Source organism: Natrialba swarupiae (assembly GCF_008245225.1).
Classification (GTDB): domain Archaea; phylum Halobacteriota; class Halobacteria; order Halobacteriales; family Natrialbaceae; genus Natrarchaeobius; species Natrarchaeobius swarupiae.
Map to the genome: position 1 here is coordinate 1 of NZ_VTAW01000029.1, position 44,172 is coordinate 44,172.

At 63.2% G+C, this 44,172-nt stretch carries 38 protein-coding genes and 1 pseudogene; 21 read left to right on the forward strand and 18 right to left on the reverse strand.

Annotated elements, in window-relative coordinates:
- Positions 1-295: 295 nt before the first annotated feature.
- From FYC77_RS16760 to FYC77_RS16775, 4 genes and pseudogenes are all read left to right on the forward strand, one after another.
- Positions 296-1,069 (forward strand): hypothetical protein, encoded by a 774-nt coding sequence (locus tag FYC77_RS16760; protein WP_149082647.1) that lies wholly within the window; start codon positions 296-298, stop codon positions 1,067-1,069.
- Between the two features lie 48 nt (positions 1,070-1,117).
- Positions 1,118-1,687: pseudogene (locus FYC77_RS16765) on the forward strand (transposase); the annotation flags it as partial.
- Between the two features lie 153 nt (positions 1,688-1,840).
- A complete protein-coding gene (locus FYC77_RS16770; protein ID WP_149082648.1) occupies positions 1,841-2,272 on the forward strand; it encodes a sodium:calcium antiporter in 432 nt (143 codons plus the stop codon).
- Between the two features lie 88 nt (positions 2,273-2,360).
- Positions 2,361-3,368, forward strand: coding sequence for a glutathione S-transferase family protein (locus tag FYC77_RS16775; protein WP_149082649.1), 1,008 nt, complete (start codon positions 2,361-2,363; stop codon positions 3,366-3,368).
- 242 nt (positions 3,369-3,610) lie between these two features.
- Here the strand turns inward: FYC77_RS16775 and FYC77_RS16780 are convergent, their stop codons facing one another.
- The 4 genes from FYC77_RS16780 to FYC77_RS16795 all read right to left on the reverse strand — a co-directional run bounded on the left by FYC77_RS16780 (position 3,611) and on the right by FYC77_RS16795 (position 6,579).
- Positions 3,611-3,865, reverse strand: a complete 255-nt coding sequence (locus tag FYC77_RS16780; RefSeq protein ID WP_149082650.1) for a DUF7535 family protein — start codon at positions 3,863-3,865, stop codon at positions 3,611-3,613.
- A 74-nt stretch (positions 3,866-3,939) separates the two neighbouring features.
- Complete coding sequence (locus tag FYC77_RS16785; protein ID WP_149082651.1) at positions 3,940-4,746, reverse strand: NAD-dependent epimerase/dehydratase family protein; 807 nt, start codon at positions 4,744-4,746, stop codon at positions 3,940-3,942.
- 76 nt (positions 4,747-4,822) lie between these two features.
- The gene (locus FYC77_RS16790; protein ID WP_149082652.1) at positions 4,823-5,836 is read right to left on the reverse strand and encodes an alcohol dehydrogenase catalytic domain-containing protein; all 1,014 of its coding nucleotides are present in this window, start codon (positions 5,834-5,836) and stop codon (positions 4,823-4,825) included.
- A gap of 86 nt (positions 5,837-5,922) precedes the next feature.
- Positions 5,923-6,579 carry an HAD family hydrolase gene (locus tag FYC77_RS16795; protein ID WP_149082653.1) on the reverse strand — a complete coding sequence of 219 codons (657 nt, stop codon included), beginning with the start codon at positions 6,577-6,579 and terminating at the stop codon, positions 5,923-5,925.
- Positions 6,580-6,794: 215 nt separating this feature from the next.
- On the opposite strand from FYC77_RS16795, the gene FYC77_RS16800 reads away from it, so the two are divergent.
- Entirely contained in the window at positions 6,795-7,418 is a 624-nt protein-coding gene (locus FYC77_RS16800) for a DUF6735 family protein (RefSeq protein WP_238387015.1), read from the forward strand.
- A gap of 24 nt (positions 7,419-7,442) precedes the next feature.
- Here the strand turns inward: FYC77_RS16800 and FYC77_RS16805 are convergent, their stop codons facing one another.
- Positions 7,443-9,245, reverse strand: coding sequence for a MutS-related protein (locus tag FYC77_RS16805; RefSeq protein WP_149082654.1), 1,803 nt, complete (start codon positions 9,243-9,245; stop codon positions 7,443-7,445).
- Positions 9,246-9,461: 216 nt separating this feature from the next.
- Between FYC77_RS16805 and purF the strand changes: the two genes are divergently transcribed.
- The 3 genes from purF (at position 9,462) to FYC77_RS16820 (ending at position 12,038) form a co-directional block, all read left to right on the forward strand.
- The gene (gene purF / locus FYC77_RS16810) at positions 9,462-10,934 is read left to right on the forward strand and encodes an amidophosphoribosyltransferase (protein ID WP_149082680.1); all 1,473 of its coding nucleotides are present in this window, start codon (positions 9,462-9,464) and stop codon (positions 10,932-10,934) included.
- A 134-nt stretch (positions 10,935-11,068) separates the two neighbouring features.
- A complete protein-coding gene (locus tag FYC77_RS16815; protein ID WP_149082655.1) occupies positions 11,069-11,563 on the forward strand; it encodes a ferritin-like domain-containing protein in 495 nt (164 codons plus the stop codon).
- A 46-nt stretch (positions 11,564-11,609) separates the two neighbouring features.
- On the forward strand, positions 11,610-12,038 hold the full coding sequence (locus FYC77_RS16820; RefSeq protein WP_149082656.1) for a metal-dependent transcriptional regulator: 429 nt from the start codon (positions 11,610-11,612) through the stop codon (positions 12,036-12,038).
- A gap of 36 nt (positions 12,039-12,074) precedes the next feature.
- On the opposite strand, the gene FYC77_RS16825 is transcribed toward FYC77_RS16820, so the two are convergent.
- From FYC77_RS16825 to FYC77_RS16835, 3 genes are all read right to left on the reverse strand, one after another.
- Positions 12,075-13,880 (reverse strand): phospholipase D-like domain-containing protein, encoded by a 1,806-nt coding sequence (locus tag FYC77_RS16825; RefSeq protein ID WP_149082657.1) that lies wholly within the window; start codon positions 13,878-13,880, stop codon positions 12,075-12,077.
- Between the two features lie 62 nt (positions 13,881-13,942).
- Positions 13,943-15,334 carry a HEAT repeat domain-containing protein gene (locus FYC77_RS16830; RefSeq protein ID WP_149082658.1) on the reverse strand — a complete coding sequence of 464 codons (1,392 nt, stop codon included), beginning with the start codon at positions 15,332-15,334 and terminating at the stop codon, positions 13,943-13,945.
- A gap of 72 nt (positions 15,335-15,406) precedes the next feature.
- Positions 15,407-16,132 carry a protein sorting system archaetidylserine synthase gene (locus FYC77_RS16835; RefSeq protein ID WP_149082681.1) on the reverse strand — a complete coding sequence of 242 codons (726 nt, stop codon included), beginning with the start codon at positions 16,130-16,132 and terminating at the stop codon, positions 15,407-15,409.
- Between the two features lie 153 nt (positions 16,133-16,285).
- On the opposite strand from FYC77_RS16835, the gene FYC77_RS16840 reads away from it, so the two are divergent.
- Positions 16,286-16,723: a cupredoxin domain-containing protein gene (locus tag FYC77_RS16840; RefSeq protein WP_149082659.1), complete on the forward strand. Its 438-nt coding sequence runs from the start codon at positions 16,286-16,288 to the stop codon at positions 16,721-16,723.
- Positions 16,724-16,869: 146 nt separating this feature from the next.
- Here FYC77_RS16840 and FYC77_RS16845 read toward each other — a convergent pair whose 3' ends face one another.
- Entirely contained in the window at positions 16,870-18,279 is a 1,410-nt protein-coding gene (locus tag FYC77_RS16845; RefSeq protein ID WP_149082660.1) for a sensor histidine kinase, read from the reverse strand.
- A gap of 419 nt (positions 18,280-18,698) precedes the next feature.
- On the opposite strand from FYC77_RS16845, the gene FYC77_RS16850 reads away from it, so the two are divergent.
- Together FYC77_RS16850 and FYC77_RS16855 are read left to right on the forward strand one after the other, a co-directional pair.
- Complete coding sequence (locus tag FYC77_RS16850; RefSeq protein WP_149082661.1) at positions 18,699-19,628, forward strand: sulfide-dependent adenosine diphosphate thiazole synthase; 930 nt, start codon at positions 18,699-18,701, stop codon at positions 19,626-19,628.
- 394 nt (positions 19,629-20,022) lie between these two features.
- Complete coding sequence (locus FYC77_RS16855; RefSeq protein ID WP_149082662.1) at positions 20,023-22,596, forward strand: AAA family ATPase; 2,574 nt, start codon at positions 20,023-20,025, stop codon at positions 22,594-22,596.
- 93 nt (positions 22,597-22,689) lie between these two features.
- On the opposite strand, the gene FYC77_RS16860 is transcribed toward FYC77_RS16855, so the two are convergent.
- The gene (locus FYC77_RS16860) at positions 22,690-23,847 is read right to left on the reverse strand and encodes a thiolase family protein (protein ID WP_238387016.1); all 1,158 of its coding nucleotides are present in this window, start codon (positions 23,845-23,847) and stop codon (positions 22,690-22,692) included.
- Positions 23,834-25,165: an aspartate aminotransferase family protein gene (locus FYC77_RS16865; protein ID WP_149082663.1), complete on the reverse strand. Its 1,332-nt coding sequence runs from the start codon at positions 25,163-25,165 to the stop codon at positions 23,834-23,836. The genes FYC77_RS16860 and FYC77_RS16865 overlap by 14 nt, the downstream gene beginning before the upstream one ends.
- 212 nt (positions 25,166-25,377) lie before the next feature.
- Here FYC77_RS16865 and FYC77_RS16870 point away from each other — a divergent pair, with 212 nt between their 5' ends.
- Complete coding sequence (locus tag FYC77_RS16870) at positions 25,378-26,973, forward strand: class I adenylate-forming enzyme family protein (RefSeq protein WP_162354550.1); 1,596 nt, start codon at positions 25,378-25,380, stop codon at positions 26,971-26,973.
- A 58-nt stretch (positions 26,974-27,031) separates the two neighbouring features.
- Here the strand turns inward: FYC77_RS16870 and FYC77_RS16875 are convergent, their stop codons facing one another.
- The 4 genes from FYC77_RS16875 to FYC77_RS16890 are packed head-to-tail and all read right to left on the reverse strand — an operon-like array spanning position 27,032 to position 31,709.
- On the reverse strand, positions 27,032-28,432 hold the full coding sequence (locus FYC77_RS16875) for an aminotransferase family protein (protein WP_149082665.1): 1,401 nt from the start codon (positions 28,430-28,432) through the stop codon (positions 27,032-27,034).
- Positions 28,429-29,415 (reverse strand): CoA-transferase subunit beta, encoded by a 987-nt coding sequence (locus FYC77_RS16880; RefSeq protein WP_149082666.1) that lies wholly within the window; start codon positions 29,413-29,415, stop codon positions 28,429-28,431. The genes FYC77_RS16875 and FYC77_RS16880 overlap by 4 nt, the downstream gene beginning before the upstream one ends.
- Positions 29,408-30,406, reverse strand: a complete 999-nt coding sequence (locus tag FYC77_RS16885) for a CoA transferase subunit A (protein WP_149082667.1) — start codon at positions 30,404-30,406, stop codon at positions 29,408-29,410. The genes FYC77_RS16880 and FYC77_RS16885 overlap by 8 nt, the downstream gene beginning before the upstream one ends.
- Positions 30,399-31,709, reverse strand: coding sequence for an ArgE/DapE family deacylase (locus FYC77_RS16890; protein ID WP_162354551.1), 1,311 nt, complete (start codon positions 31,707-31,709; stop codon positions 30,399-30,401). The genes FYC77_RS16885 and FYC77_RS16890 overlap by 8 nt, the downstream gene beginning before the upstream one ends.
- Positions 31,710-31,876: 167 nt before the next feature.
- Here FYC77_RS16890 and FYC77_RS16895 point away from each other — a divergent pair, with 167 nt between their 5' ends.
- The 4 genes from FYC77_RS16895 to FYC77_RS16910 are packed head-to-tail and all read left to right on the forward strand — an operon-like array spanning position 31,877 to position 35,960.
- Positions 31,877-33,094, forward strand: coding sequence for an ABC transporter substrate-binding protein (locus FYC77_RS16895; RefSeq protein ID WP_149082669.1), 1,218 nt, complete (start codon positions 31,877-31,879; stop codon positions 33,092-33,094).
- A 54-nt stretch (positions 33,095-33,148) separates the two neighbouring features.
- Entirely contained in the window at positions 33,149-34,264 is a 1,116-nt protein-coding gene (locus FYC77_RS16900; RefSeq protein ID WP_149082670.1) for an ABC transporter ATP-binding protein, read from the forward strand.
- Positions 34,261-35,169 carry an ABC transporter permease gene (locus FYC77_RS16905; RefSeq protein ID WP_149082671.1) on the forward strand — a complete coding sequence of 303 codons (909 nt, stop codon included), beginning with the start codon at positions 34,261-34,263 and terminating at the stop codon, positions 35,167-35,169. The genes FYC77_RS16900 and FYC77_RS16905 overlap by 4 nt, the downstream gene beginning before the upstream one ends.
- Positions 35,166-35,960, forward strand: a complete 795-nt coding sequence (locus FYC77_RS16910; protein ID WP_149082672.1) for an ABC transporter permease — start codon at positions 35,166-35,168, stop codon at positions 35,958-35,960. Before FYC77_RS16905 ends, FYC77_RS16910 begins: the two co-directional genes overlap by 4 nt.
- On the opposite strand, the gene FYC77_RS16915 is transcribed toward FYC77_RS16910, so the two are convergent.
- The gene (locus tag FYC77_RS16915; RefSeq protein WP_149082673.1) at positions 35,961-36,497 is read right to left on the reverse strand and encodes a winged helix-turn-helix transcriptional regulator; all 537 of its coding nucleotides are present in this window, start codon (positions 36,495-36,497) and stop codon (positions 35,961-35,963) included. It abuts the gene before it with no gap.
- 197 nt (positions 36,498-36,694) lie between these two features.
- Between FYC77_RS16915 and FYC77_RS16920 the strand changes: the two genes are divergently transcribed.
- On the forward strand, positions 36,695-37,462 hold the full coding sequence (locus tag FYC77_RS16920) for a DUF7001 family protein (RefSeq protein WP_149082674.1): 768 nt from the start codon (positions 36,695-36,697) through the stop codon (positions 37,460-37,462).
- Between the two features lie 127 nt (positions 37,463-37,589).
- Here the strand turns inward: FYC77_RS16920 and FYC77_RS16925 are convergent, their stop codons facing one another.
- A complete protein-coding gene (locus FYC77_RS16925; RefSeq protein WP_149082675.1) occupies positions 37,590-38,501 on the reverse strand; it encodes an RIO1 family regulatory kinase/ATPase domain-containing protein in 912 nt (303 codons plus the stop codon).
- A 701-nt stretch (positions 38,502-39,202) separates the two neighbouring features.
- Here FYC77_RS16925 and FYC77_RS16930 point away from each other — a divergent pair.
- From FYC77_RS16930 to FYC77_RS16940, 3 genes are all read left to right on the forward strand, one after another.
- Positions 39,203-39,895: a helix-turn-helix domain-containing protein gene (locus FYC77_RS16930; RefSeq protein WP_149082676.1), complete on the forward strand. Its 693-nt coding sequence runs from the start codon at positions 39,203-39,205 to the stop codon at positions 39,893-39,895.
- 424 nt (positions 39,896-40,319) lie between these two features.
- Positions 40,320-40,763, forward strand: coding sequence for a calcium-binding protein (locus tag FYC77_RS16935; protein WP_149082677.1), 444 nt, complete (start codon positions 40,320-40,322; stop codon positions 40,761-40,763).
- A gap of 2 nt (positions 40,764-40,765) precedes the next feature.
- Positions 40,766-41,404, forward strand: a complete 639-nt coding sequence (locus FYC77_RS16940) for a calcium-binding protein (RefSeq protein WP_149082678.1) — start codon at positions 40,766-40,768, stop codon at positions 41,402-41,404.
- 1,024 nt (positions 41,405-42,428) lie between these two features.
- Here FYC77_RS16940 and FYC77_RS16950 read toward each other — a convergent pair.
- Positions 42,429-42,992, reverse strand: coding sequence for a calcium-binding protein (locus tag FYC77_RS16950; RefSeq protein WP_202911862.1), 564 nt, complete (start codon positions 42,990-42,992; stop codon positions 42,429-42,431).
- 820 nt (positions 42,993-43,812) lie between these two features.
- Between FYC77_RS16950 and FYC77_RS16955 the strand changes: the two genes are divergently transcribed.
- Complete coding sequence (locus tag FYC77_RS16955) at positions 43,813-44,085, forward strand: hypothetical protein (protein ID WP_149082679.1); 273 nt, start codon at positions 43,813-43,815, stop codon at positions 44,083-44,085.
- Positions 44,086-44,172: the final 87 nt, after the last annotated feature.

Sequence of the window (44,172 nt, forward strand, 5' to 3'; positions counted from 1 at the left end):
AGACGGGCCGAGCACAGTTCAACCAGATTCAGCGCCTACTGGACAAGACAGTGAGGCTGTCGGTGTGATCGACTGAGACTTGATGCGCAGATATCTACAACCAATAACCGGTTTTCCAAGAACAACTCGATACCGCAGCAAATCGGCTTCTGAGGCTGAATTCAAGTCCACCCTCGTCGCTACCGTTGCTCGTTCTTTGAGACAGGAATCGTTCACCGTAATTGGAAAATTCTGCGTGTACTCCGAAATAAACAAAAAAGAATCATTTATATATAATATTTAACATAGACTCCGCATGCGTTCGAAACTTCGCCGACGGCAGTGGCTCACACTCTGTACCAGCGCGTCTCTGACAAGTATTGCAGGTTGTACGGGAGGTGACGATGGAGACACCGACGACGATGAGAATCGTGGCCGTACAGCGGACGAACAGTTTGACGGAGACACCGACGACGATGAGAACAGTGGCCGTACAGCGGACGAACAGTTTGACGGAGACAATGACAGAGATCCAATCGAGCTGGACATCGATCCGTCCGAAGGGTGGGCAACGGTACACGCGGACGTAGCCGTCCCTGACAATCGAGGGGAGGCCGTCCTCAGCATTGGCGGTGAGACGTACGAACTGTCCGCGTCTGGGTTCGCGGGTGAAATTCAACCACCCGGCGAATCGGGCCGACCGCCCACGTTCTTCGAACTCAGCATCGCAACGGTTGGCGACGAGTTGTCCGTACAACCGCTCCGTCGGCGACTCGGGATACAACAGGAAAGACAGACCTATCGGGTGTTCGAACAGATGGCGCTCGTCGACCCGAACGCGACCCCTCTCGGCGAGGTACGGTACGGCCTACTTGCAGACGGTAGCCACAGTGAGAGTAGTGGAATCGGTCTGACGACGCAGATGGACGAATCGTTCGTCCGCGTCGACCGATCGGGAGTAGTTACAGCACGAGGTGAATTCGTCACAGACGACCGCGGCAAAGACGCAGGGTATTCACTCGATGGCCCTTTTGAGTTCGGAGCCCGATTGCAGGACGGATGGAACGCCGATCTCGACGGCGGCGAGTGATCGTTCGGATCGAATAGTTGAATGTTCTGCTCTGTTGAAGAGCGATCTAATCGGCTGAAAATGTGGGTGTGGCGGGCGTTGCTGCGCGTTTAAGCGCAGCAACACCCGCAGTCTGGACACGTCGCTCTCGACAGTACGTTCTTCGACCGACGCGCTGCTTCATCGTACTATTGTCTGCAATCCGGGAATAGCGTGCAGACGCTGAAAGTGACGACACTAACCGATGTAGAGCCTCTTGCAGTTCTTGACGTCCATATCTCAGCCCGGTGAAAACACGATACGAAGACAGGGCCGCAGGTCGTCCGCCGAAACGCGGACGACCTGCGTTCCGTCGCTGCTGACAACGCCTTCCACAACTGGCACACCACATACGAGTTCTACGCCCTCGGTGTCGAACTCCTGATCTGACAGCGTGGGTCGAGGCCACTCACGACAGGGAACAACGCGCTCATCCGGACAAAAGGCTACACTCAGCGCTGGATGGCGGAAACTTCGTACTCGACGACGAAGCGCTCGCTCGGTGATGCCGTGCGAGCGCTGGGCTGGTATCGACAATTGCGTGAAATTGACCTCATGTTCGCCATCAGCAACATAGAAAAGCTCTGTGAACCGCTCTAACCATCATTCAGCAGCTATTCAACAAAACACTCTGAACGACGCCTGAATCGGGAGGAGATATGAACGGAATCGTACTCGTAGTAACCGTCAACCGCTTTCACTCCACCCCGCAACGGGCCGGCTTTTTCACGACGCCCGTAGACGTACGTCACCGTGGTCGTCGGAGACCTCGCCGCGCTTGCCGTCCGAATCCTCGCTCTCTGGATCGGCGCTCGCCCGCTCGTGACCGGGGCCTCAAGACTCGCGGGTGCGGCCGGCGTCTCGCCGCTGGTGATCGGACTCACCGTGGTCGCCTTCGGCACCTCCGCGCCGGAAATCGTCGTCTCGACGGGAGCCACACTCGACGGTCGTGGAACCTTCTCGAGCGGCAACGTCGTCGGCTCGAACCTGTTCAACCTCCTCGGCGTGCTCGGCACCGCCGCCGTTATTCAGCCGACGGACGTCGGCCTCGGGCTGGCGTGGCTCGTCATCCTGACCGGGTTCGCGGCGGTGGTTCTCGCGACCGGGCGGCGGGTGACGCGACTCGAGGGGGCCGCCCTGCTAGTGGTCGGTGCGAGCTACTGGATCGCGAGCGTCGCGGTCTGAACTCGGAACGAAGACGCCCAGCGGCCGCGAAACGCGGTAACACCGACGTTAGCGGAGTCATTTGTACCCTCGAGGACGTACGAGCGGTATGAATATGCTCGTCGACGGCGAGTGGCGAACCGACGCGTACGAATCGACCGACGACGACGGCTCCTTCCAGCGTCAGGAGACCGCGTTTCGGGACTGGGTTCGCGACGATCCCGACGCCGAGTTCCAGCCGGAGGCCGGTCGGTACCACCTCTACGTCTCCTACGCGTGTCCGTGGGCACACCGAACGCTCGTCAGTCGCGCACTCAACGGGCTCGAGGATGCGATCCCGGTGTCGGTCGTCGATCCCTACCGGGACGATGACGGCTGGCAGTTCACACCGGAGAAGGAGGGCTGTACCCGAGATCACGTTCACGACGCCGACTATCTGCGGGAGCTGTACGTCCGCGCGGACCCGGATGCAACCTGTCGCGTGACGGTGCCGGTGTTGTGGGACACCCACGCGGACACAATCGTCAACAACGAATCGAGGGAGATCATGCGGATGCTCGAGACGGTCTTCGACGAGTACGCGACCCGGGACGTGGACCTCTACCCGGAGGGGTATCGCGACGAGGTCGACCGGATTCTGGACGACATCTACGAGCCGATCAACAACGGCGTCTACCGGGCCGGCTTCGCAACCGACCAGGGACCGTACGACGAGGCCGTCGACGACCTCTTCGCGGCGCTCGATCACTGGAACGACGTCCTCGAAGACCAGCGGTATCTCGCCGGTGACCGACTCACCGAGGCAGACGTTGCCATGTTTACGACGCTCGTCAGGTTCGACAGCGTCTATCACACCCACTTCATGTGTAACGTCCAGTACGTCCGCGAGTACGACAATCTGTGGCCGTACCTCCGCGATCTCTACCAGACGCCGAGGGTCGCCGAGACGGTGAACATGACCCACATCACGGAACACTACTACACCACTCACCCGGTGGTCAACCCACACCGGATCGTCGCTCGAGGCCCGGACCTCGAGTTCGACGCTCCCCATGATCGGGACGAACTCCCGGGTGGGCCGCCGTCGGAGCTCGTCGCAGCCGGCACGGATGGATAAACCGGTCTGGGTCGGCCGTAGACCGGATCGTTCGTCGTCAGCAAAATAGCGTACGGCGATTCGTCTCACACGGACTACTGTACGTCATCGACGGGACAATTGCGAGCAGTTCAGCGGTCACACCGGTACAGCAGGCCGTATCATAGGGATTATCGTAGCCAACCACCGGTTTCGAATCCTCTCTTTCGGCACTGTCTCTCGGTTCTTCACTGGGAAACAATGAACTCCTACGAGAATCCCTATCAGTCCTCGTCCTCGTCGTCCGTCTCCGGTTCTGGTGGCGAGGGCCGCAGCCGATTCGGATCGTTTCGCCACGTCTCGTAACTGGGTTCCACGTCGTCGCCCGCGACGAACACTCGCCAGAGAAGCCACACGAGGACGACGACGGGGAGGACCGGAAGCATGACGATCGCGATAATCGCCGCCATGACGTACCCGAACGCCGACATCTGGACGTTCGAGACGTAGCCGGTCGACTCGGACACCTTGGTAGACATACGTGACGGTTCGAACGACCCGATATTCGGTCTTTCGATACGGGGAGCCACCGCTCCGGAGACGGCGGCCCGTCTCAACCGGTCTCGAGCCCCGTTCGTCCGTTCACCTCGTCCTCGAGCACCGTCTGGGAGTCGTCCTGGGGTCGGTAGCCGAGTTCGAGCATCGTCTCGGAGAGCGAGAGGAACCGTTCGGCGTTGTCGGAGATGCCGTGGGCGATCAACGGCGTCCGACGGAGCGAGTGCGTCGCGGCCGCTTCGACGACGCGTCGACAGTCCTCGGGGCTGAGCCACATCGCGCGGACGTACCGCTCGCCAGCGCCGTCTCGGTCGGCACACTCCTCGCGGAGTTCGTCGCGGGTGAGCAACCAGCCGATCCGGAGGGAAACGACGTCGAGTCCGTGCCGGTTCGCGTAGTACGCACCCATCGCCTCGCCGAAGGCCTTCGTGACCCCGTAGTAGGTGTCCGGATCCGGCGGATCGTCCGGCCGGACGACCTCCGGGTTGGCGACCGTCGATTCCGGACGGATTGGCGAGACGGTGTTTTCCATGTTCACCGCGTGGTTCGAACTCGCAAAGACGATACGCTCGAGGTCGTTCTCGACCGCAGCGGCGTAGACGTTGTACAGCCCCTCGACGTTCGGTCCCGAGACGGTGTCCCACTCGGCGCGTGGATCGGGGTTGGCCGCCAGATGAATCACCACGTCCTGTCCCTCGAGTGCGTCGAAGACGGCCTGGCGCTCGGTGATGTCGACCGGCGTCGTCTCGAGGCCCTCGGTCTCGCTGTGTGAGAAGAGCGTCAGCGTCTCGTCGCGGTCCGAGAAGGCCGCGATCGCTTCCCGTCCCACAGTGCCCGACGCGCCGGTGATCGCCACGTTGGTCATAGACAACCGACACCGCTCGAGGAGAAATACGTCGGGCCGGCACGTTCTGGCCTCGCTCCCGGTTCGCTTCGACGGATTACGGCTGGACGACCAGCTTCCCGACGCTCTCGCGCTCGCTCATCGCCACGAACGCGTCGGCCGTCTCCGCGAGTGCGTACGTCTCGTCGATCGCGGGCTCGAGATCGCTGGCTGCGACGAGGTCGACCAGCCGACACAACTCGTCCTGTGTCCCCATCGTCGAGCCGACGATTCGCTTGTGCTCGAGAAAGAGGTCGGCGACGTCGATCGTCGAGGTCCCTCCGGCCGTGCGTCCGCAGACGACCATCGTCCCGCCGCGGGCCATCACTCGTTGACCGAGTTCGGTGTACTCCCCGCCGAGGTGGTTGACGACCGCGTCGGGCGCACCGATCTCTCTCACCTGCTCGTAGATCTCGTCGGTGTCGGTCGACTGGATTCCGTGATCGAGCCCGAACTCGCGGACCTGCTCGAGTTTCGACTCCGAGGAGGACGTGCCGACCGTTCGCGCGCCGAGGATCGTCGCCAGTTGCACGGTCGCGACGCCGACGCCGCCGGTCGCGCCCGGGACGAAGACGAGGTCGGCGGGCCCGACGTCGGCCCGCCGGAGCATGTGGAAGGCGGTCGTATACGCCGTCGGGATCGACGCAGCGACGGTCGTCGACACCTCGTCCGAGAGCGCAACGAGCCGGTCGGCCTCGACGCGTGCAGCCTCCGCGAGACCGCCGTGGGACAGCGAGAAGTTCGCACACAGGTTCTCGGGCCCCTCCCGGCAGAACCGACACTGCCCACAGGTTTCGTTCGGGCAGAGCACGACACGGTCGCCGGGTTCGACCCTCGAGACGCCCTCCCCTACCTCGCGGACGGTGCCGGCGACGTCGAGACCCGTGACGAACGGCAGGTCGTCAGTCTCGACCATCGCCGACTCCCCCTCGAGGATCCACAGATCGTGGCGGTTGATCGCACAGGCGTCGACGTCGACGACTGCCCCGTCGGATCCGGGATCGGGCGTCTCGCAGTCGATCACGTCCACTCCGTCCGGGCCGATCAGATCGGTGAATGCTGCGACACGCATCGGCTCGGAAAACGAGCGCTCGAGAAAAGTATCTGGTCACCGACTCGATCACGGTCGTAACTGCGTCTCGCCACGACGACCGTCCATCACACCAGTTCCGGCAGCGCCTCGAGCGAGTCGATCTCGTAGCGCGGCTCGTGGTCCGTGAGGTCGTACTCGAGGCGGTGATCGCGCCTGACGAAGGCGGCGTCGATCCCGGCTGCGTCGGCTGCGACGACGTCGACGCGACTGTCGCCGACGTACAGCGGGTTCCTCGCGCCGAGATCCTCGATCGCCAGCTCGAGGTAGTACGGCGTCGGTTTCTTCCGGGCGATCCCCTCGATCGTCGGCTCGCGCCCGTACCAGACCTCGATCGGCTCGAGTGCGCAGTTGTCGAGGATGTTCTCGATCGTCTCGTGTTGGTTGTTGCTGACGATTCCGGTCGGAACGGGAAGCGACTCGAGGGCGGTGACGTCCTCGTAGACGCGTTTTCGTCCGGCTTCGATCTCGGCGCGCTGGGCGTCGATCGCAGCCCGTTCCCGTGCGCGCCACAGCGCGGCGGCGTCGATCCCGTGGTGGTCCGCTACCCGACGAAGCGAGGACCGGTCGGGGCCGAGGAGCGTTCGAATCTCCTCGTCGGACGGGTTCGAGACGCCGACGGATTCGAAGGCGTCGTGGATCGCCTCGAGCAAGACGTCCCGGTCGGTCGGCGTCGTCAGTACCCCGTCGTTGTCGAATACGACCGCGTCGTAGCTGGCTGCCATGATGGCGTGGCCGCCACCTTGGGCGCGAACGAATATCGTCGTTGCGTCCGCGGAACCCGCTGCCGCGTCTCGAGAACGATTTCTGCCGGCCGGACGCGGCGACCCCGGTCCGGAGGTTCAAGTACGGGCGGGCGACCAGAGCCGGTGATGTCCGACCACTCAGGTGTTCGATCGCGTTCGATCGTCGATGGCCGTCAATCACGAGCGTGACCGCGATGGGGCACAGAGCACTCGTCGCCTACCGGCGCCCGGACCGTCTGTACGACGTTCGTTACAGCCACTGGGGCGGCGAGGACCTCTCGCTCGCCGATCGAATCACCGAATCGACGCCGCTCGCGGAGGGGGTCGTCGACGCCACCGTCCTCGCAGGTTCCATCGCGCGCGATCGGATTCTCGTGGATCTCCTCGATCCCTGCGTCCACGAAGCGCTCTACCTCGTCTCGCCCGACGACGACTACGCCGTCGACGTCTACCGCGTCTGCTGGCTTGAGTGGGGGGACGGTCGCGACGACGGCCGCGGTGCGATCGTCCGGGCGGACCCGGCCCGCGACGGGGAGATCAGAGCCTGGTTTCGCGCGGTCAAGACGACGCTGGGCGATGCGATCGAGATGGGCGCGCTCTCCCGCCGAGCGGCACAGGCCTACCTCGAGTCCCGGATCTGTGAGGACGAGGACGGAATCGTCTACACGTTCGGAAACGGCCAGCAACACGGCGAAAGCCTCCCATACACGCCGCGGCCGGACGTCTGGCCCGCGGAAGACGGTCGCCGGGAGGACGTCACCGGCCGAACCGATGACGATCGGGACCGCGATCGAGACGGGGACGAGAATCGAGAGTGACCGACCTGTGGCGGACGAACCGGGTTACTCGTTCCAGCGGGCGTCCGCAAGCGTCCGCTGGACGACCTCGTTTCCGACGGCCTCTGCGAGCGTCTCGAAGCCGACCCGTTCGCCCCGGTCGGTCGCGTTCGCGACCAGTCGCGAGACGATGAACTCGGGCGTCGACCGACCCACGGTGTCGAACCGCGGCTGGTAGTCGACGAGCAACTCGAGGTCGGGGTTCAGCCCCTCCGCGAAGATGCCGTCGACGCGTGCCTCCGGCGGCAACGGCTCGAGATCGTCCGCGAGGTGGGTGACGAAGACGCCGAGGGCGTCGCGATCGACGGTCAGCGTAACGAGTCCGTGAAGCAGGTCCGCCGCACTCCCGGGTTCGGTGATCGCCTCGAACTCGTCGACGAGCATCAACGTCCGGCCGTCGGAGGAAAGCGGCGGCACGACCGAACGCAGCGTCGACTCGAGGACGCCCGCGTTGAAACTCGCGTGGCGACGGTGAAAGACCAGCGAGTCGACCGGCGTCACCTCGGCCCGCTCTGCGGGAACCGGCAGTCCCATCGTCGCCAGCAAGACGACCTGACACAGCGTTTCGAGCAGCGTCGTCTTCCCGCCGCTGTTCGCCCCCGTGAGGACGGCGACGCGCTCGCGGCCGGGGACACCGGGGCCGTCCTCGTCTTCGGAACCGGGTTCGAGGCCACCGGGAACGTCCGTGACGTCGTGATCGCCCAGCGCGTACGTGATCGGCTGGACGTCCTCCGCGTCACGCGTCGAAAGCGAGAGGTTTCGCGCCTCGATCACCGAGACGGCGGCCTCATCGCCGTCGACGAACGTCGGACGCGTACAGTCGTAGGCGAGGGCGAACCGGGCGAGCGAGAGGTGGAGCGCGATCTCGTCGACCGCCTCGACGGCCCGATCGACGGTCTCGCGTGACTCCTCGAGGGCCGCCTCGAGTTCGGCGGCGACGGTCTCTTCGCGCTCGTCGATCGCCGCGGTGAGATCGCTCCGGAGCGTCCGCAAGGTGGCCCCGACGAAATCGGTCGCGTCCGTGGCATCGGTCGCCATCGCATCACGCACCCGGTCGATCGTCACGTTCGTCTCGCCGAGGAGGTGGTCCTCGAACGCCTCGCGGAACTGGTCGACGTCGCGAACGCCGCCGGACCGGAGCTGCTCGATCAACTCGAGCGCGTTGGCGTCCATATCCTCGACGGCACCGAGCGCGTCCCGGAGTCGATCGAGTTCTCCGTCGGCCCCGCCGGCGACGCGCCCGCGATTGCCCTCGAGCGCCGCGAGCGCCTCGGCTGCCGCCTCGAGTCGGTCCCGTTCGAGGTCGGCGATCGCTGCGAACGGACCGGAGTCGACGCCCGCCTCGAGCAGTGCGATCGCCGCCTCGACGGCAGCCAGTTCGCTCCCGTCGCGTTCGTCGTAGCGGTCGTACGCCGACAGGACCGATTCCCGATCGTCCTCGGGGAGGTCGCGCCAGGCGTCCCGCGCCGCGAGGACGTCCTCGAGCCGTCGCTCCATTGCCGCCCGACTGACGAGGGGTGTGAGGACCCGAATCCGATCGGCCGCACGCTGTGTAACCGCGTGTTCGACCGCGAGATCGAGCAGTTCCTTGTACGCCGAGCGCGCGTCGCTCGTCGCCAGCGTCTCCATGCCGTCGCCGCCGGTCGCCCGACGCAGGATGCGGGTCGCCCGCCCGCGAGCCAGTCCAGCGTCTGCGAGCGCTCGAACGTCGCCGCTCTCGATCGCCCGGATCGCCCGCTCGCGGCCGAGTTCCTCGACCAGCGTCTCCCGCGTCTTCGGGCCGACACCCCAGTACTCCTCGAGTCGCATACCCGAGGTGTTCGAGCCGATACTCTTGAACGCTGTGTCACGTCGTGGCGCTGGCGCGTGTCCGAACCGCCGTCCGGAGTGGAAGTATGCACAAACGTGGATATTACTTAGGCTCGAGGACAGGATTGGAGGCACAAACACGGGGATTTTTATCCGCGCGCCACCCTACTGACGCCTATGACTGATGGGCGGGGCGAAACTCCCCGGCGAACAGGAATGACCGAGAAGTGCGGCGTCGTCGGCGTCTCACTGGCCGGTCGCGACGCGGCACGACCGTTGTACTACGCACTCTATGCACTCCAGCACCGCGGGCAGGAATCTGCCGGGATCGTCACCCACGACGGCTTCCAGCAACACAGCCACGTGGAGATGGGACTGGTCGGCGAGGCGTTCGACGAGGGCGATCTCGACGTCCTCAACGGCTCGACGGGGATCGGCCACGTCCGCTACCCGACTGCGGGCTCGGTCGACACCTCCTGTGCACAGCCCTTCTCCGTCTCGTTCAAGAGCGGCTCGCTCGGGCTCTCGCACAACGGCAACCTCGTCAACGCCGACGAGATCCGCGAGGAACTCGCCGCCGTCGGCCACGCCTTTACCAGCGACGGCGACACCGAGGTCATCGCACACGACCTCGCGCGCAACCTGTTAGAGGAAGATCTCGTACGCGCGGTCAAGCGAACGATGAACCGCATCCACGGATCCTACGCGCTGACGATCAGCCACGACGACACCGTCCTCGGCGTCCGCGACCCGAAAGGCAACCGACCGCTCTGTATCGGGAAACTCGAGGACGGCTACATCCTCGCCTCGGAATCTGCGGCGATCGACACCCTGGACGGGGAACTCGTCCGTGACGTGCGTCCGGGTGAGCTGGTCGTTCTCGAGGAAGACGGGCAGGGTTTCGACTCGTACCAGTTAATCGATGCCGAAAACACGGCTCACTGCTTTTTCGAGCACGTCTACTTCGCCCGGCCGGACAGCGTCATCGACGACACGCTGGTCTACGAGGCACGGCGCAACCTCGGGCGCAAGCTCTGGAAGGAAAGTGGCGTCGAGACCGACGTCGTGATGCCCGTTCCCGACTCGGGACGTGCGTTCGCCTCCGGCTACGCCGACGCCGCCGCCGAGACGACCGCCGACGGCGAACCCCGAGCGGACGGCGACAACGGCGTCGAGTTCGCCGAGGGGCTGATGAAAAACCGCTACGTCGGCCGGACGTTCATCATGCCGACCCAGGACGAACGCGAACGCGCGGTCCGCCTGAAACTCAACCCGATCAAATCGACGATCGAAGGGAAGACCGTCACCGTCATCGACGACAGCATCGTCCGCGGGACGACGTCGACGCAACTCGTCACGCTGCTCAAAGACTGTGGTGCTGAGGAGGTTCACGTCCGAATCGGTGCGCCCGAAATCGTCGCCCCGTGTTATATGGGCATCGACATGGCCACTCGTGAGGAACTGATCGCTGCCGACAAGACCGTCGCCGAAATCAGGGACGTGATCGACGCCGACAGTCTCGCGTACCTCTCGACGGACGCCGTCGCCGAGGTCCTCGGAAACGACCGGATCGACCTCTGTCTGGGCTGTGTGACCGGCGAGTACCCCTACGACATCGACGGCGAGGAGACCGATCGAGACGTCAGTCGCCCCGATCTCGGCGGGCAGACGATTCTCGCCGACGACTGATCGAAACTCGTGTGCGGATTGTCGTCCGGCTCGCTCGTCGAACGGACGCCGGTTCGTTGCGCAACCGCGACCGATTCCGACCTGGAACGGTGTGGATGCCGGAAGTTAAGTAACAGGCACACCGACGGGTAGCTATGAGTCTGGGACAGCGTGTCTCGAGCGACCACCAACTCGCGCGACTCCTCCAGATCGGGGTCGTCTTAGAGGAGGTCGTCGAGTCACGCGCCGCCCACCACCTCGAATCCCTCCCAGCCGAAAAGCGGGATGCGGTCGACGAGGAGGTGCGGGAGTTGCTCGTCGAGGCCAACGAGGAGTCGGCCGACCACCGCGAGCGACTCGAGGCGCTGATCGACGACCTCGACGCCGAAACCGTCGCCTACGAGGAGATCAACGCGTTAGTCGACGCACAGTATGGCCCGCCCGAGGACACCGACGGCGTCCTCTACGACCAGCTGTGCAACGAGGAGACGGCTTACAAGTTCTACGACGACCTGATCGACGCAGTCGAGGCCTCTGATACCGAGTTCGCCCTCGACCGCGACCGGTTGCTCGAGACGCTGTACGACATTCGCGAGGAAGAAAAGGACGGAGCCGAAGAAGTGACCGAGATCATGGAGCACCGGGCATGATCGGAGAACAGATCGGGACGAACACCGACACCGACGGAGGGACGCGATGAACACTGCAGATCAGTATCTCAAGGCAATCTACCTCGCACAGCGCATGGAAGAGGGACCCGCGTCGACCGGAACGCTCGCGGACATACTCGACGTCAGCCCGGCGAGCGTCAACGAGATGATCGGCAAACTCGAGGATCGCGGCCTCGTCGAGCACGAAAAGTACAAGGGGGCGAGTCTGACGGACGACGGACTCCAGCGGGCACACGAGGCGTTGCAGACGTACTGCATCATCGAACGGTTCCTCGTAAACGTCCTCGAAGTCGAGGAGTTTCGCGCAGAAGCCCACGCGCTCGAGAGCGTCATCGACGACACCGTCGCCAACCGGCTCGACACCATTATCGACCGCCCTGAGGAGTGTCCGGACTGTTTCGACCCCGAACACGACTGCTGTATCCACCTCGAAGCCTGCGGTCCCGTGAACTGATACGGATAGCGGTCCGTTCGATACCGTCAGACGTCGTCACTCTTCTGTGGCCACTCGCCGATCGCCGAACCGGACGTACCGCCAGCCGACGAGCGCCGCAACGGCGAGAACGGCGGCGGCTGAGAGGCTCAATCCGATCGGGAGCGTCCAGACGTCCCCGTCCCAGTCGCCTTCGAAGACCGCCGCGTAGTACTCTGCCGCCGACTCACCGTGGAGGACGAGTAACACCTCACGGTTGTTCTCGAAGGCGTTCTCGTTCCAGTTTGCACTTCCGACGACGGCCGCCTCGCGGTCGACGATTACGCCCTTCGCGTGGATCTTCTCGAACCGGTCGGTTCGGTCGACGACCGTCGCCTCGAGCGCCAGTTCTTCGTCGGCCGCAATCGCTTCGAGATCGTTCACCAGCGCCGCGTTCTCCTCCTCGTGGTACCAGGCCGAATCGAGGAGGATTCGAACGTCGACACCGCGGCGGGCGGCGTCGAGCGTCGCCTCGAGAACGGAGACGTCGGCGGCGATGCTCGCCTGTTTGATCAGGATCTCGTCGTCGGCGTCGGCGATCAGCGCCTCGAGGCGATCCGCCGCGTTGTCCGGAGCGACGAGCAGTTCGACCGACTCGACGGGAACGGTTTCGGCGCCGTGGTTCGTCTCGAACGTGGATTCCGGATGGTCCCCGCCGATGCCGTCGTCCTCGACGAACGTGGCCGTCGACCGGAACTGCTCGCTCGAGCGGGTATCCCACCCCTCGTAGTCGGCCCGAAACGTCGCCGCGAGCGCGTCGGCGATCTCGTCGTCCTCGAGACGGACGCCCCACCCGCGGCTCGCCTTGCCTCCCGTTCCTGAGGGTTTCCAGTTCTCACTGGTCACCAGCACGTGATCGTCGGCGACCGTGTACTTCGGGTGATGAAACCGGTAGCGAGCCCCCTCGCCGCCGATCGCGCGGACGTCGACGCCACCCTCCGCCAACGACTCGAGGAGCGGTTCGGTTGCGGCAGGCGTCCCGCCGACGGGTCCGGCCTCGAGAAGCACGGCGACGTCGACGCCCCGCGCCGACGCGTCGACGAGCGCGTCGGCGACCTCGACCGACGTGATGGTGTACCCCGCGAGCACGAGCCGATCGTCGGCCGAACGGATCGTCTCGAGGGGAACGTCGGGCGAATCCGGGAGGACGAAGGTCGTCGCCGCCGTCGGTTCGGCGCGAACGACGGGAAAGCAGGTGCCATCGCGGGGATGCCAACGACCCTCCGCCCGGTCAGCTTCGCTGCCGCCGTCAGTACGATACCAGCGTTCGGCGATCGGCGCGTCCTCGTAGGCCACCGCGTCGACCGCCTCCGTCCCGTTTCGCAGTTCGAGTTCGTCGCCGTCGACAGCGAGCCGGACCGTCCCCTCGAGTTCGAGAACCCGGTGGTCGGTCAGTTCAGCGGTGGTTGCGGGATCGGTACTGAACGCAACTCGGCCGTCGATCGTCTCGTTCGGAATCGTTGCCGTCGTGTGACCGTCCGTCACCGTCCAGTTCTCGAGGCGAGTCTCTCTTTGTACCTCGAGGACGAGGTACTCGCCAGCGTTGCCGTGGGTCGTCGGGTTGGGATAGAGTTCGACGATACGCGCCTCACGGTCGTTGCGGTCGCCCTCGGCCGACGTCGGCGGCTCGTCGCCGGCACTGGATAGTGGCGGCGGTGCACACTCGAGTCCGTTCGCGGTTTCGTCCTCGAAATCCGACGGATGAGCGGTCGACGGGTGAACAGTCACCCCGTGTTCGGTTCCGGCGAACGTGCTCGCAGACCCGGCGATCAGGAGCACCGACGTAGCGAGGACGACACAGAGGACGATCCGTCGCGAGGCCATCACCCCGTCTGGCCGCCCGATGGTACCTAAAGGTCAGGTCGAACGGTTCCGCAAGCCACCGGTCAGGTAGCCGGCTCGAGGTCGGCTCGTTCGGCTTCCGCCTGGACGAGATACGCACGGTCGTCGGCGTACTCCGCGACGACCTCGAGGGCCTGTCGAGTCCCGATCCGGTTGAGTGCCCAGGCAGCGCTTGCCCTGACGCGATCCTCCTCGTCCTCGGCGAGTACGTCGCCAAGCGGGTCGATCGCGCGGGTGTCGCCGATCAGACCGAGCGCGCGAGCGGCCCAGCTTCGGACGTCCGGGTTCTCCTCTGCGAGCTGGTTCGCGATCGGCTGGACAGCTTCCGCCGCTCCGATCTCTCCCAGCGCGCGAAACGCCGGCTTCTGGAGGTCCGGGTTGCTGTCGACGTAATCGAGGAGCGTGTCGACGACGTCGTCGTCTGCGACGCCGATCTTCCCGAGGATACGCATCGCGGCCTGGTTGCGCCGGTTGGCCTGGGCGAGCATCGGCTCCGTGGCCTCCTCCGGCCCCATCCGCTCTAAGGCTTCGAGGCAGTGTTCCTCCATGAAATCCGAGTCGAGGCTGTCGTAGGCCAGCAGGATATAGTCGACGTCGCCGCGTTTCTCGTGGACCTTGAGCGCGTGCCACTCCGGCGGGAAGTCCTTGACGTGGTCGAGGACGTCGTAAAAGCCCTCGCGGCGCAGCTGTTCGCGCACCTCGAGGTCGGTCCACTCGGTCGCGTCGTCGACGTCCGACTCGAAAGTGTCCGTCGCCTCGAGCAACCCAGCGATCGTCTCCGCGTCGTCGTCGGCGTCGAGATGGGCGTCCTCGACGGCCGTCGTCGCGTCCTCGAGCGCGTCCGCGAGTCCCTCGGGCACGGTGCTCTCCTCCTCGCCACCCTCGCCGAATTCGGCGCCGCTCGCGGGCTCGAGGTCGGTGGGGATCGAGACGTCGCTTCCGACCAGATCGTCGACGTCCGCGAGGAAGGAGTCGACGGCCGCGATCAGTTCCTCGTCGCCCTCGACGGTCCAGCGGGTGCCCGTGATCGTCCCGCTGACGCCGTCGATCTCGCCCACGACGTCCTCGGCGTAGGGGCCACGCTGATCCTCGAGGTCGTCCTCGAGATCCGAGAGATCGGACTCGATCTCGTCGTAGCGGTCCTGGAGCTCCGCCTCCCGGGCAGGTTCGTCGTCTTCGTCGTCCTCGTCCTCGTCCGTCTCGGGCGGATCGGGAATCTCGATTTCCTCGAGATCGTCACGAAACGCCTCGAGATCGGCTTCGACGACGTCGAGGTCGTCTTCGGTCTCGGCCGCCTCGAGGTCTTCGCCGAGCTCCGCGAGGTCGGCCTCGGACGCCTCGAGATCGTCCTCGATGGCGTCGAGATCGGGGGCCGACGCGTCCGTCTCGGCTTCCTCGTCCGCGCCGTCTTCCGCTTCGGGGTCGTCGTCACTCATGCGTACACCCTCCTCGAGAGACGACGCTCACGCGTGACAGCGTTCATACGCTACGGTCGTGTCAGGATCGCCCTAAGCGTTTCCATGCGCGTCGGCGTTCGGCGGCGCGGAACTCTCGCGCCAGTAGAACACCGGACCGAAGACCATGTACGCGATACCGAGGATCAAGAGCGCGAAGGGAAACGATCGGTTGGCAAAACCCGGGACGAGAATGGCGAGTACGTGGACGACGCCCATGATCCCCGCGTCTCGAGCGAGCAGATCCGGATACTGGATCCGCGAGACCATCAGGTAGCAGAACGCCCCGGTGATCGCGAGGACGAGCCACGGGCCGGCGACCTTCGCGAGGATCGCCGCACCCAGGATCGTCGCCGCCAGCGTCGTCTGGATCCCCTCGGTGTAGTCGCCGGAGACGTCGTAGGCGGTGTACATCCCCAGCCGGGTAACCGCCGTGGCGACGAACAGCGTACAGACCGCGAGGACGAGCGCCAACTCAACCGTCATCGAGTCGAATCCGATGCCGAGGCCGTCGGTGACGACGACGAACGCGAGCGCCGCAGGCGCGACGGCGAAGGAGGCGACGTCGGCCAGCGAGTCGAGGTAGGGGCCGGCCTCGGTACCGCCGTACCGGCGGGCGAGAATGCCGTCTAACCCGTCGGCGACCGCAGCCAGCAGGATGAGTCGGGCGGCGAGGTCGATGTCGACGAAGGCGACGACGACCGCGACGAACCCCAGGGCGGCGTTGGCGATCGTCACTGCGTCGGCGACTCCCAATCTGCCGACGAACCGCGGAAGCATGTTCGCCGATTCGGCGGGCGGATACCTTACGTGTTTTCGTTTCGCCATGGACAGGCGAGCAAAATCGCCAGCCGACTTGCTCGAGCCTACACGGTTCCAGTGACGCGAGAACGAACCGGGGTGGTTATATGCGGACTCTCCTAACCGGCGAGTATGAACCGGCGCGCCTACCTCGCGTCCGTCGGAACCGTCGCCTCTGTTGGGCTCGCGGGTTGTACCTCCGTTCTCGGCGTCTTCGAGGACGACCCCTGTGGCGGCGACGGCTGCGACGTCGGGATGACGCGCAACGAGTTCGTTCCCGAAGAGTACGAGGTCCGCGTCGGCGAGACGGTCGTCTGGAAGAACACCAGCGGCGCAGACCACACGGTGACGGCCCTCGAGAACACCCTCCCCGAGGGCGCGGCGTACTTCGCAACCGGCGACTACGAGGACGAGCGGACCGCTCGAGACGCCTGGCACGAGTACCGCGGCGGTCGCCTCGGCACCCGCGAGACCTACGAGCACACGTTCGAGGTTCCGGGAACGTACGACTACATCTGTGAACCCCACGTCCGAGGCGGTATGGTCGGGACGATTATCGTAACCGAGTGATCCAGCGACGGCCGCCGACTACTCTCGCTCGAGCGTGTCACAAAATAGCCCCAATACCCTCCGTGACGATTTATCAATCGACACGCACGGGTCACACAGTTACCGCAGTTACCGCTAATAAGGTCGGTCTGGCTAATAGGAATTTCCTACTCTACAAATTCGACATCCGTAATCTCGAATTTGGCACCACCCTCAGCTCCGGTCGTGATCTGTAATGACCACTCATGCGCTTCGACGATCTCCTGAACGATTGCCAATCCAAACCCGGTTCCGGTATCTGTCGTTGAAACACCCCATTCGAGTGCTGTCTGGCGTTTGCTTGGTGGAACTCCCGGGCCATCGTCTTCCACGAAGAAACCCGACTCATCGTCCAATCGATCGACCGTAATCGTGACGTCCGTTCCAGCGTGTTCGATAGCGTTTCTAAATAGGTTCTCGAAAATTTGTGCGAGTCTTATATTATTCGCGTAAATCGTGATATCCGTCTCATTGTTGAGGGTTGCCTCGGGCTCAGCAATCGAGTTCCAACACGCTTCGGTTAAATCCGGCAGCGAAATCGGTTCCACCTCGTCTACTGTCTCCCCGATTCTGGCTAGCTCCAGTAAATTCGTAATGATCTGATCCATCCGCGTTAACGCATCCGATACCGCCTCCAGTTCCTGGTTATCTCCTCTGGAACGGGCGGCTTCCAAAAAGCCGTTAGCAACGTTCCATGGGTTTCGAAGGTCGTGTGCAACGATGGAAGCAAAGCGGTCTAGCTGATCATTCTTCCGTCTTAGTTCCTGCACCTGGGCTTTCCGTTGTGAAATATCCCGAGTATATCCAACAATTCTGATCACGTCACCGTCTACGATGACCGGTTTGACGTGAGACTCAACCCACTTTTCATCCGGGCCAACGGTAGCAATTCGATAATCGATTTGAACGGATTGGCCAGCAGAAACGCGTTCCATCGACATCGATACCCGCTCACGGTCGTCAGGGTGAACCGCCTGGACGAAGACTGACGGAGTGTCTTTGATCATCTCCACTGGTTGCTCGAAGACCGTTTCATACGCCGAATTGATGAATAAAACATCACTCCAATCACCATCAAAGATAAACAGGACATCGTCAGCCTGTTCGCTCAGTTCGTGGAGGTGCTGTTCAACTTGATCCGCCCGATGAGCTACCCGACGTTGTTCTACAGTGTTGGCGATCTTGGTTGCCAGCAATTCGTACTGTTCCGCAATGGTACCCTTGATCATGTAATCCGTGACTCCCGCACTAATGGCACGACTTGCCACCTCCTCGTTTCCCGTATCGGTAAATAGTATAATTGGAATGTTGGGATACTCCATTCGAGCCGCTTCGAGAACATCTAAACCGGTTCCGTCGCCCAGTTGATAATCACTAACAATACACTCTGTTCGATCCCCTACCTGGTTGAGTCCTTGCTCAACCGAGGTCGCCGCTTGGACACTGAGCCGATTGTTCTCGCGCTCGAGATTCGTCGCGACCAACCTGGCCAGATCGGGCTCATCGTCGATATGGACGACCTGGATCGATTCAGACATGAAAAAATAAAACGACAAGCATAGATGAGAATGCTTTGGCCAAACCAATCATATAATTTACTTAACCACAAGTGTCACTCGTGTGTCGAGTGAGATCCCACAATTTCAGCGATAAGAATACGGTTGTAATAGACACCCAGTTGTTGGCACGGTTGAAGCCGATGGGGTTTCGTCTTGCTACCGCTGTAACTGGCCAACTGTCGGTGCTCGGTTCGCATGTCGCTCGATCGGCTGATTCGACAATTTGTGATGGGCCGCAAGACGCGTCAGGGAGAACTCGATGGCGGGATATTCTGAACCGACAGGTACATCACTCGTCTCCCCTCGAGAGGTTTGCTCTGCTGAACGTTTGATCCGGTTGTCTATCCAGACGACCGTCACGACAGACTTTTCACTACCGGCGAATACCACCTAGTTGTATGAGCGACTTCGAGCAGTTCAGCCAGGTCGGCGAAGCGGATGTAACGCGTGCAATCGGACAGGAGTGGACCGAGGAGTTCATGGACTTCTCGGATTCGGACGTCATTATCGTCGGCGGCGGCCCCTCGGGGCTGACCGCCGCGAAGGAACTCGCCGAGCGCGGCGTGAAGGTGATGGTCGTCGAGAAGAACAACTATCTCGGCGGCGGCTTCTGGCTCGGCGGCTTCCTGATGAACAAGGTGACGGTGCGAGATCCCGCCCAGAAGGTCCTCGACGAACTCGACGTCTCCTACAAGGAGTCCCAGGACAGCGAGGACCTCTACGTCGCCAACGGTCCGGAGGCCTGTTCCGGGCTCATCAAAGCCGCCTGTGACGCCGGCGCGAAGATGCAGAACATGACCGAGTTCACGGACATCGTCATCCGCGAGGACCACCGCGTCTCGGGAATCGTCATGAACTGGACGCCAGTCCACGCGCTCCCCCGCGAGATCACCTGCGTCGACCCGATCGCCGTCGAGGCCGACCTCGTTATCGACGCGACGGGCCACGACGCGATGGCGATCACCAAACTCGACGAGCGCGGGGTCCTCGACGCCCCCGGCATTCAGGACGCCAAAGAGCGCGGCCAGGTCATGGACCAGACCGATTCGGACACCTACGGCGCGCCCGGCCACGACTCGCCCGGCCACGACTCGATGTGGGTCGGCAAAAGCGAGGACGCCGTCGTCGAACACACTGGCCTCGTCCACGACGGCCTGATCGCGACCGGGATGGCCACCGCGACGACCTACGGCCTGCCGCGGATGGGTCCAACCTTCGGTGCCATGCTCGTCTCGGGCAAACGCGCCGCCCAGGTCGCCCTCGACGAACTCGAGGTCGACGCTCCCGAGGTCGAACTGACCTCGCGCGCTCAGCCGGCCGACGACTGATTGCCGGTCGATCGCCTGCCGTTCTGCGATCGACGGGAAAAACTCGTAGCAATCCGTACGAATCCTCGTAGACCGAATCCCGTACCACGAGTAACACGTTACCGTAGTCCCGATCGACGACGTACACGGCGTCCCGGAGAGCAAACAGTGCCCTCCGCAAGCGCCTCGTCTCACGCCCCCGACTCCGTCTTTGTTCCCGTTCAGTGTCTTTCCGGCTCGAGTTCGGGCAGAGACAGGAGTCGTCTACCGATGTCCCCCCCTGCGTCCCGCCAGAACGGGCGTCGAACCTCGATCGATAGTGACATTTCGGTCTACCAATAACGGATGAAATAATGCGATACCAGTTGCCGAACCGTCGATGCTGTTCGCCGCTCCGGGAGGTGACCGGGCGCGAATGATTCCAGCCGAGATCGAGATCGATCGCGCTCTCCCCTCCGGGGGACGGGTCAAACACGCACTCCAGTCTTACACCGAGCAAGCCGTCGGAGCAGACGCCGATATCACGCGATTTCACCGCGTATTCTACCCCGTCTTTCGCGTCGAGTACGAGTACGAACGGTCAGGACGACTCCCCTGGGGCGAGGAGACCGTCCGTGACGTGACACTGATCGACGGACTGTGGACCGACAATCACGGACCGCTCCAGCGATACCGGGCCGAAACCGACTCCATCGAGACGGTTTCACTCGCCGCGTACGATTTCGGCATGGACCGGGCAGGTCTCGGCCGGTCGGTGTTGCTCGACTTCCAGGTGCCAACCCAGCGAGCGGCGGCGTTGCTCCCGAACCGACTCGAGGGGATCGCCGAATCCAAGGCGTTCGCCGATCCATCGTCGATAACGTCGTCGTTCGAGGAGCAGTTGACCGAGGCGTTCGGCCTTCCCGACGACCTCGAGCCCGGATCGTTCCGCGGCGTCGCCGACGTGAGCCGGCTCTATCTCCCGTTCTGGGTCTGCGAAGTGTACCGGCCCGAGAGTCGGGATCTCATCGGTGCCGTGCGAACGGTCGACGACGCTCGAACCGACGGCGAGTCACCACACGAGTGGCTCTCCACGTTCTTCCGGGAGGACAACAGTCGGCTCGCACGCTACGCACACACCTCGATCCGCCGAGCGATCGATCCGCCGGAACCGACGGAAAGCCAGGATTCGGACATCGATGGAAACGGGTCGGTCGACGACCACGCTTCAGATCCCGCCACCGAACGCGTCTCCGAGACCGATGCGGGCGAGAGATCCGACACCTCGAGTGCGACGAACGAGCGGGGGGCGGACGAACCGTCCGACTCCGCCGGAACCGCGGAGCCGAGAGATTGCCAATCGGAGTCGAACGAACCGATCCAGCCCGAAGACGCCGAACTCGACGCCGCGACGCTCGTCGATCCGAGTCCGGACCGATGTTTCGGCGACGTCGGCGGCATGGCCGACCTCGAGCGGACGCTCCGACGATCCGTGATCGGCCCCGTCCAGCAACCGGAGACGTTCCGGGAGTACGGCCTCGATCCCGTCTCCGGGGTCTTGCTTCACGGCCCACCGGGCTGTGGAAAGACCTACGTTGCCGGTGCGCTCGCTGGCGAACTCGAGTACGCGTTCCTCGAGGTGACGCCGGCGGATCTCTCGAGTAAGTACATGGGGAAGCCGGCCGAAAACGTCCAGGACGCGTTCGCGATCGCCGAGGCCAACGCGCCCTGCGTGCTCTTTCTCGACGAGATCGACGCGATCGCCAGCGCCCGCGAAGACCAATCGAGTACGAGCGAACGCGGCATGGTCAACCAGCTACTCACCGAACTCGAGGACGTCTCCGAGGACGTACTGGTACTCGCCGCGACGAACCTCCTCTCGGACGTCGACGACGCCATCGTCAGGACGGGGCGGTTCGACGAACACGTCGAGGTTCCGCCGCCGGACGTTCCCGCACGCCGGGAGATTCTCCGGATCCACCTCGAAGGACGACCGCTCGCGGACGATCTCGATCTGGATTCCGTCGTCGATCTGACGGCTGGCTACGCGGCGAGCGATCTCGAGTACATCGCGACCGACGCCGCACGGCGTGCGCTTCGAGACGGCGAGGCGATCGGAACGGATCACGTCCTCGCGGCGGCTGAGGACGTCGACTCGAGCGTACCGGACTGGGCCGGCTCCGCGCTGGGCGACGGAAAAACTCTCACGCAACCGGACGACGTCGATCTGAGCGCGCGATCGCTGGTGACGCCGAGCGTCGACAGACAGTTCGACGACGTCGGCGGTATGGACGGGCTCAAGGACCGCCTCGAGGAGACCGTCATCGATCCGCTCGAGAACGCAGGACAGTACGCCGAGTACGGGCTGGGCGTGACAACCGGCGTCATGCTGTTCGGCCCGCCGGGCTGTGGAAAAACCCACATTGCGGGCGCGCTCGCGGGCGAACTCGACTTCGCGTTCCTCGACGTAACGCCCGCTGACCTGACGAGCAAGTGGATGGGCAAACCCGCCCGGAACGTCGCCGATCTCTTCGAGATCGCCCGACAGAACGAGCCGTGTCTGGTCTTTCTCGACGAGATCGACGGCATCGCCAGCGCTCGGGGCGGGAGCGACGGAACCAGCCAGCGCCAGATGGTCAACCAGTTACTCACCGAACTCGACGGACTCGAGGACGAGGACGTCGTCGTCGTCGCCGCGACGAATCTCCTCTCGGACGTCGACGACGCCATCGTCCGCTCCGGACGGTTCGACGAGCGGATCGAAGTGCCACCGCCGGACGCGACGGCGCGTCGAGAGATCCTCGAGGTCCACCTCCGAGAGCGGCCCGTCGCGGACGACTGTCGCTGGGACGACGTCGTCGAGTACACAGACGGCTACGCGGCGAGCGACCTCGCCTTGCTCGCGGACAACGCCGCCCGGACGGCGATGCAAGCCGGCGACCAGGTTCGCGAACGACACCTCCTCGAGGGGGTTTCGGAGACGGCCTCGAGCATCGACGGCTGGTCGTAGGGATTATCGGCAAAGCGCAGCGATTCTGCACACGTGACCGAGTGACGGTCCGCAAGCAGAGACCCGCAGCCGTAGCGGAGGCGACACTCGACGTCAGAGTGCGTGGAACTCGATCGCCATCCCCTGTCCGTGGCCGACACACTCGGTGGCGAGTCCGAGTTCGCCATCCCGTCGGCGCAGTTCGTGAAGCAGGGTCACGGGCAGTCTCGCTCCTGACGCACCGAGCGGGTGGCCGAGTGCGATCGCGCCGCCGTTGACGTTGAAGACCGCGTCGTCGAAGCCGAGTTCGCGCTTGCAGTACAGCGTCTGCGAGGCGAAGGCTTCGTTCAACTCGACGAGGTCGTAGTCGTCGGGGTCGCGTCCGGTCCGCTCCTCGAGTCGCCCCACGGCGTGGACCGGCCCGACGCCCATGATCGTGGGGTCGACGCCCGCGACCTCGTGATCCCCGACGACGGCCAGCGGCTCGAGCCCGTGCTCCTCGGCGAACGCGCGGCTGGTCACGAGCAGGGCTGCCGCTCCGTCACTGATCTGCGAGGCGTTGCCGGGCGTGACGCTGCCGTCCTCGGCGAACACCGTCGGGAGATCGGCGAGCGCCTCGAGGGACGTATCGGGTCGAATGCATTCGTCAGTGTCGACGACCGTTCCATCGACGTCGACAGGAACGATCTCGTCGTCGAAGCGGCCTGATTCGGTCGCTGCGGCCGCGCGTTCGTGGCTCCGCAGCGCGTACTCGTCCTGAGCCTTGCGGGAAACGTCGAACCGATCGGCGACCGCCTCGGCGGTCGCACCCATCCCGAGCGACTCGAGAGCGTAGCGCTCGCCGAGGTCGGGGTGAACGTTGTCGACGTTACCCTCGATGGCGACCCGACTCATGTTTTCGACGCCGCCGACGAGAAGACAGCGCCGCTGGCCGCTCGCGACGGCGTCGGCGGCGCGGGCGATCGCCGCCGCGGAGGAGGCACACCACCGGTTGATCGTCGCGCCGGGGACCGACTCGAGGCCGACGAGCATCGCGACGACTCGCGCGAGGTTGTTCCCCTGTTCGGCACGCTGCTGGGCGACTCCCCACAGGAGGTCGTCGACGTCGGCACCCTCGAGGCCGGTGCGCTCGAGGATCGTTTCGACGAGCGGGACGGAGAGATCCTCGCTGCGGACGTCGGCGAATACGCCGCCCTCGCGGCCCTGCGGCGTTCGCACCGCTTCGACGACGACGGGCGTTGGCGTGTGCGCCGACATGCTATCGGCTCGCATCGACAGCGGCTCGTAGCCCCTCGAGTGCGCGCTCCAGTTGCTCGCGGGAGATCGACAGCGGCGGCTGGAGGCGCACGACGTTCTTGTGGTAGCCGCCGACGCCGGCGACGATCTGCTCCTCTTCGCGGAGATAGTCGGCGATGGCGGCGGCGCGTTTCGGCGCCGGCGCCGGGACGTCCGCGGGGCCGGGACCGCGCTCGTCGGGAGCGACGATCTCGAGGCCCCACATGAGCCCGCGGCCGCGAACGTCGCCGACGACATCGTACTCGTCCGCGAGCACGCCGAGGTGCTCGGCGAGCCACTCGCCCTGATCGCGCGCGTTGGCGATGACGTCGTCCTCGAGGCGATCGATAGTGGCGAGCGCGGCGGCACAGCTGACGGGGTTGCCGCCGAACGTCGAGAGGTGGTCGCCGGACTCGAACGCGTCCGCGATCTCGGCCGACGCGGTGAACGCGCCGAGGGGGAGCCCGTTGGCGATCCCTTTCGCCTGAGTCAGGATGTCCGGCTCGACGTCGACGTGATCGACCGCCCAGAACTCGCCGGTCCGGCCGTAGCCGGTCTGGACCTCGTCGGCGATCAGCACGCCCCCGTGGTCGCGGGCAATCTCGGCGACGCGCTCGAGGTAGTCCGCGGGCGGGACGATGATGCCGCCCTCGCCCATGACCGGTTCGACGACGACGGCAGCGATCTCGCCGCTGGTGTGGGTGCCGATCGTGCGCTCGAGGTCCGCGGCGGCGGCCGCCGCGAACGCCGCGTCGTCGAGGTCACGGTGTGGCGAGCGATATTTGTCGGGTGCGGGGGCGTGCACCACGTCGTTGATCGTCGACCCCATCCCGTGTTTGTAGGCGTGGTTGCCGGTGAGCGCGAGGCTGCCGAGCGTGCGGCCGTGGAACCCCATCTCGAGGGCGACGACCTCCTGATTCCCGGTGTACTTTCGAGCGAGTTTGATCGCGCCCTCGACGGCTTCCGTCCCGGAGTTACAGAAGAACGACTTCTGTAAGTCGCCGGGAGTCAGCTCCGCGAGCCGTTCCGCGAGCTCGGCGACGGGTTGGTTCGGGTGAACGTACGAGCAGCCGTGGACGAACGTCTCGAGTTGTTCCGTCGCGGCCTCGACGACGGCCTCGTCGTTGTGGCCGAGGTTGGCGACGGAGATGCCCGAGAACAGGTCGAGGTACTCCGTGCCTTCGAAATCCTCGAGGGTGCAGTTCGACGCACGCTCGACCGGCACGTTCAGCGACTTCCAGATCGGCATGACGTACTCGTCGTAGGCCGCTTCGACGTCGGCGTTCGACGGTTCGGTAGTGGTCTCTCGTTTCATATATTGGTAGCCGTATCAGCGAACTAGTTGAACATTGTTAAATGAGGCCAAAAAGCTATCGCCGCCAGTCGTCGTGAATACCTGATACGATCTCGGAATTTCCGAGTGGGTCGTGCAGTTAGATGGGTTTTGGATACGCGGTTGGACTGGATATCCCTCCCCGCAGTTTAAGGACCGGAAACGCGATGGGTGATACAACTGTAATCCAGACCATGACATCACATCGCACGGATCCGATGGGTGGGGGGACGCTTCCGGCACTGTTTTCTACGGCACTCTCTCGGCGCCCCGATCGGGTGGCACTCTGGGACGACGCCGATTCGATCACGTACGGCGAACTCCACCGCCGATCGAACGCGCTGGCGAACGCGTTTCGCGACCTCGAGATCGGCCCCGAGACGCGGGTCGCGACCGTCCTGCCGAACCGGCTCGAGGCACCGATCGTCGACATCGCGGTTTTCAAGGCGGGCGCGGTCCGGCTGCCGGTGAATCCGGCGCTCTCGAGCGACGAGATTGACCACATTCTCACGGACGCGATGCCCGCTGCCGTCGTCTGCGACGAGGCACGGATCGAACCCGTCGAGGAACTCCTCGCAGACCTGCCGACGCGACCGACGTGTATTGCCGTCGGTTCCGGCGATCCGCCCGCGGGGTGGCGGGCCGCGAGCGCCCTCGAGGACGCGGCAAACGCGACTCGCCCCGACGTCTCAGTCTCGCCGGACGCGACCGCGGGCCACTTCTACACCGGCGGCACGACCGGCGAGCCAAAGGGCGTCCGCTACACGCAGGCTGCGCTGACGACGAATCTCCTCGCACACCACGCCGACCTCGGCTTTTCGAGTACGGACACGGGACTCGTGGCGACGCCGATTTCGCACTCCGGTGGCACCTTTCTGCTGGCGGCGCTGCTCGCGGGCGGGACGGTCGGACTCCACCGGGAGTTCGACAAGGAGGCGTTCCTCGAGGCCATCGCAGATCGCGACGTGACCTGGACCTTCCTCGTCCCGACGATGCTCTACCGACTGCTCGAGGAACCACTCGAGGAGTACGACCTCACCTCGCTCGAGAACGTGATCTACGGCGCCGCGCCGATCCGACCAGATCGACTGCGGGAGGCGCTCGAACGGCTCGGCCCGATCTTCACCCAGTTTTACGGCCAGACCGAAGTCCCGAATCTCATCACGACGCTCGACCGCCGCGATCACGCCCGCGCACTCGAGGACGACGACGATCGATTGCTCCGGTCGGCGGGACAGCCCTGTCTGCTCTCGGACGTGACAATCGTCGATCCGGACACCGGTGAGGAGTGCGCGCCCGGCGAGGAAGGCGAACTCCTCGCGCGAGCACCCTACGCCTTCGACGGCTACGTCGATCGGCCGGACGAGACGGCCGACGCGTTCGTCGACGGCTGGGTCCGAACCGGCGATATCGGTCGGATCGACGAGGATGGCTACCTCTTCCTGCTGGATCGACGCAGCGACGTGATCGTCACCGGCGGTATGAACGTCTACACTGCCGAGGTCGAACGCGTCCTCGGCGAACACCCGGACGTTGCCGACGTGTCGGTGATCGGCGTTCCCCACGAAGAGTGGGGAGAGGCCGTCCGCGCGGTCGTCGTTCCGCGCGAGGACAGTCCGCCAGTCGATGTGGACGATATCCTCGAGTACGCCGGGGAACGGCTGGCGGGGTACAAGCGGCCGAAGTCCGTCGAGGTGGCTGCCGAACTGCCGACGACGTCGATCGGAAAAATCGATAAAGCGACGCTACGCGATCGGCACTGGGCGGACGAGGACCGCCGGATCGGGTGACTCGTCGGTTCACTCCGACCCGTTCGAGCCGCTCGAGCCGCTCGCTGCTCTCAGACCGCTACGACAGCGCGCCCTCGAGGTCCGTGAACGTCGCGTGCATCCGGTCGACGACCTCGTCGGCGAGTTCCTCGTCGATCGTCAGCGGCGGCGTGATCAGGGTGTGGTCCCCGTACTGGCCGTCGACGTGGCCGCCGCCCGGATAGGTGACGATACCGTTGTCCAGTCCCGTCTCGAACAGCAGCGACTGGAACTCGCCGCCCGTCTCGGGGAGCGGTTCCTTCGTCTCGCGGTCGCCGACGAACTCGACGCCGAGCATCAGTCCCTTGCCGCGGACGTCGCCGACGAACTCGTACTCGTAGAACTCCTCGCAGCGCTCCCGGAGGTACGCACCGACCTCGCGGGCGTTCGAGACAAGGTTGTGTTCGTCCATGTACTCGAGGACGGCCGTCCCGATCGCGGCCGACGCCGGGTTGAAACAGAACGTGTGCCCGTGCTGGAACCCGTCCTCGACGTCCTCGAAGACCTCGGTGACGCGCCGATGGGGCATCGTGCCGCCGATCGGCGAGTAGCCGCCGCTCATTCCCTTCGCGCCGGTGATGATGTCGGGCGTGACGTCCCAGTGTTCGATCGCGAAATTCTCGCCGGTCCGGCCGAAGCCGGCCATGACTTCGTCGACGATAAAGAGGACATCGTACTCGTCGCAGATCTCGCGAATTCGCTCGAAGTAGCCGTCGTGGGGCGAGGCGGCGGCGTTGGCTGCACCCGTCACGGGTTCGGCGATGAAGGCCGCGACCGTCTCCGGGCCCTCGTCCTGAATGAGCCGTTCGACGGCGTCGGCACACTCGCGGCCGCAGGCTCGGCCGCCGTCGCCGTCACAGCGCTCGCAGCGATAGGGCGTCGCACTCGGCGCTTTCGGGAAGTTCGCGAACAGCGGCTCCATCTTCGTCTTCCGGGCCGGAAAGCCCGACACGGCCATCGCGCCCGCGGTGTTGCCGTGGTAGCTCCGCCGGCGCGAGATCACCTTGTACTTGCCCTCGTTGCCCCGTTCGTAGTGGTACTGGCGGGCCAGCTTGATCGCGCTCTCGTTGGCCTCCGAGCCACTCGAGACGAGCCACGTGTGCTCGAAGCCGTCGGGCGTAAACTCCGCGATCTTCTCGGTGTACTCCATCGCGGGCTCGTTCGCGAACAGCATGCTCGAGGTGTACTCGAGGCGCTCGATCTGTTCGTGGGCGGCGTCGGCGATTGCCTCGCGGCCGTGGCCGATGTTGACGTTCTGGTTGCCCGAAATCGCGTCGAGGTACCGGTTGTCGTCGCCGTCCCAGACCCACGAGCCGTCGCCGCGGACGATGGTGACGTAGTCCTTGGCGAACGCGCGCGGGAACATGCCGCCGAGTTCGGTGCCTGGCGTCGTGGACCGCTGTCGTCGGTCCTGGTTTCGGGCTCGTTCGTTTGCAGTCATTGTGTATCGTGTCGGGTGGAATCGTCGTGAATCGATCGGAGTTCGTCCCAGTGCTCGCGGACGGTCTCGGTCCACTCGTCGAACTCGACCTCGTAGACGTAGTCGGTTCCGCGAAGGACGACGTCGGCAGGGTCGATCGTGCGTAACATCGCGACTTCAGAGCGTGTCGGCTCGGCCGTCGTTTCGACCTCGTCGGCGACACGAAGGTCCCATTGGACCTCCTCGCGGACGTCCGCGACGGAGACGCCGGGATGGGTCGACTCGAGTACCATCTCGCCGTCGTCGTCGAAGCCGAAGACGGCCATATCCGTAACGACGGCACAGGGACCGTCGCCGGCGAATCCGAGTTCCTCGCGCCGATCCGCGTGCTCGAGGTGGCCCGGTGCGGTGACGTAGTCGACGTCGGTCGTGAACGCGCGCCGTTGCTGGCGCATCATTACGACGGTTCGGTCGCAAGAGGTCATGATGTCGTTGCTCCCGCCGGAACCGGGGAGTCTGACTTTCGGCTGGTCGTAGGTTTGATCGCCGATGACCGCCGTCGAGTTCGTGTTGCCGCGGCTGTCGATCTGGCCGGCACCGATGATGCCGACGTCGAACGCGCCGCGCTGATTGTCGACGAAGATCTCACACTGGTCGGTCGCGACGAGCGCGTCGACCCCGAGGACGCTGTCCGAGATGGACTGGACGACGCCCGGCGGCACGGAGCCGACGTAGCCCGATTCGGCGACGAGCTGGCAGTTCGGCGCGTGGGTGTACTTCGCGAGCACGCCCGACATCAGCGACATGCCGACGCCGATGAACGCGGTCTCGCCGTCGTCGATCTCGTGGGCGGCGGCGACGGCGAGCAGTTCCGTCGTCGTGTAGTCGGCGGCCGTCTCGTGGGGCCGGTCGACATCGAGCGGGTTCGCGGGCTCGTCGGCAGTGTCCGTCGACTGGTCCGCCGTCGGTTCCGCATCCGTCGTCGGCTTCGGCTGTTCACTCATGGGTTTCCTCCGCGTTCGCAGCGTCCGCAGGCGGAGTTCGGTCCCCCTCCGGAGCCGGCGTGTTGATCTCTCCCTCCATTCGCTCGAGCGTCGCAAGCCGATCTTCGCCGATCCGCTCTATGTACTCCTCGTGCGGGCAGATCCACTCCTCGAGCCACTCGAGGAAGTCTTCGCGGTCCTGTGATCGGAGGCCGTACTCCCGGTAGAAGGGGAGGTCGGCGTAGTAGCGGCCGTAACAGTGCCACGGGTGAGAGCCGAACGGTACTTCGGCGACCGCGTCGACCGTGTAGAACGGGATGCGGGTGAGTTCCGGGGCCTCCCGGATCTCGTCGGTCGTGACGAGCTCCTCGCAGGTGATGATCGTCTTCTCTGCGGCGCGAGCCTTGAGGTGGTCGTTGACGACGTTCCCCCTGATCTGGGCGTTGCCCAGCGGATCGCACCGCTGGACGTGGATGATCGCGACGTCCGGCCGGGCCGCGGGGACGAGCGCGAGCGGATCGCCGGAGCCGAACGGATCCTCGATCACCTCGAGGTCGTCGTTGTGTTCGGGGATGTCCGTGCCGAGCATCGACCGCGTCGGCACGAAGGGAACGTCCATCGCCCCCGCGAGGAACATCAGCGACGAGCCGAAGTTCGACACGTCGCGCATCTCGAGGTGGTGTGGAACGCCGTTCTCGACGGCGTTTCTGATGTTGTGGCCTTGCGAAATGAGGCTCGTCCCGACCCAGGAGCCGACGTACTCGTCGACACAGCCCGCGCCGACCATGATGTCGAGCAGGGTGGTACGGGCGTCGTCAAGGACGGTCAGGCCCGTCTTTTCCTGGCGGACGATCTCGCGAGCGGCCGCCTCGGGGTCGCGTCCGCCCATCCCGCCGAACGCGACGCTCGAGCCATCGGTAACGTAGTCAGCGATTGCGTCCTCGAGCGTCGTCGTCTTGTCGTACGTTTCGGCCGGCGCGTCCGGGCGATCGTCGGTAAAGAGTTCAGTCACGGTCGACCACCTCGTAGCCACACCACTCCGTGGCGAGCACCGCCAGCGCGACCGTCAGGTCGACGAGTTCGTCGACCGGCACGTACTCGTCGGTGCCGTGAATGTTGTACGCACCCGTCCCGAAACAGACCGCCGGTGTGTCGGCGTAGTTGACGAAAAACCGGCTGTCGACCCCGCCCGGGAACCCCTTCGCGTGTGCTGGGCGATCGAGTTCCGTCTCGGCGACCGACTGTACCGTCTGGACGATCGGCTCGGACGGCTCGATCCGCGCCGAACTCCCGCGCCAGCCGAACCATTCGACCGACGCCGGATGGTCATCGAACCACGGGTCGTCGGCCGTTGCCTCCCGAACCGTCGCCTCGACGATATCGTGAATCTCTTCTCGCGTCTCCGCGGGCGCGTGCGATATCCGTGCCCCGAGAGTCGCTTCGTCGGGCACGCTCGAGGCCCACTCGCCGGCGCGAACCGTCCCGAGGTTCAGCGAGACGGTGTGTTCGTGCCACTCCTCGAAACGGTCGTCGTGGACGGTGGTCTTCCGCTCGTCGTGTAACTCCTCGAGTGCGCTGTAGATCGGCAGAAGCTTGGACATGGCGTTGACGCCGTTGTCGGTCTCCGCGGCGTGGACACCCTTGCCCTGGACGGTCACCCGGAAGTAGGAGACGCCGACGTTCGCGATCCACTGATCGAAGCCCGTCGGCTCCGGGATGACCACTGCGTCGGCGTTCTCGACCGCATCACTGGCGTCGAGTACGGTCGCGAGCGACCCGCCGAAGCCGCCGGCTTCCTCCTCGATCACGGTGTTGATCGTCAGATCGCCCGTGAGTTCGATCCCCGCGCGCTCGAGCGCGGCGAGGGCGTAGATCATCGCCGCGACGCCGCCTTTCATGTCGGAGGCGCCGCGACCGAGGAGGCGGCCGTCCGCGACCTCACCCGCGTACGGATCGAACGACCACTGCTCGACGTCGCCGGCCGGGACGACGTCGACGTGACCGTTGAACAGCAGGGACTGTCCCTCCCCGCAGCCGGGGCTGGTCGCGAGCAGGTTCGGTCGATCGTCGTACTCCTGGCCGACGTCCGAATACTCGGGATGGTTCTCGAGCCCGTCGACGGTCGACGCGTCGATCTCGCTCACCTCGAGCCCTAGCGATTCGAGACGTGTACGGACGAGCGCCTGCGCGTCTCCCTCCTCGCCCTGCACGCTTGGTTCGCAAACGAGGTCCGCGGCAAACTCGATCAGTTCCGGCCGGAGTTCGTCGACGGCGGCACGGATCCGGCTCCGAGCACTTTCGGGCTCAGCGCTCATAGTCATCGTTCCTCGCCGAACAGCCGTCGATCGCTCGTTGCTCGCCTGTCAACTTTGGTGAGTTTACCATCGGTAACTAAACAACAGTTATTCGATAACATCGTTCGTCACTAACCGAATTTAGTTGCCAACATTTATTATCTTTCCGCTCCTCGCTACCGTTGTACATGGGGAAGACTGATCGATTTACCGATGGAAACCGACTGAACGACACCGACTCAACGCGGCGCTCGAGCGAGGGACGACGGACGTTCCTGAAAACGACTGCTGGCGGTGTCGCGCTCGGACTGACCGGACTGGCTGGCTGTCTCGGTGGGGACGAAGACGGGAACGGCAATGGCAATGGGAACGGGAACGGCGACGACAGTACCAGCACCGATCCACTCGAGGTCGATCCTGCCGACGAACTGATAATCCAGATGCCCGGCGGCCACTACCTCAATTCGTTCGAAGAACGGGTTTTCGAGGAGTTCGAATCGGAGTACGGCATCACCGTCGAGATCGAGCTCCACGGCGATCAGTTCGCGGGCTACTCCCAGATTCAGTCAGGTCAGTCCGACGCCGATATGTTCAAGTCCTCGCCGGCGACCCACCAGATGGGTGCAGTCGAAGGCGTCTGGCACGCGTTCGATGCCGACGCGCTCGACAACTACGGCAACCTCCTCGAGACGTTCCAGAATCCGATCTACGATCCCGAGGATCACCTCTACGGCATCCCGTACGTGTACGGCACGGTCGGAATGGCGTACAACCGTGACGAACTCGGTGAACTCGACTCCTGGGAGGCGTGTTGGGATACGGCGAACGACGGAGACATCAGCATGCAGGGAACGGACTTCCTGCGAGTGTTCACGACCGCGATGTACCTCGGTATGGATCCAAACGACATCGAAGTCGACGGCTCCTACGAGGCGGGGATCGAACAGATCTGGGACGCGGTTCGCGAACAGCGAGAGCTCGTCACGACCTACTGGTCGACCGGTGACGAGCACGTCCGCCTGTACGCACAGAACGAAGCGCTCGTCGGCGAGGCCTGGGGTGGCCGAATCTACGGTGCAGTCCAGGACGGCCACGACCATCTCGGCTACGTAGTTCCGGAGGAAGGTGCCTACGGCTGGTCCGACAACTGGACGATCATCGACGAGACGTCGCCAGAACGAAAAGCCGCCGCGTTCGCGTTCCTCGATTACCTGCTCGAGGACGACACGATCCAGGGACTGAGCGAGATGCTCGGCTACCCCCCGGCGACGACCGCCACGTCCGACGAGATCGAAGGCCTCTACGACTACGACCCGACGGGCGGCGATCGACTGACCTTCCTCGATCCGGCGTACAGTGACCAGCACGAAGACGAGTGGTCCGACGCCTGGGAATCGATTCAATAAGTATTGTTCAGCACAATTGCTGTGTATTTACCAGCGACACTCTGGTGATTCCACGTGACATACCTTCACATAGATAATCTGACTAAACGGTTCGGCAATCTAACCGCCGTCCAGGACGTCTCGTTTTCGGTCGACGAAGGCGAGTTCGTTACCGTCGTCGGACCCAGCGGCTGTGGCAAGACGACGACGCTGCGGATGATCGCCGGGCTCGAGGAGCCGACATCCGGAACGATCCGCATCGACGGCTCCGACATCACGTCGTTGCCCGCGTACCGTCGGGATATCGGCGTCGTCTTTCAGGACTACGCGTTGTTCCCACACAAGACGGTCTTCGAAAACATCGCGTTCGGACTGAAGATGCGCGGTGAAGACGAGCAGACCCAACGCGAGGCTGTCGACGAAATGCTCGAGATCATCGACCTCGAGGGGTACGAGGACACGTACCCCCACGAGTGCAGTGGCGGTGAACAACAGCGCGTCGCCGTCGCGCGTGCGCTCGCATTCGATCCGGACCTCGTTCTCATGGACGAGCCGCTGTCGAATCTCGACAAGAAACTCCGTCAGTCGATGCGGACCGAACTCAAACGAATTCAGGCTGAAACGGGCGTCACGACGATTTACGTCACCCACAATCAGACGGAAGCGCTGTCGATGGGCGACGATATCGCCGTCCTCAACGACGGCCAACTCCAGCAGTTCGACGATCCCAAACGCGTCTATCGCGAGCCCGAAGCGCCGTTCGTCGCAGATTTCCTCGGGCAGTCCTCGCGCGTCGACGGCGTCCTCGAGACACCCTCGAGGGTCGATCTCGGAGATGGTAACTCGGTCGCGATTTCCGAACGGGACGGATTCACACCTGGCGATGAGGTTGCCGTCTTCCTTCGTAACGAACTCGTCTCGATCGCGACCGAGCAGCCGTCCACGGGGAACGTATTCGAGGGAATCGTCACGGAACTGGATTACCAGGGTGGCGAGGTCAACTACTTCGTCGACGTTCCGTCGCTGGACATTTCGGTGCAGGTGAGTACGGTCGTCAGTCAGACCGATTCGTTTCTCGAGGCCGGGATGGACGTGTGGATGCAGATCGATCCGTCCGACGTGATCTACACGCGGATAGACGACCAGTCCCGCACGGAGGTGTCGCCAGCGGAGGCGGCGGTAGAGCAATGAGCAGTGCAACCCAGCGGGCGACTCGCGTTCAGGACCGGCTCGCGGACAACCGGTACGTTCGGTTCCTGCTCTCCCCGGGGCTCGGATTGTTGTGGGTGCTCGCGTTACTGTTCCTCCCGCTGACGATCATCGTCCTCTACAGTTTTTATACTGCGGGGGAGTTCGGAGCGATCGTCCCAGAGTTCACCCTGGCGAACTACCAGCGACTCTTCGGGAGTTCGACGTATCCGGTTATCATCGCAAAATCGTTCCTGATCGGGCTCGTGACGACGCTGATAGTCCTGCCGCTTGGCTACACGCTGGGTTACTTTCTGGGACGTACTGAGTCGACCTGGAAACCACTGTTGCTCGGGCTCGTCGTCGTCCAGTTCTGGGTCCCGATCATCATCCGAACCTACGCCTGGATCCCGATCCTCGGAACCGAAGGTGTGGTCAATCAGGCCCTTCTCTGGATCGGCCTCATCAACGAACCGCTCTCGTTGCTGTACACGATGCCAGGAATGCTCGTCGGACTCGTCGTCAGTCTGCTGCCGTTCATGATCCTTCCAGTCTACGCCGCCGTCAGTACGATCGACGACGACGTTATCCAGGCGGCGAAGACGCTCGGCGCGAGCGACTGGCGTGCGTTCTGGGAGGTGACGTTACCGCTCTCGTGGCCGGGAATCGTCTCGGGTATCCTGTTTACGTTCATCATCGCTGCCGGCGCATTCCTCGCCCCGGAACTGCTTGGCGGCCCGGGCGAACGGATGATCGCCCCGGTGATCGCCGACGTGTTCCTGGGTGACTTTAACTGGCCGTTCGCCGCCGCACTGTCACTCGTATACTTCCTGCTGATCGGCGTCTCGCTGTACCTCTTTACGAGGAAAGCAGACCTCGAGGAAGCACTGGAGGGGGTCTCGGTATGACCGGCCAGTGGAACTGGCGAGCCGTCAAGCTGGTTTCGGCGCTCGTCTACGTGAGTATGTTCGTCCCGCTGTTGGTCGTCGTGGTCAACTCCTTCCATCCACAGCGGATGGCGAGTTTCCCACCGTCGTCGCTGACGCTGCACTGGTACGGCGAGTTCTTCGCCGATCAGATGCTTCTCGACGCGGTCTGGATGAGCACCAAAGTCGGCGTCGCGACGGCGATCTGTGCCGGAGCCGTCGGGACGCTCTCTGCGATGGGGTTCGTCCGAAAACAGTTCCCTGTCAAGAAGGGACTCGTGATCGTGATGCTCTCGCCGATGCTCGTGCCGCCGGTTATCGTCGGTCTCGCCTCGACGATGTTCTTTACCGAACTCGGCTGGGAGCGAAGCATCCTCTGGCTCGTCACGATGCACACGCTCATCGCGCTCCCGTACGCGTTTCTCATCGTCCGCAGTCGGCTCTTCCTCTTTGACGAATCGCTCGAGGAGGCGGCCCAAACGCTGGGTGCCGATCACCTGACGACGTTTCGCGAGGTGACGTTCCCGATCATCTCACCGGCGATCCTGACGGCGATGATCATCTCCTTCGTCATCTCCTTTGGCGAGTTCACTGCGACGCAGTTCTGGGTCTCGCGCGAAACGACTACCGCACCCGTCGTCATCTACACGATGCTCGAGACGCTTATCACGCCGAAGGTGAACGTCCTCGCCACGCTGGTGCTCGTGATCACGATCGCGATTCCGATCGCCGGCATGGCGCTCCAGCGCTGGCTGGCAAGTCCAACCGAGTAGTTATCGGTCGGACGGTCCGTTATCGAGCAGTTCGAAAATTTCGGGATCCGTCCTGAATTTCAACAGATTGTGGACGACCGAGTTACGGACGTTCGAGACGACATCGCCGTAATCTCGGTAGAACTCGTGGATCCACTTCGATTCCGCTTCGCGGCTTCGGAACATCATGATCGTCTTCCACTGGTACTCGCCATTCGAGATGAAGTACATCAGGGTGTGTTCGTCGTCCATGATGTACTCCATCGCTTCCTCCCAGTGGTCGTCAAAGTGTTCCGGATTGAACTTGAACTCGAACAGCGCGAAGTTGTAGAACTGCTCGTTCGGCAAGATTGCCTCGCGGAAGACGTCGTTTTCCCGCATCTGTCGGATCGTCTCGCTGACCGTTACGTGCGAGACGTCGATATCGTATTTGTCCGCTAACAGGCTCGCCAGTTCCCGACTCGAGATCTGGGGGTCCGCCGCAAGTTCTCGGAGGATCTTGAGATCGCGCTCTTTGAACTCCCAGTCGACGCCATACGGTTGTGCCTGCTCACCCATACTGATGATTCACCGAGGGCACGCATATTTACGTTCCGTTCGGGACGTCGTCGGAACTCTGGTCGGCGTTCGTGGTGTTCTAGCCGGTCGCCCAGCCCAGGACAACGACCGCCGAGTTGTCCGTCCGATCGTCGACTTGCCGTCGGTCGTCCCGGTCGATCGCAAACGTTTCACCCAGTGGTACGACTAGGTAGTACATGGTCGATCGAGTGTTTATCTACCGTGCCCCCTCGACTGTCGCCGACGTCGATCAGGTCGCGGAGTGGCTCGAGGAGCGAGTCGACGCCGAGATACCCGTCAGAGAGCGGTTTCTCGAGTGCCACCGAACCGAGGATCTTCCCGAACGGTTCGCCGAGGCGCGGGTGACGTCCCCGTACGATCGTGCGACCGGGAACACGATGCTGGGGACGATCCGGTACGAAGAACGAGCGCTCGAGAACCCCGAGCGCGAGGGTGGCGTTCTCTACGACGGCGTCCAGGTTCAGCGCGCGCTCAACGCCGCGCTTCCGCCGGAGGAACGCGACCTCGAGACCGTCCACGTCGCCGTCCTCGACCGGGCGATCGGAACGTGGGGCGACCACGACGGGCGCTGGCACAAGCGAGTGAACGTCCTCGGCCAGCCCGCAGTGATCTCCGTTCCCGGGCTCTACGAAGCGCCAGCTAAACCCGAGGAGTACTACAAGGAAAAGCAACGACACGCCCTGCTCTCCGGTGACACGCCGCCACGGGAAGTACTCGAAAACCAGGTTGACGACGAGTTCCTGATCGAGAACGACCCGCGGACGACCGATGCCCTGAAGGGGTACGTTCTGCAGGCGTATCACTACCTCGAGACCGGCGAGGGGTTCTGTGACCGGGAGGAGTGTCGGCTGTTCAACGCTCACTACCACGAGGATCTGATCGACGCGCAGTTACGCGAACCAGAGTTTTGCTCCGAGCACGCGCAACTGTACGGACGCGGATAGTCGATCCCGTTCGTATCGAGGTCCGTCTTTCCGGCGGTATCCGGCATCGACCGTCACGTTCCGAGCGAAGAGCGCGGTGGTTCACTGTACGAACGCACGCGACAGGTTCTATATACCGTTATACGATTTACCCGTTCGTCTCGAACACCGTGTCGAACGAACCGTCGACGATCGAGTCGGCGACCGAATCGGCGTCGAGATCCTCCGGGAGTCGCCGTGGGTACTTCCGGCGGAAGTATCCCAGGATGTTCTCAAGGTCGCGTCGAAGGAACTCGTCGGCGTTCTCGTGGTCGGTCGGGACGGCCTGGGGCCAATCGAAGATAGTCACCCCCGCTTCGCTCACGAAGACGTTGTATTCGCTCATATCTGCGTGGACGTACCCTAGCTCGTGCGCGCGCGAGATTTCACTCACCAACAGATCGAGGACACCGACTACCTGTTCGTCCTCGAGTCGGGTTCGTGAGAGCTCGACCCCGTCCATCTTCTCCATGACGATTGCGTGACGATTTTGGCCGATCGGCTGGGGGACGGCTACGTCCGGGTAAAGCGCCTCGAGCGTCTCGTACTCTCGCTCGGCGGCTTTCCGTGCGGTGTACATCCACGAGACGTGCTCGTTGTCCGATGCGTAGTCGCGTTCCTTGTGAACCTCCCGAAAGTTCGTGTACCCTTCGCGGTGGTACTTCAGCGCGTGTGGTTTGTACGATCGCACTTCGTAGACGTCACTTTCCTTGCCGACGCCGAGTGGCGAGCCGAACTCGGTGATCGTCTCCCGCTCGGCGAACGTCCGCAACGCGAGTACGTCGTATCCCTCGAACTGGAGCGTATACCCCTCGTACTGAATGGTCTTCTTCTCGATCAGGCCTCGTTTGAGACAGCGCTCGAGGCGGTACTCGACCTCGTCTTCGGTCAGGCTAGAGTAGTCCGGCAGCTTCTCCCGCTGGACCCACTCGGAGAATCGCATTCCCTGCTCGACCCCCGACAGGAGATAGAAGTCCTCCGCCTCGAGTTCCGGAAGAAGTCCGGCGACGTTCCGCACCATACACGCAGTAGCCGACGTGAACGTAAAAACGTCGTGACGTGCAAATCGAGATTGGCGACTGGTCGGTAGCGTTCTCCCGTGGCGAGCGTACTGGTGTTCCAAGCCTGCACTACAGGGTCGAACTCGGTGGCGTAGCTCGGTTCGTCCCCTCAAACGATTTACTGTCAGTCAGTTCCGGCCCACTCGCGACCGGGACGGCGGTTGCGCCGGGACATCGGGACAACAGCCCGTATCAGTCGAGGTGTGGGAGGGTAGTACGATCCGAAGTTGGCCGAGCGGATATCTCGATACGAAAAATAAATCATATGTTGCGATATGAAATGTCCTGGCTCGGATGCTATCGAAAGCGTTCGGGAAGTCTGCGTCGACGCGGGACGTCGTACCAACTGCTGTACCGACGGATCGGTGAAACCACTCCTATTTCTGCAGGTGTGCCAGTATCGACGAACAGCAGTCCGTGTGAAGGTGAACGTCTGCGGCCAGGGTTCGAATGTCAGTCCCGTTCTGTTGGAAGTGTGTCTGATGCCAACAGTTAACGGTGCATAGAGCGAACCGACGACTACCGTTCGTAGATAGCCGCGCTGGATGTGGATCCGGTCACAGTGGGCCAAGATCTATGAATCATCGGTCACGGATAACTGAGACTGCGAGTGTTGCCGATCGCCCCACGGGATAATCCGACTGAACTCGTCGGTGCTACTATGGTGTTAACGGCCGAAATCACGGTTTCGACGGATACGTTCGCTCTCGGCAGCCTGTTCGAGACGTTCCCGAACGCAGTCGTCGAGTTCGAACCGGTAGTGCCACTACAGGGTGACCGAGAGACGAACACCCCGCTCGTCTGGATCACCGGTGTCGAACCGGAGCGGTTACTACCGGCCCTGCGCAAGACCGACGACGTCGAAGCCGTCCAACGGCTCGCAACCGTCGACGAGAACGTCCTGTTAGAACTCGAGTGGGGCGACGATCTCGACGGAATCGTCCAACCACTGCTCGACACCGGTGGGCGACTCCTCACCGCCAGAGGGACAGCAACCAACTGGAAGTTCGACCTGCTTTTCGACTCACACGTGTCGCTTTCGGAGTTCAACATGACGGTCACGAACAACGGGATTCCGGTTACGTTACGTAAACTCTCCAGTTCGACGGTCCAGCGAGAGCCCAGCGACGGCGATTCCGATCGCTCGATCCTACCGAATCACCGAGAGACACTGTTACTGGCCTACCACAGCGGTTACTACGATACGCCACGCGAGTGCCAACTCGCCGAGCTCGCGTCGAAAGAGGACGTAAGCGACAGCGCGCTGTCGAAGCGACTTCGCCGTGCAACTGCGAGCCTGATCGAACGGACGCTTCTCGACGATGAAAGCGTCGGTGACCCGAGTTACGAGTGAGACGGATGCTGTCGTACGGGCTGCGATGACTGGTCGTCGGTCGACACTCGCCAGCCGGCGATCGACCGGGACAGACACGTTGCGGTCCGTATCAGTCGGTGTCGGTGAGTACCCAGTCCGTCCTGCGGTCGCGCCGGTAGAGCAGATCTCGGTCGGTACGGAGATCCCGTCCGTTCCGACGTACAGCTTCAGTTGTGAACCGACTCTCCGTATGCTGGGAGAATTGCGCGTTCAGTTGTGAGGCGTGTCAGTGAACACACACCGTTCAGAGCTGTCTGTGGGGGTTTACCTCTACTGGTCGGGTCCGTTCACCCGGTGACAGGGAGGTTCACGCCGAGACAGTAATCGGTGCTACTGCAGAGTGGACGAACGAAGGCTGGCACGCGAGTCGAGCGAACGATCAGAACCCCACACGCCACGAGACATGACAGACAAAAACCAGAATCAGACAGGCGATACGAGGCGAGCGTTCATCAGGAACGGAACACTCGCGGCCACCGCACTCGCGGTTGGGACTGGAGCGACGACCACCGCCACCGCGGCCCCCGACGAAGACGCCGTCCTCCACGGGAGAGATTACTATCCGGACGTCGACTTCGATATCCTGACCCAGTTCGGAACGGGGACGCGAAACAACTTCCTCGAGGAGTACGACCCGGATGAGGACGTGTTCACCGATCCGGACGACTGGGAGGTGTTCGTCATCCGAATCGACATCGGCGAGAGTGAGGGCGAGCTGGGACACCTGATGCTCGACGTCGACAACGACGAGCCGGACGTCGACCCCGGCGACTCGGGCTCGATGGGCGAAATTGGCTCGTTTCGCGATCCCGAACGAAATCTGATCGAAACGGAGGTCGATCTCTGATCATGACGTCAAACGATCGAAACCAGACGGACGAGCCAGCGGACTCCCGAACACTGGAGACAGCCACAGCAACCGCAGTCGTGGCCGGTGGCGGTATCGCGGCCACCGCGGGTACTGCAACGGCCCAGGACACCGAGGACGTCGTCGTCAAAGCGAGAGATTACTACCCCAACGAAGAGTTCGTCGTCCTGACCGATTTCGAGGAACGAAATCGAAGCGAGTTCCTCGAGGAGTACGACGACGGCGAAGACGCATTCGACGACCACGACGACTGGAACGTCTACTCGATACTCATCGAGGCCGGCGAGCCGGCGGGGGAATTAGCGGTCATGATGATCGACAACGACGTGGATCCGAGCCCGGGCGACCGAGGGACGATGGGCGAGTCGCCGTCGTTCTGGAATACCGAATGGGATCTGCTCGAGGTCGACGCCACGTTCAACGATGAGGAGGATGAGAACGACGAAGACGATGACGACGAAGACGATGACGACGAAGACGAAGCCGATGACGACGAAGACGATAACGACGAAGCCGATGACGACGAAGCCGATGACGACGAAGCCGATGACGACGAAGACGATAACGACGAAGCCGATGACGACAATGACGAGGAGAACGACGACGGAATCCTCGGCTGACGACACCGCTTTCGGTAGCCGGTCGTGTCTGTAGGGCCCGCCAATGTTACGGGCTGGGAGGGGTCTCTCCCAGTCGATTGCCGCCCGTCTGCGATCGACCGGCGACCAGTCATCGCAAACCGTCTGCGCCGTAGCCGGATGGCGGTCTCGGGCGGCTACGCGAGTTGCGATCGCGGTCGGTTCTGGAAGCGAGCCAGGGATCGGCCTGCGACTCGTTATCGAGCTGGTGTGGAATGGCGTCGACCGACCGCGTCCCGTTCACTTGTGAACGGGCCCTCTATGCAGGCCCGTGTACGTCGGATCCGGCGCAATCGTCGCCTGATCCGACTTCCTTCGGACGGCCGTCACAACACCCCGTGTCAGTCGTTTCGACAGTTTTCGTAACGGACACACACTGGGGACTTATGATCCTCGTCGGTGGAGAGAGACCCGTTCGTGCCAGTCGAGTAGCTCGCAGGAAGTGAAGAGTTGTAAGTTCCCGAACACGTCACTACGGAGATTAGTGGCCGCGAACACCGACAACGCCGTCGACCGTGTCACCACCACCACCGAACTGGGACGGTACGGCTGACGGATTGACCGAACAGTTTGCGAACGAACGCTAGCGTGTAGCCAGGCGTAACGATCCTTTCACGCACCCTCGGTCGAGCGTGAAGAGCCATCGCCTCGCGACGCCTTCCGATACGACGCACCCATGAACGAAACTCGAGGGAGCGGGCCGTGACGAACGCGCCCGGTGACGATCTCGTACGATCTGTCGTACGGCAGTGGCTGTTCAATCGCGACCCACCTGCAATCAAAGCGGTACATCGCCGGCTTGACCGAAACGCCGTTCGAACCGACCGTGTTTCGCTCGTTGCACTCGAGTGGCTCACTGGGCGCTGACTGGTGATCGCAAACGGAATCGTTCGAGACGGGTATCCAAGATCGCTTCGGTCCCGCCACGATGGGACGGCGGGGTCACCCTGCCGTGACCCCGGATGTCGTCGTGGATCCGTTCGATCCCGAAGTAGAGAAGAAAGGGTTACCCGAGGATGCCGTCGTCGTTTTCTTCGTCGTCCGGCTCTTCATCGTTCGGTTCCTCGTCGTTTTCGTCTTCCATATCCTCGTCGTTTTCGTCGGCGGGCTCGTCGTCAGGGTCTTCCTCGTCCTCCTCGTCGTCAGGGTCCTCCTCGTCGTCAGGGTCCTCCTCCTCTGCCGTAACGTCGACCTCGAGCAGGTTGTGCTCCGGACTGCGGAAGGAAGCGGTCTCGCTGAACGTCCCCGTGTCGCCATCACTGAGGTTGAGTTCCTCCTCGTCCATGAGGTAGCCCAGCGGGCTCCCGTTGCCATCCGTCTCGATCCGGATCGCGTACACGTTCCAGTCATCCGGAGCGTCGAACACGTCGCCGTCTTCGTCGAGGTTCTCGAGGAAGCTGTCACGCGTCGGCGTGTCGAAGTCGGCGATCACCTGGAAGCTCGTATCCGGGTAGAAGTCGTGGGCGTGCACCACGGCTTCCCCCTCGTCTTCTTCTTGGGCAACAGTACTCCCCGCGGTAGCGCCGGCACCGACTGCGAGGGCGGTCGCAGCCAGTGTGCCTTTCTTCATAAATGAACGCCGTGAGTCTCCGTTTTGATAGTCCTTGCTCATATCTCTCATGCCCTTGTGGGCATCGGCGATTGACCGACAATACGAATAAATAGCTGCGTCCGTTTCGGTCCCCCACAGAACCATTTCAGGAGTTAATACCGGGAAACGGTCGGTGTATCTGTGTTCGTTCTCGGCGTTGACCACTTTCATACGGTCTGTTGTCTGTATTCTCAGCGTACTGGAGGCAGGATCCGAGTACGATGGACACGAAAACACCGGTCAGTATCGGACGGTCTCCACAAAATGTAATTACAGTCGGAGTGAGTGGACGGTATCGACAAACACGCCGTTTATACGGCAATCATACACCGGTAAATCAGTTGTGTAGCTACAGAACCCGCAGACTTCGAACCCGATCGTGATTTTCGACGCTCTGAACGTTTTTCTGACCAATGCAGTCATTTCCACGAGCGGCGTACAGTTTCAGACGATTATATCTCACAAAAAGTCGTGTTAACGCCAGGTTCCGGTCAGCGGAATCCGCGTTACGCCGCCCGTTCTCACACGACCGTCCGCTGGAACGTCGTGACAGTCACCTCGCTGTAAAAAGCAGGATATGCAGATAGCGCCCCTCATTCCCGGCGTTGCGAACATAGCGGGGTGTCTCCTCGTATCGGCGTTTCGTATGTTGTCACTACTTTCGACAGGATACAGTCCAAAATATTATGTGCAACACCTGATCAAAACACGGTATGCGCCGCGCACTCGCGTCGATACTGACGCTCTCGTTTCTACTCACCGTTCTGTTCATGGCTATCCGATCACGTACCTCGGCGGCGTGCTCGCAGGAATCGTCCCACTCTCGCTGTTTCTCTTCGGCGGCGGCTGGTTCGTCTCGCTCGGATTCGCGGGACTCGTCGGAGCGTGCAGGCTGATTGGCGAGCGAGTCGAGGTCGACGGCTGGTACGTCCGCCAACACAGCCCGTTGCTCGCGGTACGTCGCCTCGAGGGCGACGTGAGGTCCCAGAACGGGTACGTCCACCTCGGCAGGTACGTACGCGGGATTCTGGCGTTGCTCGGTGGGCTACAGTTCTCGGCGCTGGCGTCGTGATCTAGTACCGTCCCAACCGTGGACAGCTAGGTTATATCCTCTGGGCACGTATCTCTAGGAATGAGCCGAAAGAAGTACACTGTCGAT

Excerpts from the sequence above, each read along its gene's own strand:
- FYC77_RS16760 (WP_149082647.1), top strand. The coding sequence starts at position 296 with ATGCGTTCGAAACTTCGCCGACGGCAGTGGCTCACACTCTGTACCAGC.
- FYC77_RS16775 (WP_149082649.1), top strand. The coding sequence starts at position 2,361 with ATGAATATGCTCGTCGACGGCGAGTGGCGAACCGACGCGTACGAATCG.
- FYC77_RS16780 (WP_149082650.1), bottom strand. The coding sequence starts at position 3,865 with ATGTCTACCAAGGTGTCCGAGTCGACCGGCTACGTCTCGAACGTCCAG.
- FYC77_RS16785 (WP_149082651.1), bottom strand. The coding sequence starts at position 4,746 with ATGACCAACGTGGCGATCACCGGCGCGTCGGGCACTGTGGGACGGGAA.
- FYC77_RS16790 (WP_149082652.1), bottom strand. The coding sequence starts at position 5,836 with ATGCGTGTCGCAGCATTCACCGATCTGATCGGCCCGGACGGAGTGGAC.
- FYC77_RS16795 (WP_149082653.1), bottom strand. The coding sequence starts at position 6,579 with ATGGCAGCCAGCTACGACGCGGTCGTATTCGACAACGACGGGGTACTG.
- FYC77_RS16800 (WP_238387015.1), top strand. The coding sequence starts at position 6,795 with ATGGGGCACAGAGCACTCGTCGCCTACCGGCGCCCGGACCGTCTGTAC.
- FYC77_RS16805 (WP_149082654.1), bottom strand. The coding sequence starts at position 9,245 with ATGCGACTCGAGGAGTACTGGGGTGTCGGCCCGAAGACGCGGGAGACG.
- purF (WP_149082680.1), top strand. The coding sequence starts at position 9,462 with ATGACCGAGAAGTGCGGCGTCGTCGGCGTCTCACTGGCCGGTCGCGAC.
- FYC77_RS16815 (WP_149082655.1), top strand. The coding sequence starts at position 11,069 with ATGAGTCTGGGACAGCGTGTCTCGAGCGACCACCAACTCGCGCGACTC.
- FYC77_RS16820 (WP_149082656.1), top strand. The coding sequence starts at position 11,610 with ATGAACACTGCAGATCAGTATCTCAAGGCAATCTACCTCGCACAGCGC.
- FYC77_RS16825 (WP_149082657.1), bottom strand. The coding sequence starts at position 13,880 with ATGGCCTCGCGACGGATCGTCCTCTGTGTCGTCCTCGCTACGTCGGTG.
- FYC77_RS16830 (WP_149082658.1), bottom strand. The coding sequence starts at position 15,334 with ATGAGTGACGACGACCCCGAAGCGGAAGACGGCGCGGACGAGGAAGCC.
- FYC77_RS16835 (WP_149082681.1), bottom strand. The coding sequence starts at position 16,132 with ATGCTTCCGCGGTTCGTCGGCAGATTGGGAGTCGCCGACGCAGTGACG.
- FYC77_RS16840 (WP_149082659.1), top strand. The coding sequence starts at position 16,286 with ATGAACCGGCGCGCCTACCTCGCGTCCGTCGGAACCGTCGCCTCTGTT.
- FYC77_RS16845 (WP_149082660.1), bottom strand. The coding sequence starts at position 18,279 with ATGTCTGAATCGATCCAGGTCGTCCATATCGACGATGAGCCCGATCTG.
- FYC77_RS16850 (WP_149082661.1), top strand. The coding sequence starts at position 18,699 with ATGAGCGACTTCGAGCAGTTCAGCCAGGTCGGCGAAGCGGATGTAACG.
- FYC77_RS16855 (WP_149082662.1), top strand. The coding sequence starts at position 20,023 with ATGATTCCAGCCGAGATCGAGATCGATCGCGCTCTCCCCTCCGGGGGA.
- FYC77_RS16860 (WP_238387016.1), bottom strand. The coding sequence starts at position 23,847 with ATGCGAGCCGATAGCATGTCGGCGCACACGCCAACGCCCGTCGTCGTC.
- FYC77_RS16865 (WP_149082663.1), bottom strand. The coding sequence starts at position 25,165 with ATGAAACGAGAGACCACTACCGAACCGTCGAACGCCGACGTCGAAGCG.
- FYC77_RS16870 (WP_162354550.1), top strand. The coding sequence starts at position 25,378 with ATGACATCACATCGCACGGATCCGATGGGTGGGGGGACGCTTCCGGCA.
- FYC77_RS16875 (WP_149082665.1), bottom strand. The coding sequence starts at position 28,432 with ATGACTGCAAACGAACGAGCCCGAAACCAGGACCGACGACAGCGGTCC.
- FYC77_RS16880 (WP_149082666.1), bottom strand. The coding sequence starts at position 29,415 with ATGAGTGAACAGCCGAAGCCGACGACGGATGCGGAACCGACGGCGGAC.
- FYC77_RS16890 (WP_162354551.1), bottom strand. The coding sequence starts at position 31,709 with ATGAGCGCTGAGCCCGAAAGTGCTCGGAGCCGGATCCGTGCCGCCGTC.
- FYC77_RS16895 (WP_149082669.1), top strand. The coding sequence starts at position 31,877 with ATGGGGAAGACTGATCGATTTACCGATGGAAACCGACTGAACGACACC.
- FYC77_RS16905 (WP_149082671.1), top strand. The coding sequence starts at position 34,261 with ATGAGCAGTGCAACCCAGCGGGCGACTCGCGTTCAGGACCGGCTCGCG.
- FYC77_RS16910 (WP_149082672.1), top strand. The coding sequence starts at position 35,166 with ATGACCGGCCAGTGGAACTGGCGAGCCGTCAAGCTGGTTTCGGCGCTC.
- FYC77_RS16915 (WP_149082673.1), bottom strand. The coding sequence starts at position 36,497 with ATGGGTGAGCAGGCACAACCGTATGGCGTCGACTGGGAGTTCAAAGAG.
- FYC77_RS16920 (WP_149082674.1), top strand. The coding sequence starts at position 36,695 with ATGGTCGATCGAGTGTTTATCTACCGTGCCCCCTCGACTGTCGCCGAC.
- FYC77_RS16925 (WP_149082675.1), bottom strand. The coding sequence starts at position 38,501 with ATGGTGCGGAACGTCGCCGGACTTCTTCCGGAACTCGAGGCGGAGGAC.
- FYC77_RS16930 (WP_149082676.1), top strand. The coding sequence starts at position 39,203 with ATGGTGTTAACGGCCGAAATCACGGTTTCGACGGATACGTTCGCTCTC.
- FYC77_RS16935 (WP_149082677.1), top strand. The coding sequence starts at position 40,320 with ATGACAGACAAAAACCAGAATCAGACAGGCGATACGAGGCGAGCGTTC.
- FYC77_RS16940 (WP_149082678.1), top strand. The coding sequence starts at position 40,766 with ATGACGTCAAACGATCGAAACCAGACGGACGAGCCAGCGGACTCCCGA.
- FYC77_RS16950 (WP_202911862.1), bottom strand. The coding sequence starts at position 42,992 with ATGAAGAAAGGCACACTGGCTGCGACCGCCCTCGCAGTCGGTGCCGGC.